This window comes from Candidatus Nanopelagicales bacterium (assembly GCA_028687755.1).
Classification (GTDB): Bacteria; Actinomycetota; Actinomycetes; order S36-B12; family S36-B12; genus UBA11398.
In genome coordinates, this window is the sequence record JAQTZL010000007.1 from 5,001 (window position 1) to 62,671 (window position 57,671).

General features: G+C 53.4%; 56 protein-coding genes and 1 pseudogene (2 of these 57 cut by a window edge). 4 read left to right on the top strand and 53 right to left on the bottom strand.

The features are described from left to right. The 16 genes and pseudogenes from tyrS to infC all read right to left on the bottom strand — a co-directional run. Window positions 1-755, bottom strand: partial view of a tyrosine--tRNA ligase gene (gene tyrS / locus PHN51_09090; GenBank protein ID MDD2818930.1) — the 5' portion only. It extends 538 nt beyond the left edge of the window; only the first 755 of its 1,293 coding nucleotides appear in the window; it begins with the start codon at window positions 753-755; the stop codon falls past the left edge of the window. A gap of 51 nt (window positions 756-806) precedes the next feature. Next, window positions 807-2,216, bottom strand: coding sequence for an argininosuccinate lyase (gene argH / locus PHN51_09095; protein MDD2818931.1), 1,410 nt, complete (start codon window positions 2,214-2,216; stop codon window positions 807-809). Further along, entirely contained in the window at window positions 2,213-2,734 is a 522-nt protein-coding gene (gene argR, locus PHN51_09100; GenBank protein ID MDD2818932.1) for an arginine repressor, read from the bottom strand. The genes argH and argR overlap by 4 nt, the downstream gene beginning before the upstream one ends. Further along, on the bottom strand, window positions 2,731-3,909 hold the full coding sequence (locus PHN51_09105) for an acetylornithine transaminase (protein MDD2818933.1): 1,179 nt from the start codon (window positions 3,907-3,909) through the stop codon (window positions 2,731-2,733). The genes argR and PHN51_09105 overlap by 4 nt, the downstream gene beginning before the upstream one ends. Continuing rightward, entirely contained in the window at window positions 3,906-4,790 is an 885-nt protein-coding gene (gene argB, locus PHN51_09110; GenBank protein MDD2818934.1) for an acetylglutamate kinase, read from the bottom strand. Before argB ends, PHN51_09105 begins: the two co-directional genes overlap by 4 nt. 10 nt (window positions 4,791-4,800) lie before the next feature. After that, a complete protein-coding gene (gene argJ, locus PHN51_09115) occupies window positions 4,801-5,967 on the bottom strand; it encodes a bifunctional glutamate N-acetyltransferase/amino-acid acetyltransferase ArgJ (GenBank protein ID MDD2818935.1) in 1,167 nt (388 codons plus the stop codon). Then, the gene (argC, locus tag PHN51_09120) at window positions 5,964-6,992 is read right to left on the bottom strand and encodes an N-acetyl-gamma-glutamyl-phosphate reductase (GenBank protein MDD2818936.1); all 1,029 of its coding nucleotides are present in this window, start codon (window positions 6,990-6,992) and stop codon (window positions 5,964-5,966) included. Before argC ends, argJ begins: the two co-directional genes overlap by 4 nt. Window positions 6,993-7,049: 57 nt before the next feature. Next, a complete protein-coding gene (gene pheT / locus PHN51_09125; GenBank protein ID MDD2818937.1) occupies window positions 7,050-9,533 on the bottom strand; it encodes a phenylalanine--tRNA ligase subunit beta in 2,484 nt (827 codons plus the stop codon). Next, on the bottom strand, window positions 9,533-10,642 hold the full coding sequence (gene pheS / locus PHN51_09130) for a phenylalanine--tRNA ligase subunit alpha (protein MDD2818938.1): 1,110 nt from the start codon (window positions 10,640-10,642) through the stop codon (window positions 9,533-9,535). Before pheS ends, pheT begins: the two co-directional genes overlap by 1 nt. 57 nt (window positions 10,643-10,699) lie before the next feature. Beyond that, on the bottom strand, window positions 10,700-12,538 hold the full coding sequence (gene cysC / locus PHN51_09135; protein ID MDD2818939.1) for an adenylyl-sulfate kinase: 1,839 nt from the start codon (window positions 12,536-12,538) through the stop codon (window positions 10,700-10,702). Continuing rightward, window positions 12,539-13,450 carry a sulfate adenylyltransferase subunit CysD gene (gene cysD / locus PHN51_09140; protein MDD2818940.1) on the bottom strand — a complete coding sequence of 304 codons (912 nt, stop codon included), beginning with the start codon at window positions 13,448-13,450 and terminating at the stop codon, window positions 12,539-12,541. Then, window positions 13,447-14,268 (bottom strand): hypothetical protein, encoded by an 822-nt coding sequence (locus PHN51_09145; GenBank protein MDD2818941.1) that lies wholly within the window; start codon window positions 14,266-14,268, stop codon window positions 13,447-13,449. Before PHN51_09145 ends, cysD begins: the two co-directional genes overlap by 4 nt. A 21-nt stretch (window positions 14,269-14,289) precedes the next feature. Then, window positions 14,290-15,045: an RNA methyltransferase gene (locus PHN51_09150; protein MDD2818942.1), complete on the bottom strand. Its 756-nt coding sequence runs from the start codon at window positions 15,043-15,045 to the stop codon at window positions 14,290-14,292. Between the two features lie 56 nt (window positions 15,046-15,101). Further along, window positions 15,102-15,467: a 50S ribosomal protein L20 gene (rplT, locus tag PHN51_09155; protein MDD2818943.1), complete on the bottom strand. Its 366-nt coding sequence runs from the start codon at window positions 15,465-15,467 to the stop codon at window positions 15,102-15,104. A 59-nt stretch (window positions 15,468-15,526) separates the two neighbouring features. Then, window positions 15,527-15,721: a 50S ribosomal protein L35 gene (gene rpmI, locus PHN51_09160; protein ID MDD2818944.1), complete on the bottom strand. Its 195-nt coding sequence runs from the start codon at window positions 15,719-15,721 to the stop codon at window positions 15,527-15,529. Window positions 15,722-15,844: 123 nt separating this feature from the next. Beyond that, window positions 15,845-16,339: pseudogene (gene infC, locus PHN51_09165) on the bottom strand (translation initiation factor IF-3). A 233-nt stretch (window positions 16,340-16,572) separates the two neighbouring features. Here infC and PHN51_09170 point away from each other — a divergent pair. Beyond that, on the top strand, window positions 16,573-16,926 hold the full coding sequence (locus PHN51_09170; GenBank protein ID MDD2818945.1) for a DUF1844 domain-containing protein: 354 nt from the start codon (window positions 16,573-16,575) through the stop codon (window positions 16,924-16,926). Between the two features lie 5 nt (window positions 16,927-16,931). Here the strand turns inward: PHN51_09170 and PHN51_09175 are convergent, their stop codons facing one another. The 25 genes from PHN51_09175 to rimP form a co-directional block, all read right to left on the bottom strand. After that, entirely contained in the window at window positions 16,932-17,396 is a 465-nt protein-coding gene (locus PHN51_09175) for an SseB family protein (protein ID MDD2818946.1), read from the bottom strand. A gap of 2 nt (window positions 17,397-17,398) precedes the next feature. Continuing rightward, a complete protein-coding gene (gene hisG, locus PHN51_09180; protein MDD2818947.1) occupies window positions 17,399-18,244 on the bottom strand; it encodes an ATP phosphoribosyltransferase in 846 nt (281 codons plus the stop codon). A 2-nt stretch (window positions 18,245-18,246) separates the two neighbouring features. Continuing rightward, a complete protein-coding gene (locus PHN51_09185; GenBank protein MDD2818948.1) occupies window positions 18,247-18,510 on the bottom strand; it encodes a phosphoribosyl-ATP diphosphatase in 264 nt (87 codons plus the stop codon). 31 nt (window positions 18,511-18,541) lie between these two features. Further along, on the bottom strand, window positions 18,542-19,015 hold the full coding sequence (ribH, locus tag PHN51_09190) for a 6,7-dimethyl-8-ribityllumazine synthase (protein MDD2818949.1): 474 nt from the start codon (window positions 19,013-19,015) through the stop codon (window positions 18,542-18,544). Next, window positions 19,012-20,340: a bifunctional 3,4-dihydroxy-2-butanone-4-phosphate synthase/GTP cyclohydrolase II gene (locus PHN51_09195; GenBank protein ID MDD2818950.1), complete on the bottom strand. Its 1,329-nt coding sequence runs from the start codon at window positions 20,338-20,340 to the stop codon at window positions 19,012-19,014. Before PHN51_09195 ends, ribH begins: the two co-directional genes overlap by 4 nt. Continuing rightward, the gene (locus tag PHN51_09200; GenBank protein ID MDD2818951.1) at window positions 20,337-20,930 is read right to left on the bottom strand and encodes a riboflavin synthase; all 594 of its coding nucleotides are present in this window, start codon (window positions 20,928-20,930) and stop codon (window positions 20,337-20,339) included. The genes PHN51_09195 and PHN51_09200 overlap by 4 nt, the downstream gene beginning before the upstream one ends. A gap of 23 nt (window positions 20,931-20,953) precedes the next feature. Then, window positions 20,954-21,943, bottom strand: a complete 990-nt coding sequence (ribD, locus tag PHN51_09205; protein MDD2818952.1) for a bifunctional diaminohydroxyphosphoribosylaminopyrimidine deaminase/5-amino-6-(5-phosphoribosylamino)uracil reductase RibD — start codon at window positions 21,941-21,943, stop codon at window positions 20,954-20,956. Continuing rightward, a complete protein-coding gene (gene rpe / locus PHN51_09210) occupies window positions 21,943-22,611 on the bottom strand; it encodes a ribulose-phosphate 3-epimerase (protein ID MDD2818953.1) in 669 nt (222 codons plus the stop codon). The genes ribD and rpe overlap by 1 nt, the downstream gene beginning before the upstream one ends. Window positions 22,612-22,637: 26 nt before the next feature. Beyond that, window positions 22,638-23,990, bottom strand: coding sequence for a transcription antitermination factor NusB (locus tag PHN51_09215; GenBank protein ID MDD2818954.1), 1,353 nt, complete (start codon window positions 23,988-23,990; stop codon window positions 22,638-22,640). After that, complete coding sequence (gene fmt / locus PHN51_09220) at window positions 23,987-24,907, bottom strand: methionyl-tRNA formyltransferase (protein MDD2818955.1); 921 nt, start codon at window positions 24,905-24,907, stop codon at window positions 23,987-23,989. The genes PHN51_09215 and fmt overlap by 4 nt, the downstream gene beginning before the upstream one ends. 13 nt (window positions 24,908-24,920) lie before the next feature. Continuing rightward, entirely contained in the window at window positions 24,921-25,463 is a 543-nt protein-coding gene (def, locus tag PHN51_09225; GenBank protein ID MDD2818956.1) for a peptide deformylase, read from the bottom strand. A 35-nt stretch (window positions 25,464-25,498) separates the two neighbouring features. After that, the gene (locus tag PHN51_09230) at window positions 25,499-27,178 is read right to left on the bottom strand and encodes a ribonuclease J (GenBank protein ID MDD2818957.1); all 1,680 of its coding nucleotides are present in this window, start codon (window positions 27,176-27,178) and stop codon (window positions 25,499-25,501) included. Continuing rightward, on the bottom strand, window positions 27,175-28,086 hold the full coding sequence (dapA, locus tag PHN51_09235; protein MDD2818958.1) for a 4-hydroxy-tetrahydrodipicolinate synthase: 912 nt from the start codon (window positions 28,084-28,086) through the stop codon (window positions 27,175-27,177). Before dapA ends, PHN51_09230 begins: the two co-directional genes overlap by 4 nt. A gap of 18 nt (window positions 28,087-28,104) precedes the next feature. Next, the gene (thyX, locus tag PHN51_09240) at window positions 28,105-28,818 is read right to left on the bottom strand and encodes an FAD-dependent thymidylate synthase (GenBank protein ID MDD2818959.1); all 714 of its coding nucleotides are present in this window, start codon (window positions 28,816-28,818) and stop codon (window positions 28,105-28,107) included. A gap of 176 nt (window positions 28,819-28,994) precedes the next feature. Beyond that, entirely contained in the window at window positions 28,995-29,432 is a 438-nt protein-coding gene (locus PHN51_09245; GenBank protein MDD2818960.1) for a hypothetical protein, read from the bottom strand. Window positions 29,433-29,434: 2 nt separating this feature from the next. After that, window positions 29,435-30,187, bottom strand: a complete 753-nt coding sequence (gene dapB / locus PHN51_09250; GenBank protein MDD2818961.1) for a 4-hydroxy-tetrahydrodipicolinate reductase — start codon at window positions 30,185-30,187, stop codon at window positions 29,435-29,437. Window positions 30,188-30,196: 9 nt separating this feature from the next. Next, window positions 30,197-31,507, bottom strand: a complete 1,311-nt coding sequence (locus PHN51_09255) for a pitrilysin family protein (GenBank protein ID MDD2818962.1) — start codon at window positions 31,505-31,507, stop codon at window positions 30,197-30,199. 6 nt (window positions 31,508-31,513) lie between these two features. Further along, window positions 31,514-33,703, bottom strand: a complete 2,190-nt coding sequence (locus tag PHN51_09260; protein MDD2818963.1) for a polyribonucleotide nucleotidyltransferase — start codon at window positions 33,701-33,703, stop codon at window positions 31,514-31,516. Window positions 33,704-33,927: 224 nt separating this feature from the next. Next, the gene (gene rpsO / locus PHN51_09265) at window positions 33,928-34,197 is read right to left on the bottom strand and encodes a 30S ribosomal protein S15 (GenBank protein MDD2818964.1); all 270 of its coding nucleotides are present in this window, start codon (window positions 34,195-34,197) and stop codon (window positions 33,928-33,930) included. A gap of 101 nt (window positions 34,198-34,298) precedes the next feature. Continuing rightward, complete coding sequence (locus tag PHN51_09270; GenBank protein ID MDD2818965.1) at window positions 34,299-35,207, bottom strand: bifunctional riboflavin kinase/FAD synthetase; 909 nt, start codon at window positions 35,205-35,207, stop codon at window positions 34,299-34,301. Window positions 35,208-35,224: 17 nt separating this feature from the next. After that, a complete protein-coding gene (truB, locus tag PHN51_09275) occupies window positions 35,225-36,115 on the bottom strand; it encodes a tRNA pseudouridine(55) synthase TruB (protein ID MDD2818966.1) in 891 nt (296 codons plus the stop codon). Further along, window positions 36,112-36,546 (bottom strand): 30S ribosome-binding factor RbfA, encoded by a 435-nt coding sequence (gene rbfA / locus PHN51_09280; GenBank protein MDD2818967.1) that lies wholly within the window; start codon window positions 36,544-36,546, stop codon window positions 36,112-36,114. Before rbfA ends, truB begins: the two co-directional genes overlap by 4 nt. Further along, window positions 36,543-39,371 (bottom strand): translation initiation factor IF-2, encoded by a 2,829-nt coding sequence (gene infB / locus PHN51_09285; GenBank protein MDD2818968.1) that lies wholly within the window; start codon window positions 39,369-39,371, stop codon window positions 36,543-36,545. Before infB ends, rbfA begins: the two co-directional genes overlap by 4 nt. Window positions 39,372-39,784: 413 nt before the next feature. After that, window positions 39,785-40,792, bottom strand: a complete 1,008-nt coding sequence (gene nusA, locus PHN51_09290) for a transcription termination factor NusA (GenBank protein ID MDD2818969.1) — start codon at window positions 40,790-40,792, stop codon at window positions 39,785-39,787. Then, the gene (gene rimP / locus PHN51_09295) at window positions 40,782-41,327 is read right to left on the bottom strand and encodes a ribosome maturation factor RimP (GenBank protein ID MDD2818970.1); all 546 of its coding nucleotides are present in this window, start codon (window positions 41,325-41,327) and stop codon (window positions 40,782-40,784) included. The genes nusA and rimP overlap by 11 nt, the downstream gene beginning before the upstream one ends. A 121-nt stretch (window positions 41,328-41,448) precedes the next feature. On the opposite strand from rimP, the gene PHN51_09300 reads away from it, so the two are divergent. Next, on the top strand, window positions 41,449-41,946 hold the full coding sequence (locus tag PHN51_09300; GenBank protein ID MDD2818971.1) for a DUF4439 domain-containing protein: 498 nt from the start codon (window positions 41,449-41,451) through the stop codon (window positions 41,944-41,946). Here the strand turns inward: PHN51_09300 and PHN51_09305 are convergent. From PHN51_09305 to PHN51_09360, 12 genes are all read right to left on the bottom strand, one after another. Next, entirely contained in the window at window positions 41,943-43,703 is a 1,761-nt protein-coding gene (locus tag PHN51_09305; GenBank protein ID MDD2818972.1) for a proline--tRNA ligase, read from the bottom strand. The two genes, PHN51_09300 and PHN51_09305, sit on opposite strands and share 4 nt — an antisense overlap. A gap of 25 nt (window positions 43,704-43,728) precedes the next feature. Next, the gene (locus PHN51_09310) at window positions 43,729-44,565 is read right to left on the bottom strand and encodes a DUF4081 domain-containing protein (GenBank protein MDD2818973.1); all 837 of its coding nucleotides are present in this window, start codon (window positions 44,563-44,565) and stop codon (window positions 43,729-43,731) included. Between the two features lie 19 nt (window positions 44,566-44,584). Then, window positions 44,585-45,736, bottom strand: coding sequence for a flavodoxin-dependent (E)-4-hydroxy-3-methylbut-2-enyl-diphosphate synthase (gene ispG / locus PHN51_09315; protein ID MDD2818974.1), 1,152 nt, complete (start codon window positions 45,734-45,736; stop codon window positions 44,585-44,587). A gap of 23 nt (window positions 45,737-45,759) precedes the next feature. Further along, on the bottom strand, window positions 45,760-47,082 hold the full coding sequence (locus PHN51_09320; protein ID MDD2818975.1) for a site-2 protease family protein: 1,323 nt from the start codon (window positions 47,080-47,082) through the stop codon (window positions 45,760-45,762). Continuing rightward, window positions 47,082-48,308 carry a 1-deoxy-D-xylulose-5-phosphate reductoisomerase gene (gene dxr / locus PHN51_09325; protein MDD2818976.1) on the bottom strand — a complete coding sequence of 409 codons (1,227 nt, stop codon included), beginning with the start codon at window positions 48,306-48,308 and terminating at the stop codon, window positions 47,082-47,084. The genes PHN51_09320 and dxr overlap by 1 nt, the downstream gene beginning before the upstream one ends. Before the next feature lie 21 nt (window positions 48,309-48,329). After that, window positions 48,330-49,787, bottom strand: coding sequence for an aldehyde dehydrogenase family protein (locus tag PHN51_09330; GenBank protein ID MDD2818977.1), 1,458 nt, complete (start codon window positions 49,785-49,787; stop codon window positions 48,330-48,332). Further along, window positions 49,784-50,980 (bottom strand): saccharopine dehydrogenase NADP-binding domain-containing protein, encoded by a 1,197-nt coding sequence (locus PHN51_09335; GenBank protein ID MDD2818978.1) that lies wholly within the window; start codon window positions 50,978-50,980, stop codon window positions 49,784-49,786. The genes PHN51_09330 and PHN51_09335 overlap by 4 nt, the downstream gene beginning before the upstream one ends. Before the next feature lie 18 nt (window positions 50,981-50,998). Further along, window positions 50,999-51,796 carry an ABC transporter permease gene (locus PHN51_09340; protein MDD2818979.1) on the bottom strand — a complete coding sequence of 266 codons (798 nt, stop codon included), beginning with the start codon at window positions 51,794-51,796 and terminating at the stop codon, window positions 50,999-51,001. Continuing rightward, a complete protein-coding gene (locus tag PHN51_09345; protein MDD2818980.1) occupies window positions 51,796-52,692 on the bottom strand; it encodes an ABC transporter permease in 897 nt (298 codons plus the stop codon). The genes PHN51_09340 and PHN51_09345 overlap by 1 nt, the downstream gene beginning before the upstream one ends. Before the next feature lie 3 nt (window positions 52,693-52,695). Beyond that, a complete protein-coding gene (locus tag PHN51_09350; GenBank protein ID MDD2818981.1) occupies window positions 52,696-53,859 on the bottom strand; it encodes an ABC transporter ATP-binding protein in 1,164 nt (387 codons plus the stop codon). A gap of 2 nt (window positions 53,860-53,861) precedes the next feature. Continuing rightward, entirely contained in the window at window positions 53,862-55,082 is a 1,221-nt protein-coding gene (locus tag PHN51_09355; GenBank protein MDD2818982.1) for a spermidine/putrescine ABC transporter substrate-binding protein, read from the bottom strand. 118 nt (window positions 55,083-55,200) lie between these two features. After that, a complete protein-coding gene (locus PHN51_09360; protein ID MDD2818983.1) occupies window positions 55,201-56,646 on the bottom strand; it encodes a gamma-aminobutyraldehyde dehydrogenase in 1,446 nt (481 codons plus the stop codon). Between the two features lie 143 nt (window positions 56,647-56,789). Here PHN51_09360 and PHN51_09365 point away from each other — a divergent pair, with 143 nt between their 5' ends. Continuing rightward, complete coding sequence (locus PHN51_09365; GenBank protein ID MDD2818984.1) at window positions 56,790-57,257, top strand: Lrp/AsnC family transcriptional regulator; 468 nt, start codon at window positions 56,790-56,792, stop codon at window positions 57,255-57,257. Then, on the top strand, window positions 57,254-57,671 hold the start of the coding sequence (locus PHN51_09370; GenBank protein MDD2818985.1) for an aspartate aminotransferase family protein. It continues 962 nt past the right edge of the window; only the first 418 of its 1,380 coding nucleotides appear in the window; it begins with the start codon at window positions 57,254-57,256; the stop codon falls past the right edge of the window. Before PHN51_09365 ends, PHN51_09370 begins: the two co-directional genes overlap by 4 nt.

Here is a 57,671-nt window from a genome sequence, read left to right on the forward strand (position 1 = left end):
GGACTCGTCAGTGCTGGGTCCAGCCAAATGGTTCCGGATTCAGTTTTACCAAATTTCGTACCATCAGCCTTGGTGATCAACGGAGTTGTCAATGCAAACACCGAGGTTTGTTCAGTACGTCGAATGAGATCTACGCCCGCAGTGATGTTGCCCCATTGATCAGAACCACCCGTTTGTAATACACATCCGTAACGACGAAAGAGTTCTAGGTAGTCGTACGACTGCAATAACTGGTAACTGAATTCGGTATAGGAGATTCCGTCTTTAGCTAAACGTGCTGCCACTGCTTCGCGATCAAGCATCCTGTTGACACTGAAGTGCTTGCCGATGTCACGCAAGAATTCCAGCACTGAAATGTCTTTTGTCCAGTCGTAGTTGTTCACCACGATCGCGGCGTTAGGTCCGTCAAAGTCATAAAAGCGTTCTAACTGGCCACGAATTCGACCGACCCATTCTTCAACAATGTCTTGGGAATTGAGATTGCGCTCCCCCGTCATCTTTGGGTCACCGATTAAGCCTGTCGCCCCACCAACGAGGGCGAGTGGGCGGTGGCCTGCCTGCTGAAAGCGACGAACAGTCAGGATCTGTGCCAGGTTTCCTAAATGAAGGCTCGCAGCCGTGGGATCAAAACCGCAATACAGGGTTATCGAGCCTGCCGACAGCGCCTCATGCAATGCACCTAGATCGGTGCTTTGTGCAATCTGTTCCCGCCACAACAATTCCTCGATGATGTCCACGGGAACATCTTGACGCACGGCTTTCCCCAATGTGCTCCGGGCACACCGAATGACTCATAAGGACTCTGGTTAGCCCCAGCGCAAGCGTTCCTTGTGCAACATTGAATCGAGAGCACTGAGCTGTTCGACCACACGTGCTGGTGCAGTGCCGCCAAAGGCGTTACGCGAATTGAGAGAACCGTCTACTGACAGCACTTCACGTACTTGTGGATTGAGGTGTTCGCTGATCTGCGCCAGATCTTCGTTAGTGAGATCCCATAACTCGATACCTGAGGACTCTGCTCGTTGTACACACGCACCTGCAACTTCATGCGCAACACGGAAAGCTACGCCCTCACGCACGAGCCATTCCGCAATATCCGTTGCTAAGGCAAAGCCTTGGGGCGCAGATTGCGCCATGAGCTCGGTGTTGAATTTCAGCGTTGCAATCATTCCTGTCATTGCGGGAAGTACTAACAACAGCTGTTCAACGGTATCAAAAACTGGTTCTTTGTCTTCTTGTAAATCTCGGTTGTATGCGAAAGGCAAGCCTTTAAGCGTTGCCATTAATCCAGTGAGATTTCCAATGAGGCGACCAGATTTTCCACGTGCAAGTTCAGCAACATCTGGGTTTTTCTTTTGCGGCATGATCGATGAACCCGTTGACCAGGCATCATCAAGTTGCGCCCACTGAAATTCTCGCGAAGTCATCAAAATTACTTCTTCACCAATGCGCGAAAGATGAACGCCAATCATGGCCGCGACGAACAAGAATTCAGCGACCCAGTCTCGATCACTTACTGCGTCAATTGAGTTCGCTAGTGCTTCGTCAAACCCAAGATCCTGCGCAACACTTTGCGGATTCAATCCCAAAGAAGAACCCGCTAACGCACCAGCTCCAAGTGGTGAGCGCGCAGTGCGCTTATCCCAATCAGATAAGCGCTCTAGATCGCGCCCGAGAGCATGCACGTGCTTGGCTAATTCGTGACCAAATGAAACAGGCTGTGCATGCTGAAGATGTGTAAATCCAGGCGATGTCGTATTGACATGAGCCTTGGCTTGCTCAAGGAAAGCCTGTTGCAAGGCAATGACTTCTTGCGCGATATAGCGCACCTGATCTCGCAAATACAAACGAAAATCCGTTGACACCTGATCGTTACGGCTACGACCCGCGCGTAGCTTTCCACCGAGGTCACCGAGCTTGAGCATCAAATTACGCTCGATAGCAGTGTGTACGTCTTCGTCGTCTGCATCGGGAATAACTTCGCCCGACTGCACCTGAATTAAGAGTTCACTCAGCGCATTGGTTACCAGAGCAAGTTCATCTGCAGTAAGCAAGTTCGCATCGTGAAGGACCTTCGCATGTGCTTGTGTCTGGGCAATGTCATAAGGAGCCAAGCGCCAATCAAAGTGCACCGAACGACTTAATGCCGCCATGGCGTCGGACGGGCCATCGGTGAAGCGTCCACCCCAGAGTCTGGTTGGCTGAGCTTGCGTCACGATGTTCTCCTTTGTTTTGCATTGAAATCAACACTGTCAGACTTACGATCTGCAAGCGAAAGTAGATTGGCACAGAATTCCTCTGCCGCTTCATTAGTGTGCATGACCACCATAATCGTGTCGTCGCCAGCAACAGTTCCAACGATTGAATTGAAATGCGCGCGATCGAGATAGCCAGCCAGATAATGCGCTGCACCCGGTGGAGTGTGAAGCACCGCAATGTTCTGTGCAGCAACGGCACCCACAAGGACTTCTGTGACAACTCGACTAATCGTTGTTGGAACCGCAAGATGAGTAACCACCGGACTCCGCGAAATCACATACCGTGAACCAGAGGAAGCATCATGGGTCTTCACAGCCCCGAGCGCCTCTAAGTCGCGACTGAGCGTGGCTTGCGTAACTTCCATACCTTCTGTTGCGAGAACACTACGGAGCTGTTCTTGCGAACTGATGGTGCCCGATTCAATCAGCGATTCAATACGTGAGCGCCGTGCTGCCATTGTTGTGAGTGCGCTCATGATTGCTCGCTTAGTTCAGCAATTGCCCCAGCCCAACGCACCAACACTTCGTCAATATCGGAATTGGTGATGTTGAGCGCTGGAGCCATGCGTATTGCATCACCAGCAACTGCGTTCGTAAGCAATCCATGCTTACGCAGCAATGGTTCTAGGTCACCACTTGCGATGTCCGTCAGCACCGCAGCCCTGAGCAATCCTTCACCACGGACATGCGACACATGCCCTTGGGATACTGCAGGAAGTTCATTTGCCAGACGTTCACCCATGGCCTGTGCATGTGACAGCAACTGCTCTTCTTCAATCGCATCAAGTACCGCAAGAGCCGCTCGCGCCGAAATCGGATTTCCACCAAATGTTGATCCGTGTGATCCTGGAGTGAAAAGATTTGCAGCGTCACCGAAAGCAATTAATGCACCGATGGGAAGGCCGCCACCCAATCCCTTTGCTAGCGTCACGACATCGGGCATTACTCCCGTACTTTGATAAGCAAACCAATGGCCGGTGCGACCAACACCTGTTTGCACTTCATCAAGAATCAAGAGCGCACCAGTGTCATCGCAGACAGATCGTGCGTCGGCTAAATATCCTGCCGGTGGCACAACAACGCCACCCTCACCTTGAATTGGTTCCAGGAATACAGCAGCAGTTTCCTTTGTGACGGCGGCTCGAAGTGCTGCACTGTCGCCATAAGGAACAACCGTGACTTCGCCAGGAAGCGGCCTAAACGGATCTTGTTTGGCTGGTTGAGCTGTCAAAGCTAGGGAACCCATAGTGCGGCCGTGAAAGCCGCCCGAAGCAACCACCACGTGGGTGCGCTGTGTGAGACGACTGAGTTTGAACGCAGCTTCGTTGGCTTCCGCGCCCGAGTTGCAAAAGAACACTCGTGAACCTGCAGGAGCATGACTTAACTGCAATAGGCGCTCAGACAATGCAAGTCCGGGTTCAGTTGCGTAGAGATTGCTGGTGTGCCCAATCGTGTTCAGCTGTTCTGTGATTGCTTTCACGAGGGCCGGATGACCATGACCTAGCGCATTAACTGCAATCCCTGCAATGAGATCCACGTACTCATTCCCAGAGTCATCCCACACACGCGAACCTGCACCTCGAGTCAACATCAAGGGAGGTTGCCCATAGTTCTTCATCATGCTGGCGTCCCAGCGTTGTTGCCAACTCATGCTTGCACCGGATACACCATCGTGCCAATGCCATCGTTAGTAAACACTTCGAGAAGCACTGAGTGGGCTACTCGTCCATCAATGACGTGAGCTTGTGGCACACCACCATCAATTGCGCGAACACATGCTTCCATCTTTGGAACCATGCCCGATTCCAGCGTGGGAAGCATTTTCCGCAAAGCATCAACATCAATTTGCCGAATGATTGACGACTTATCTGGCCACTTCGCGTACAGGCCTTCGACATCAGTCAGAACGACGAATTTCTGCGCACCCAATGCCTGCGCTAATGCCGCTGCAGCAGTATCCGCGTTGACGTTGTAGACCATGCCATCTATGTCTCTAGCCACTGTTGATACAACAGGGATGAATCCATCATCAAGAAGTTTTACAACGAAATCAGGGCGCACCTCGGTAACGTCACCAACCTGACCAATATTCACCAACTGACCATCGACTGTGGCATCACGGCGTTCTGCAATGAACGTGTGTGCATCTTCGCCTGACATACCTACAGCAAATGGGCCGTGATCATTGATGAGCCCAACGAGTTCCCGCTGCACTTGACCGACCAACACCATTCCAACAATGTCCATCACTTCTGGGGTGGTGACCCGTAGCCCACCTTTGAATTCAGAGGTGACACCTAGTTTTTCGAGCATCGAATTAATTTGGGGACCACCACCGTGCACAACAACTGGCCGCAATCCTGCCAACCTCATAAACACAATATCTTCGGCAAAACTTGCCTTTAATGCATCGTCGGTCATCGCATTGCCGCCATATTTAACGACAACTGTTGCACCGTGGAAACGTTCTAACCACGGCAAAGCTTCGGCAAGTACCGCCGCTTTTGACGATGCTTGATTCACGTCAGTCATGTCGTGCCTCTCAGGTTGAGTACGCAGAGTTTTCGTGTACGTAATCTGCGGTTAGGTCATTGGTCCACACAGTGGCTTCACTCGCGCCAGATCGCAACACGACAGTGATGTCCACCTGGCGATTGGCCAAGCTCACGAGTGAACGATCTTCGCCGAGCCCACCATTGCGACAAATCCAAACGCCGTTCATTGATACATCAACGCGCTCTGGATCAAAGGCCGCTTTTGTCGTTCCGGCAGCAGCTAACACCCGACCCCAGTTTGGATCTTCACCGTGAATTGCGCATTTCAAGAGGTTGCTCCGCGAAATAGCACGCGCGACTTCGAGCGCATCACTGGTGCTCGCGGCTTGCTCAACAGTGATCTTGATGTCTTTGGATGCGCCTTCGGCATCATGAATGAGCTGCTGTGCAAGATCGGCGCACACCTGTGTGAGCACAGATGTGAACTCCTGAGCATCAGGCTGCACACCGCTAGCTCCGCTGGCCAGCAATAGGACCGTGTCATTCGTCGACATGCATCCATCGGAATCAATTCGATCAAAACTCAATGCTGTTGCGGCGCGAAGTGCTTCATCAGCAACGTCAGCATCGATAACTGCGTCAGTCGTGATGACTACCAACATGGTTGCCAGCGCAGGAGCAAGCATTCCTGCACCCTTTGCCATACCACCAATGACATAACCAACGCCCGCGCTTTCGCTCTTTTTCGGGACGCTGTCAGTAGTCATAATGGCGAGCGCAGCATTCGCACCACCGTCGTTCGTCAGTTCATTCACACACGCATCAATACCCGTGCGAATCTTGTCCATGGGTAACCGTTCGCCGATGAGCCCCGTGGAACACACAGCGATCTCGCCGGCACCCACCTCCACTCCTAGTGCGCTGAGCGCGGCAGCAACGTGCTCTGCCGTGTGATGTGTGTCCGCAAAGCCCTCAGGCCCTGTGCACGCATTTGCGCCACCAGAGTTAAGGATCACAGCCCGTAACTCTTGATCAAGCAATACTTGCTGAGACCACAGCACTGGAGCGGCCTTGAAACGATTACTGGTGAACACACCCGCGGCTGTGAACATCGGCCCTTGATTGACCACTAACGCAACGTCATGATTCCCGGAAGCCTTAAGCCCAGCCTTCACTCCCGCTGCGACAAATCCTTGAGCAGCCGTAACACTCATGGTGCAACTCCGTTCGTGGTGAGACCCAGAGTCTCTGAAAAACCAAGCATGAGGTTGGCATTTTGCACCGCTTGACCGGCCGCACCCTTACCTAAATTGTCAATCGCACTCACAACAATCACCCGCTGCACATGTTCATCAAATGTCAGCTGAATCTGCGCGGCATTCGTACCGAAGACCGATGAAGTGTGCGGGAGGACACCTTCGGGAAGTATTGAGACAAATGATTGAGCCTCGTACGCTGAAGTCAGCGCGGCGCGAAGCTGGTCATAACTCACTCCAGCCTTCACCTTCGCGCTACAGGTCGCCAAGATGCCGCGTGGCATCGGCGCCAATAGCGGAGTAAACGACAATGAAACATCGATGCCAGCCGCACGGCTTAATGACTGCTCCATTTCAGGTGTGTGTTGATGTAGCCCGCCAACCTTGTACGCACTCATCGAACCCATCACCTGAGTTGCCAGGAGCGAATCAGATGGTTTACGCCCAGCACCTGATGTTCCTGAAGCTGCCACAACGAATACATCGTCGTTATCCACCAGACCAGCAGAAAACAGCGGCGCAAGCGCGAGAGCAACCGAAGTTGGGTAGCAGCCCGGGTTTGCAACTCTCGTAGACGTTTTGACCTTTTCGCGATTGCCTTCAAGTTCTGGCAACCCATAGGTCCACGTGCCCGCGTGTGGCAACTGATAAAACTGCTCCCACTTATCGGCCTTGGCTAAACGAAAATCAGCACCAAGATCAACGATTGCAACCGAAGCGGGCAACTGTTGGGCAATTGCAGCACTTTCTCCGTGTGGCAGTGCAAGGAAAGTCAGATCCGCGTCGGCAAGAGCCTTTACTTCAGTGTGGTCAAAAGTGCGATCTGCGAGCCCAGCGAGATTTGGATGCACATCAATGATGCGCTCCCCTGCTTTTCCACCCGCTGCGATGCACCCCAATTCAACTTCAGGGTGCGCCAGCAAAAGCCTGAGCAATTCTCCTCCGGCATAGCCCGAGGCTCCAGCAACACTGATCTTGACCATGGCATAAGTATACGCATATGCGCATATTTATACATTCTTTGGGTGGGTAACCCTCAGCTAGGCACCGCGCAGGGACACCCCATGGCGCGCGACAGCCAGATCGATGGCGCCCTGACGGGCTGCTGCGATCTCTGTGGCTTCCAAAGTGCGATCCGATGCTCTGAATCTGAGCGCAAAGGCCAACGAGCGGGCACCTTGTGGAACTTGCTGGCCACGATAGATATCAAACAGGCGCACTGACTCCAGCAACTCCCCAGCGCCTTCAATGATCGCCGCAGTCACCGCTGCGGTATCCACATCGTCGGAAACGATCAGTGCGATGTCTTCCTTGGCTACTGGTTGCCCCGATACGGCAGGTGCTCGCCTTGTGCTCACAGACTGGAATACCAACGCATCAAAATTCATTTCAATGGCACATGTCCGAGCCGGCAACCCGCAAGCCTCGATTACCCGAGGATGCAACTCTCCGGCAACCCCAACCACTGTTGCGTTGATCGTCAGTTGTGCACATCGACCAGGGTGAAACGAATCATCAGACCCGCGAGTCACTACGAGTTCGGCACCGGTGGTGTTCGCAATTACCTTTGCGATTTCGATGGCATCAGCCCAGTCGAAACTACGGGAAGCATTCGACCATGTTTGCAAGGACTCTTCGCCCACCAATACCGCAGCAACCGAAGTCGACTGCAGAGGAAGCATCGCATTGAGCCCACTCCATTCATCGACAGTCGGCTTTTGAGTGACGCTAGGGCGGGCAACTGATTTGCCTAGACCGCTACGCACCACAGAGCCGAGTTCGAAAATGAAGAGATCCTCGTTGCCACGGCTGATGTTTCGCTTGGCAGCCGAAATAAGACCTGGCAACAAAGATGCGCGAAAATACGGCTGCTCCTCGTTCATTGGATTCGCAAGTCGAATCGATGAACGTCGATCATCACTTAGGGCAATGCGCAACGCATCAAACTCTGCATCCCCGACAAACGGATAGTTGAGCACCTCAACGCCTCCGCGAGCCGCCAGCGCCATGCCCACTCGACGTCGAAGACGCTGACTCAAGGTCAGCCCGTGTCCAACTGCAGCTGTGGGCAAACGTGAAGGAACAGAGTCGAAGCCGATAAGGCGGATAACTTCCTCGACAAGATTGGCGGGATCGGTGATATCTGATCGCCAACTTGGAACGCCAACATCGAGCACGCCATCGTTCGCGGTCACGTCACAACCAACTGCCTCAAGAAGACTTACAACGCTCGCTTGATCAATGACCATTCCAGCGATAGCACCCGGTTCACCTGCACTGAGTTCAATACGGGTTTGAACATACGGTGCTTCGACGGCAGTCATGCCGACATAATCACCGCCGCCAAACTCCAACAACAATGCAGCAGCGCGAGCAGACGCATACGGGGCAAGCACTCGATCCACGCCGCGCTCAAAACGACGCGAGGCCTCAGAAGACAACTTATGACGCCGCGCCATACGAGCTACAGACCCATCGTCGAAGTGTGCAGCTTCTAAGGCGATGGCCGTTGTCTGATCATCAATCTCAGTAGCAAAACCACCCATGGTGCCCGCAAGGCCGATAGGACCGCGGTCATCAAGGATGACGAGATCATCGCTATTAAGTTTTCGCTCAACATGGTCAAGGGTTTCCAGCACCGTGCCATCAGCAACATGACCTGCGCGTACGGAACCTTGCAATTTATTGACATCAAACGCATGCAGCGGTTGACCAATTTCAAGCATGACGTAATTCGTCACGTCAACCGCAAGCGAAACAGGACGCATGCCACAAGCCACAAGTCTTTGTTGCATCCACGCAGGTGATTGCGCACCTGGGTTGAAACCTGTGATGGTGCGAAGAGTGAAGAGGCCACAGGCTTGTTCATCATCAGATCCACAAGACACCGGGGCACCATTGCCTGACGGCGCCGGTAGGTCAGCCAATTCCAGGCCTGGGTCAACGAAGTTCAATTTATAAGCAATCGCCAGTTCGCGTGCTAAACCTCGAATAGATAATGCATATCCGCGATCCGGGGTGACAGCAATGTCGAGAATTTCCTCACCAACGCCAACTATCGGCTTCGCATCTGTACCGATGCTATTTCCAGGCGCAAGAATCATGATGCCGTCGTGATCATCTCCAAGCCCCAACTCACGGGCCGAGCAAATCATTCCATCCGAAAGCTTTCCATATGTTTCACGCTGGGCAATCTTGAATCCACCTGGCAATTCAGTACCCGGCAACGCAACGACAACATGGTCACCTTCAGTGAAATTTCGTGCGCCGCAGATGACACCGCGAACTCCACCATTTTCGGTACCGACATCAACCTGACACCAACGAATTGGCTTCTTAAATTCCGTGAGTTCCTCAATGCTGACAACATGTCCGACAACCAAAGGCCCGATAACACCTGCGCCAAGAGTCTCGACGGTCTCAACTTCCAAACCAGCATTAATGAGCTTCTCAGCAATTGCACGGCCGTCTTGATCAGCGGGAATAGCTACGAATTCTCGTAACCATGACACAGGGGCACGCATTACGACTCCAAACCAAAAGCTCGAGTGAAGCGCACGTCGCCTTCAACCATGTCACGCATGTCGGTCACTCCATTACGGAACATCAACGTGCGCTCAATTCCCATACCGAAAGCAAAACCTCGATACCTCGTTGCATCGATTCCCACAGCCGTGAGAACGCGAGGATTCACCATGCCGCAGCCGCCCCACTCAATCCAACCTTCACTGCCACAGGTTCTGCATGGATTATCTGGATTGCTGATCGATTCACCTCGGCAAACAAAACACTGCAAATCAATTTCCGCACTGGGTTCCGTGAACGGGAAATATGAGGGACGCAGACGGGTGCGAATACCCGCGCCAAACATCTCTTGCGCAAAGTGATCAAGCGTTCCCTTGAGATCAGCCATTGTCAGGCCTTGGTCAACAGCTAAACCTTCAACTTGATGAAACACCGGTGTGTGGGTCGCATCAAGTTCATCTGTTCGGAATACGCGACCCGGTGCAACAACATAGATAGGTACTTCACGGTCGAGCATTGCACGAATTTGAATGGGCGAAGTTTGAGTTCGCAGCACAACGCCGCTCTCTGGCGATTCAACATAAAACGTGTCTTGCATTGTGCGCGCTGGATGATCAGGTGGAACATTCAGTGCATCGAAGTTCACCCAATCGGCTTCGACTTCTGGCCCTTCAGCAACGTCATATCCCATAGCAATGAACACATCGCAGATGCGTTCCATCAAAGTAGTTAACGGATGACGACCACCCAGAGGTGAGCGATCAACGGGCAAGGTGACGTCAACTGTTTCTTCATTCAAGACTTGCGCATCGCGTAAGGCTTGCAGATCAGCCTCGCGCGCATCGAGAGCATCCTTGATTTGCCCACGAGCAATACCCATGCGTTTACCCGCATCTGCCTTAGCGGCTGGAGGGAGCGCGCCAATCTCACGATTCGCCAGAGCCAACGGCGAGCGATCCCCTGCGTGAGCCAAACGCACTTCTTTCAAATCAGCCAAACTTGCTGCCCCGGCGATTGCGGTGAGCGCTTCGGCAACGACAGCATCAACAGATTCAGCGCTCAGCGCCGAGACCTGCTTGGGGTCAAAGGAGGTGTTCGGTCCAGACATAAGGCCCTGAGTATGTCATGCGCAAGCCCTCATAGATCGAAGGCCGCCACGAGGGAATTACTCACCAAGGATGTGACGAACCAACTCGCTCGCCGCAGCGTCAAGATCCCCAACTCCGCGGAGAATGAGATCCGGATGCTCAGGAGCTTCATACCCTTGGCCTGCTCCTGTCATATTCGGCAGATTGCCGGCAGCAGCTTTGGCATATAGGCCCTTGGGATCACGTTCTGAACACACTTCAACAGGAGTGTCGACGTAAACCTCGAGGAAGTCGCCTGCATCGAAGAGTTCCTTAGCGGCACGACGGTCAGACCGGAATGGCGAAACCAAAGCCACGAACACCACGACACCAGCATCCATCATGAGTTTTGCCACTTCAGCAACGCGGCGCACATTCTCGGCTCGATCCTCTGGAGTAAAGCCAAGATCCTTATTGAGGCCCATGCGCACGTTGTCACCATCGAGGACGTACGTGTGAACACCGAGTGCATGCAGTTTGCGTACAGCCGCATCTGAGATCGTCGATTTACCTGAACCAGGTAGACCTGTGAGCCATAAGACCTTGCCCTTATGCCCCATGAGTAGCTCTCGAGCTTCACGATCAACGTCGTAACTATGCGCAACAACGTTAAACGCACGACGCATGGCGTGACGGGTCAACCCTGCCGCAACCGTGTCGGCGGTGACGCGGTCAACGAGCAAGAAACCACCGGTGTCTCGCGAAATTGAATATGGATCCATCGGAATCGGGCGATCGGTTGCGATTTCCACGCGACCAATGCCGTTCATTTCCAACACACGTGCGGCGTGCTCCTGACCCGTAACTACATCAAGGCGATGACGCACATTTGTGACGGTTGCAGGCACCGAACGAGATCCAGAAACCAGCAAATAGGAACGGCCATGTGCAAGTGGTTCTTCACTGAGCCACACCATATCTGCGGCAAAACGATCAGCCGGTTGCAATTGATCGTCGCCGGCAATGACATCACCCCGAGTGACGTCTACTTCATGATCCAGCGTGAGCGTTACGGCTTGACCTGCAGCAGCAACCGCTAAATCTCCACCGTAGGCAACGATGCGATCAACGATTGCGGTACGACCTGAATCTGCCACCACAATTGAGTCGCCAGGCTTGACGGAACCGGACACCACAGTGCCCGCATAACCACGGAAGTTTCCTTCAGCGCGCACGACGTATTGCACTGGAAAACGGAAGGCACCTTCTACGGGATCAGCTCCTGGCTCCCATTGCGCAAGTGCTTCAAGCAGAGTTGGCCCGTGATACCAATTCATCGCTTCACTTTGGATCGTGACGTTGTCACCCGTGAAGGCGCTCATAGGAATAGCGAGCACTTCCTCAACATCAAGACGTGCAGCAGAAGTTCGAATTGTGCCCACGATTTCTTCGAAAGTAGCGTGATCGAAATTCACGAGGTCCATCTTGTTGACCGCAATGATGACTGTCTTCACACCCATGAGTGCACAAACAGTGAGATGCCTAAAGGTTTGCGGACGCACACCTCGTGCCGCGTCAACCAACAACACTGCGACATCGCCATTTGAGGCAGCAACTGCCATATTGCGGGTGTACTGCTCGTGACCAGGTGCGTCTGCGATCAGCACTCGGCGACCATTGGGCAAATTCATGTGACGGTAAGCAACGTCAATCGTGATGCCCTGTTCGCGTTCAGCTTCAAGGCCGTCAGTGAGGAGTGAATAGTCAACTTCGCCGACGGGGATGGTTGATCCACCGCGGCGCGTTGTCTTGGCATATTCAAGTTGGTCAACAGGGACACTCTCTGTTTCAACCAACAATCGACCGATCAGCGTTGACTTGCCATCGTCTACTGAACCACAGGTGACCAAGTGAAGTACTGGTGTGATGGTGGACATTTAGAAGTAACCCTCCGCCTTCTTGGCTTCCATCGAACCGCCACCTTCACCGTCAATTAATCGACCAGCGCGTTCTGAAATTCGAGATGTTTCCATTTCGGTAATGAGATCGTCGATGTTGTCTGCTTCAGACTCAACAGCACCGGTGAGCGGATAGCAGCCCAAGGTACGGAAACGAACGGAACGCATTTCCACTTTTTCGCCATCGCGCAGAGGGAAACGCTCGTCATCAACCATGATTAAGGAACCATCGCGCTCAACGACAGGGCGTTCCTTGGAGTAGTACAAGCCAGGAATGGGAATGTTCTCGCGACGGATATACCGCCACACATCAAGTTCAGTCCAGTTCGAAAGCGGGAATACTCGCATCGATTGGCCTTCGGCAAGAGAAGTATTTGCCGTGCGCCAGAACTCGGGACGCTGCTTACGCGGCTCCCAACGATGTCCGGGCTCGCGCAATGAGAAGACTCGCTCCTTTGCACGACTTCGCTCCTCATCTCGACGAGCTCCACCGATTGCAGCATCGAAGCCATACTTATCAATGCCTTCACGCAACGCGACAGTCTTCATCAATCGTGTGTATTCATGCGTTCCATGAGTAAAGGGACTGACCTTGTCAGCAACGCCTTGCTCGTTGATTGCAATCTTGAGATCGAGGCCTAGCTCTTCAACTCGTTGATCACGGAATGAAATCATTTCCTGAAATTTCCAGGTGGTGTCAACGTGCATTACTGGAAAAGGGATTGGGCCGGGCGCAAATGCCTTCAACGCCAGATGCAGCAGTACTGAAGAGTCTTTACCGATGCTGTACAGCAACACAGGGTTGCGAAATGCAGCAGCGGTCTCACGGTAAATGTGGATCGCTTCTGCTTCGAGTGCATCGAGTACTGCCTCATAAGGAACATTGGTCATGCTTCAGACATCACTTCCTGGCCGTATTCATCATTTTCTGCCAACGCCATGGTGCCGTCGCCGAATCTTGGATCTTTGCCTTGCGCAGCGATAGCCGCCGCACGCGCCGCACGCTTGGCCTCGGCTTGCGCTTGCCCATCTGCAATAAATGCTGCATCTAGTTCTGGGGCATGTGCGTTGGTATGTGGGTGCCGTGCCTGAATCCACTGATCCAACTGCGGACCGGACTCAACGGATGTGATCAGGCAATAACGAGGCTTATCCCCTGGATGCCACACGGAGTGATACAGCCGCTGTGTATCGATGACAACCTGCGCACCAGCAGGAAGTGGGACACGAGTTTCGGTGGCAGGATCGTCTTTGTCTTCCCGCAGAAGCATGACTGATTCACCATCGTCGGTCAGATTGAAGAATGCCCGAACGATCCAACCTGTGCCTTCAGGATTCAATCGATTGTTGTCATCACGATGCAGGTTATACACAGCATCGGCGTAGGTATTGGGTTGCAACTCAATGACTCGGCAACGGCCAATATTTGCATTAAAGGCCAACGCACGCTCAGTCAAAATTGGAGCGATCGCAACATTTTCCTTAACCCAGACACCGTCTTTGTCGGTCTTGGCCGGAGTGTGATTCCAGAACCCATCACATTCAATATCCCCGTAGGCACTAGCGAGCGGCGCAAACCGAGTGTCTCCAGAGGACTTCCAATCAACGTAAATGAGGTCATCCCATTCACGTGGGTCAGCGCCTTGATCGTACGAATCTACGATCGCAAAACCGGTTTCATTCAGGACAGGAAGCTTTAGGTACGACATGGCACACCCTTTCGCATCGACTTATCCCAGTTTCCCATGCAACCGCGCTGCATCGGCGTACAGACATACAGCTGCAGCAGCAGCTACGTTGAGAGATTCCGCACGCCCATAGAGCGGAATACGCACCTGCACATCAGCCATATTGCGAGCTTCAGCGCTTACGCCAGGCGCCTCTGCTCCAAAGATCCAGCAAATTGACTGGTTCCTTGGCACTGAACCTAGCCAATCGAAGATGTCTTCCGCCCCATCCCCAGTTGCAACTGCGAAGACCATGCGAGAAGGATCTATTCCTGCCCTGACATCCCCGAGTTGCACTTCAGTGGCAATGGGTAGATGGAAGAGAGATCCGGCACTTGAGCGCACGCACTTGCCATTAGTGGGATCCACGGACCCGCCTGTAAGAATCACGCCACTAGCACCCGCTGCATCAGCAGTACGAATAATTGTTCCCGCGTTGCCTGGATCACTGACCCCATCGAGCAGCACTGTGGCCGGCCCGCCACCCACAAGAACATCCCGAGTATCGGCGCTGTTCCATCGGCAGGTCGCGACAATGCCTTGGGGACTGTTGGTCTCCCCTAAAGCATCCATCACTGAGTCACTTACAAGGGTGATGGGCAAGTGCGCAACGCACTCAAGTAGTTCGGCATCTAATCCCTCAGTTACGAATACCTCTTCAACGAGCGAGGTAGCTGCAGCCTCACGGACGGCTTGTGGCCCCTCAACAAGGAAAAGGCCGGCATCACGCCGGCCTTTCCTTGAATGCAGACGCCGCACAGAAACAACTCGGTCCGAACTCCGAGAGGTGAGGTGCGGTCGATTGCTCAACAACGTTATGCAGAAGCAGGAACGTTTGACTTTGCGATACCCACGAGGGTTGCAAAGGTCGCTGGGTCGTTCACTGCGAGCTCTGCGAGCATGCGGCGATCAACCTCAATGTTGGCAATCTTCAAACCTTGAATAAAGCGGTTGTAGGTCATGCCGTTGGCGCGTGCACCAGCGTTGATGCGCTGGATCCACAGGCGACGGAAGTCACCCTTACGCGTACGACGGTCTGCGTACGCATAAACCATCGAGTGGGTGACCTGCTCGCGTGCCTTGCGGTACAAGCGTGAACGCTGACCGCGGTAACCACTTGCGCGCTCGAGAATTTCGCGGCGCTTCTTATGGGCGTTGACCGCCCGCTTTACACGTGCCATTTCATAACTCCTGAGTTCTTAAAGCCGCACTTCACGGCATAAATCATTGGGGACGGTGATTAGTGACCGAGTAGCTTCTTGACACGTGCGGCGTCACCAGGTGCAAGCACCTTGTCGCCTTCGAGGCGACGAGTGCGACGTGATGACTTGCTTTCCATCAAGTGGCGACGGCCAGCCTGCTCGTGCGTGATCTTTCCGGTACCAGTGACCTTGAAGCGCTTCTTTGAACCGCTATGAGTCTTCTGCTTTGGCATGTCGATCCTTTACTCGTTGTTCGGACTTACGGGTGTACAGGGAAACGCTTAAGCGTCGGCGTGAATCTCATCCGTTGGCATCTCTTCGGCTTCGCCTTCAACACGAGGCTTTGGTCCGTCAGCCTTACGGCGATGTGGAGCCAGCACCATGATCATGTTGCGACCATCTTGCTTTGGAGTTGCTTCAACGAATCCGAGCTCTGTCACATCTTCAGCAAGGCGACCAAGTAGGCGCAGGCCTAGTTCTGGTCGGCTTTGCTCGCGCCCGCGGAACATGATCGTGATTTTGACCTTGTCTCCTGCTTTCAAGAACCGCTCGACGTGACCCTTTTTGGTCTCGTAGTCGTGCTGATCGATCTTGGGACGGAGCTTCATTTCCTTGATGATGGTGTGCGTCTGGTTACGACGTGATTCGCGTTCTTTTTGCGCGGCTTCGTATTTGAACTTGCCGAAATCCATGAGCTTGCATACGGGTGGCTTCGCCATTGGTGCAACCTCAACAAGATCGAGGTCTGCTTCAACAGCAAGTCGCAGCGCATCTTCAATGCGCACGATGCCCACCTGTTCGCCAGCTGGTCCGACTAAACGGACCTCAGGAACGCGAATTCGGTCGTTGATTCGTGGTTCGACGCTGATGGCGCCTCCTTGCTCGTGCGGTTACATGGCAATCCAGGTTGAGGGGTTACCCTCAATCAGACGCAAGGATTCACAGCACGAACGAACGCACCCCAAGGGGTGCATCTGTGCGACTGACCCATGGCATCTCAATGCGATGCATAGGTGGGAACCAAGGCTCCACTTGCGCGACCCAGGCCTACGGCCCAAATCAATCGAGTGAAAGAGTAGCAGCCATGACCGAGCAACCTGAAATCCAGACCACTGACGCAGCCGCTGCCCTTCTTGATCTTGCGGATGTCCCGGCGGTTGAAGTTGTGCTGACGGTTGCCATGCACCTGATGAGCGCGGCCGCAATTGCCTGCGGCCTTGGTGAGGATGACCGTCCGGCTGACCTTGCGGAGGCTCGCATCCTGATTACTGCTCTGGCCGGGTTGGTGACAGCCTCGGCCCCGATGCTGGGAAGCATGCACGCTGCCCCTATCCGTGATGGCTTGAAGGCTCTTCAGCTGGCATTTCGTGAGGCATCGGTCGTGGCTGACCCCGTGGGCATGGGGCCAGGTGAGAATCTCACCGGGCCGGTTTACTAAGCCTGCTAGCCCTTGGCCAAAAACGCCAAGCGCTCCCCTGTCACCACGTGCCGAGCCGGCCCGCTGACATCAATCACGATGGCGGTGCTCTGACTGTCAAGCGCGGCGCGAGCCGCATCAGGGCCACTCACGGGCACTGGTCTTGCGTTCGGATCCCACATGGCTAGGGAATCGAGCCCAGTAAAGGCGAGGAGCCCTTTTTCACCATTTGGATTCACCATGGACACCACGGACATATGGCTGTCTTTGTCGCCACCGTGTTCATCAACGCCATCGAGCACCGCGACCACGGCTACAAGTAGACGCGAACCCATGAGTAACTCCAGCGCCAAATCGCGCGACATCTGCGCCGTTACGGGTTGGGCACCAACCACAAACGCTTGCCGAAGAATCGAGTCAGCAGAGCCGTCGTCACCTGGAAATTGCGGCGAAGCTAACGAGCGACCTTTGCCAAAACTCTGATCTTCCACGACTACAACCGGCAGGCGCGAATATCCGTGACCAGAATGCCTCGAGCGCCGAGTTCATAGAGTTCGTCCATTACGCGGTGCACGTCAGATGACTTCACCATTGCGCGGACTGCAGACCAATCTGACTCATGCAATGGTGAAACTGTTGGGGACTCAATGCCTGGCGTGATTGCACATGCCGCAGCTAGGGATTGAGTCTTGATGTCGTAATCCACGAGCACAAAAGTGCGCGCAACCATGACGCTTTGTAAACGCCGAATCATCGTGTCGACCGGAGTGGTCATCGGTGCACCAGTGCGACGCACAACTGTTGCCTCTGACACAAGAATCGGATCGCCAACAACTTCTAAACCAGCTTTACGCAACGTAGTTCCGGTTGCCACCACGTCTGCAACTGCATCTGCAACCCCAAGCGCTACCGCATTTTCCACGGCACCATCAAGGCGCACAACGGTTGCATTGATTCCCGTTTGTGCAAGCCACGCACGAAGTAATCCGTCATAGGAAGTTGCAATGCGCTTGCCTTCAAAGTCGGCAAAAATGCGTGCGGTTCCAATCGGTGCAGCCAACCTAAATGTTGACGGCGCAAATCCCAGCGGTAATAGCTCTGTAGCTTCTGCACCAGAATCAAGCAGCATGTCACGACCAGTGATGCCGATATCTAAAGTTCCAGCACCCACGTAGAGCGCAACATCTTTAGGACGCAAGAAAAAGAATTCAACATCATTCACTGGATCCTGAACAACAAGATCGCGAACGCCAGCGTTACGTAGATAGCCGGCCTCTTGCAGCATTTCGCGTGCGGGATCAGCGAGTTGGCCTTTATTGGGGATAGCAACTTTCAGCATGATTACAACCGCCGATACACATCGTCGAGGGTCACATCTGTAGCGATCATCATCACCTGTAGGTGATACAACAGTTGCGCAATTTCATCAGCAGTGTTGTCGTGGCCTTCATGCTCAGCAGCCATCCAGACTTCAGCGGCCTCTTCCACGACCTTTTTGCCAATGGCATGAACCCCTAGGCCAAGAAGGCGGACAGTGCCAGACTCTTCATCACCGTATGAGGTTTTACGAACGAGTTCAGCGTAGAGCTCATCAAAGGTCTTCACAGCGCAAGCCTAGCGACGAGCCCCTTGGGAATTAACCAGAGATGGTTCCAAGGGTCTGCCAGGTCAGCAGGGCAGCCTGAACAGCTTCTTGACCCTTGTCTTCCTTCGAGCCTGGCAATCCTGCGCGATCAAGTGCCTGAGCATCCGTGTCGCACGTGAGCAACCCAAATCCTACGGGCACCAAATAATCAAGTGCTACTTGTGTAAGCCCTTGAGTCGCACTTGAGCAAACATATTCAAAATGAGGTGTGCCTCCGCGGATGACTACGCCTAAGGCCACAACCACATCAAAGTCCGATGACGCAGCACAAGCCTTTGCCACGATTGGCAGTTCAAAGGCACCTGGGACTCTGATGATGGTCGCGACTGCCCCTGCCTGATCGCTGGCGCGTTGAGCTCCTGCGATCAGTCCATCCATGACCTCTGTGTGCCAGGAAGACGCCACGATCGCAACCCGAACACCTAGAGCCTTGACCTCTACTTGTGGAGCACCTTGACCGCTCATGCCGATTCCTTAGGTGTTAGCCCTGATTCACCAAGTTCATGACCCATCCGGCCAGCCTTCGTGCGTAGGTATTCCTCATTGTGACTGTTGGCTTGAATCTCCAAAGGAACGCGTTCAACTATAGAAAGACCATAGCCTTCAAGGCCCGCGCGCTTTGCCGGATTGTTGGTGAGTAGGCGCATGCTGCGAATACCAAGATCAGCCAAAATCTGTGCGCCTGTTCCGTAGTCGCGGGCATCGGCTGGCAGCCCAAGATCGAGGTTGGCATCGACAGTGTCACGCCCACCGTCTTGCAACTTGTACGCCATCAATTTGTGCAATAACCCAATGCCGCGACCTTCATGACCTCTGATGTACAACACAACTCCGCGGCCTTCTTCAGAAATCCGCAGCATCGCGGCATGAAGTTGTGGCCCACAGTCACAACGCATCGACCCAAACACGTCGCCGGTCAGGCATTCAGAATGCACGCGAACCATGACGTCTTCACCGTCGCCAATGTCGCCGACCACCATTGCGATGTGCTCAATGTTGTCGATGTCGCTTCGGTAACCAACCGCGGTGAAGTCTCCAAATTCGGTTGGAAGTTTCGCCTCAGTAACTCGCGTGACTTGCTTTTCATGTTTACGTCGGAAACGAATGAGATCTGCAATAGAAATCATTTTCAGACCATGTTGATCAGCAAAAGCCCGGCACTCCGGCGCGCGCATCATCGACCCATCGTCATTCACTAATTCACACAATGCTCCCGCAGGCGTGTAACCAGCAAGCCGTGCAAGATCAACGGAAGCTTCTGTATGACCAGGGCGACGAAGAACACCACCTTCAACAGCGCGAAGGGGCATGACGTGCCCTGGTCGCGTTAAGTCAAAAGGCTCAGTTGCACTATCACCCAAAACTCGAATGGTGTGCGCACGATCTTTCGCAGAAATACCTGTGGTCTCTACGTCGCGTGCATCAACAGAAACTGCATAAGCCGTCTGCTTGCGATCCTCATTCACTGATGTCATAGGTGGCAAACCCAAACGATCAAGAATTTGCCCAGTCATACCGACACACACATACCCAGATGTATGGCGAATCATGAAACCTGTGAGCTCAGGTGTCGCTGCATTCGCGGCGAAAATGAGATCGCCTTCGTTTTCACGATCTTCATCATCGACAACCACGACTGAATGTCCGGCGCGCATTGCCTCAATAGCATCTTCGATCGAATCAAGTACGACTCCACCACTTGTTGACACTGTCTGCGTGTGACTTGCGGTTGGCACCTGCACAGCCGCACTCTTTGCGCGCTTTTCGAACATCTCATCTGCAGGAATCACTTTTGGGCCTCCAGCAGTCGCTCAACATATTTTGCAATCACGTCAATTTCGAGATTAACAACATCTCCGATGTGTCGATCACCAAGCGTGGTCTCACGCAAGGTTGTGGGAATGAGTGAGACTGAAAATGAAGAGTCGTTTACCTTCACAACAGTAAGTGAGACGCCATCAATGGTGATGGATCCCTTTTCGGCAATGTATCGAGAAAGTTCGTGAGGAACACCTATGTCGATAACCGTCCAGTGCTCTGTTGGTTCGATACTGAGAATCGAACCGGTTCCATCGACATGACCCTGGACCAAATGTCCACCAAGGCGCCCGTGTGCGGGCATCGCACGCTCAATGTTGACGTCACTACCAGGTAGCGCAGAACCAAGGGAAGTTCGCAGCAAGGTTTCAGCCATCACATCTGCACTGAAGGATTCTTGATCAAACTCTGTGACGGTCAAACACACTCCGTTGACTGCGATGGAATCACCCAACTTGGCGTCACTCACGGCAAGGGCAGCACGAATGACCAAGCGTGCCGAATCTCCCATAGGGGTGACCGCTAACACTTGACCGCGCTCTTCAACGATGCCGGTAAACAATGCTCTTAGTTCCTATCGTCTTGCTAGCGACCGTGGATCACTTGCCCACGCACCATGACATCATTCCCGATCCGCTTCACCTCGGTGACATCGACTCGAACTTGCTGCCCAAGAGCAGGTAGAGCCACTGGACCTGCTCCAAACAACGTTGGAGCTAAGAACCACACCACTTCGTCGACCATGCCGGCACTCAGAAAGGCCCCAGCCAACGTCGGCCCGCCCTCAAGGAAGACCTTTTGCACACCGGATTCGCCGAGGAGCGCCAAGACAGACTCTGGTCGCCGGTCTCGAATAACCAATGTGGGAGCGCTCTGGTCAAAAATATTGAGCGAGCCAGGCAGTTCCCGCTCGCCAACGATTACTCGCGTTGGCTGAGTTTCCACGCTCTGGAGGCGAACAGTGAGGTGCGGGTTATCAATGAGCGCCGTTGCTGTCCCCACCATCACCACGTCACATTGCCCCCGCAGGCCATGGGTTATCTCTTTGGCTTGTGCCCCAGTGATTGCAGTTGGGCCTCCACTGGCGTCTGCGATTCGACCGTCCAAGGTCTGGGCAATTTTTAGGATCACGTACGGGCGCCCGCTGCGTTGTACGTGCGTCCACGCTTGATTCATTGCAGATGCTTGATTTTCAAGGACACCACCAACTACGTCTAATCCCGCATCACGCAACAAAGCCGCTCCACCGGAGGCCTGTTCGGTTGGGTCACTCTGCGCATACACAACTCGCGCAATCCCAGCATTAATGAGTGCTTGAGTGCAGGGACCCGTCCGGCCCGTATGCCTACATGGCTCAAGAGTTACAACTGCAGTTGCACCTTGTGCAAAATCGCCCGCAACGCGCAATGCCTCAATTTCCGCGTGCGGTGTACCAGCACCATGATGAAACCCAGTTCCCACAACATCACCAGCACTAGAAACGATGACACAACCCACTTGTGGATTGCTCGAGCGTGGGCCAAGTTGAGCCAGGGCAATCGCCTGACTCATATAACTTGACCAATCAAGCAACATCAATGTCCACAAGCAGTTACGGCAAGGTCACGCAATGCGTTCACCATTACTGCAGGATCTTCAGCGCGATACACAGCTGACCCAGCAACAAAAATATTCGCCCCAGCTTCAGCACACATACCTATGGTTTTCACATCAACGCCGCCATCAACTTGCACCCAAATATCAGTGCCCGAATTCTGTGCAAACTCACGAGCCCGACGGACTTTTGCCAACATGTCTTCCATGAACGATTGACCACCAAAGCCCGGCTCAACTGTCATGATCAAGATCATGTCGAGATCTGGCAGTAGATCTTCAATTTCTTCAATGCGCGTACCAGGCTTTAATGCAGCTGCGGCTCTTGCACCATGATTGCGAAGATCACGACAAATCTGACGAGGGTTCTTCGCTGCTTCTATGTGGAAGGTCACGCTTCCCGCCCCTGCTTCTGCGTATGCAGGTGCCCAGCGATCGGGGTCATTGATCATCAGATGACAATCAGCCGGCAACGTTGTCGTCTTTATGAGCGACTCGATGACAGGTAAGCCAAAGGTGAGGTTAGGCACGAAATGGTTGTCCATCACATCGAGATGAATCCAGTCGGCAGCTGATTCGACGCGTTGAACTTCTTCGGCCAAACGGGCTAAATCTGCGTTCAAGACGCTCGGCGAAATCAGGAAACCCACGGCGTCACCTTAGCCGTCTTTGAGCGTTATACGGGACGTTGCAACAAGGCCAAGAACATTGCATCGGTGCCATGGCGATGCGGCCACAACTGTAAGTACTGACCCCTGCGCGCGTCAGTTACCTCAGGCAGGAGATTGGGAGCGTCCAGGATGAGAAGTTCTGGGTGAGCCTTACAGATGTCCTGCACGACCAATTCTGTCTCAGCAAAGTGCGGTGAGCAGGTGACATAAGCAATTACCCCGCCGGGCGCAACTGCTTCAACGGCAGCATTGAGAAGTGCTCGCTGAGTCGGCGCTAGTCCTGATACGTCAGAAAGCTTACGCCGCCAACGCGATTCGGGTCGTCTACGAAGTGCACCCAAACCGGTGCACGGCACGTCAACGAGTACACGATCAAATTCGCCTGACCATTGATGATGGGACGCATCCCCGGTCATGATTTCGGCAGTGCTTTGCTCCCCCAGGGTGTTGCGAACAAGTTGAGCACGGTGCGGATGTTGTTCAACGGCAACGAGCGTTGCTCCTTGTTGCATTGCTAAACCGTCAAGCACTGCTGCTTTCCCGCCTGGGCCAGCACACATATCTAGCCATCTCTGCGTGTGACTCGTAATGGGTGCGCGACTCAATGCCAAGGTAACTAATTGGCTACCTTCATCTTGCACGCCCACAAGCCCCGTACGAATTTCTTCCAGTGATTCTGGAATACCTTCAACTAGCGTTCCAGCCAGCGGTGACCATCGACCTGGTTCGACGCCGGGTAAGTCCAATAGCTCATCTTGAGTCATTCGACCTGGACGAGCAACCAAAGAAGGACGCGCAGGAATATTGTCTGCTTCTAACAACGCACCAAGTTCACCACGCTTTTCACCTAGCGCCTGCGCTAGGGCGCGAACAATCCAACCTGGGTGAGACCAGCGAATTGCCAACTGCTGTTCGCTATCGCCGCCGACATTGAGAATCTCAATCCATTCTTCAACCGTGTGCGCCGTAACTTTTCGAAGCACCGCATTGACAAAACCAGCGCGGGCTTTGGCTCCACCCGGAGTCCCCGCGCCTCGAACGAGATTGCATGTTGAATCAACCGCTGCATGTGTAGGCACGCGCATCGCCATGATCTGATGTACACCTAGGCGCAACGCATCTTTGGTCGTAGGGTCAACATCGGACCAGTCACGAGACACACATTGAGCCAAAATTGCGTCGTAGAGTCCTTGCCAGCGCAAGGCGCCGTATGCAACTTCGGTAACAAATCCTGCATCTCGGCCCGACAGTTTGCGCTCGCGTAAAATATTAGGCAGAGCTAAATTCGCATATGCGTCATCGACGCGAACAACTCGCAACAGTTCGAGTGCTGCTTCGCGTGCTGGATCTGCGCTCATGCAAATGACTTCCCATCAAGTTCTACTCCGCGTGCCCAGTCGGCCGCATTCATGAGTTTTTTCCCAGCCGGTTGGACTGTGGTTAAACACGCTGCAGTGGTAGCGGTTCCTACCCAAACTGAAGTTTTCGTTACCAATATCTGGCCAGGCGCCAGGCTTGGAATTTCACCAGAAGCCCCCAAATTCAATGGGCTCACCTTGACTCGCTCATCATTGAGCATCGTCCATGCACCGGGTGCTGGAGTTGTTGCTCTGATACGGCGATCAACACCAACCCACGGATCAGTCCAACGAATACGGGCGTCTTCCATTGTCAGTTTTGGCGCCATCGTTGCGTCTGTCGAAGACTGTGCAATCGGCAGCAGCTCCCCCGCTGCAATGCCATCCAAAGTGCCGATAAGCAATTGACTGCCATAAATAGCTAATCGCTCAAGAAGATCCCCAGATGTATCAGTAGCCAAGATCCGCTCGGTAACTGAACCAAAAACTGGTCCGTCATCAAGACCAGCCCCAATTAGAAAAGTGCTCGCACCCGTGATTTCTTCACCGTGCATAACGGCCCACTGGACGGGTGCGGCACCACGATAGGCAGGGAGGATTGAGAAGTGCAGATTCACCCAACCAAACGGTGCAGCATCTAGGAGATCCGCAGGGATCAAATTTCCGTAGGCAACAACAGGTATGCAGTCAGGAGCCAACTGCGCTAACGCTGTGCGAAATTCCGGATCCCTTAACGTGCTTGGCGTTAAGACCGGAATTCCAAGTTCGTCAGCAACAATGCCGACAGGGCTGCGTTGCAACCCTCGGCCGCGCCCAGCGGGTGCATCTGGCCGAGTTATGACACCTACGACTTCGTGATCTGTTTCAAGAAGCGCACGCAATGACGTGGCCGCTACTTCCGGTGTACCGGCAAACACACAACGCAAGTGACTACAGCCACTTCGAATTTATTGGATGCGGACTAACCCGAAGTCCAGGCATTTCGCCAAACCAGTCAGACTCGCGGATTTCTTTCATCGCTGCCTTGCGCGTGGCTTCATCAAGACGGTCGATGAACAAGATTCCATCGAGATGATCGGTTTCATGCTGAACAGCGCGCGCCTTCAATTCTGAACCTTCAATCACCACTGGTTCGCCGTACATATTGAAACCCTTGGCGACAACGCGCATAGAGCGCTTTGTATCGAAAGCCAAACCAGGTAGCGAAAGGCATCCTTCATCGCCATCTTGCAATTCCTCTGAAAGATCAAGATTGGGATTAATGAGGTGACCAAGTTCGTCATCGACCCAATAGGTGAATACTCGCAACGAGACCCCGATTTGTGGAGCGGCAAGGCCAGCACCCGGAGCGTCCATCATGGTGTCGGTGAGATCTTTTACAAGTTTGCGTAGCTCACGATCAAACGTGGTGACTTCAGCTGCAGGTGTGCGAAGGACGGGGTCACCGAAAAGTCGAATATCTTGAACAGCCATGGCATCAGTCTAGGCAACGCACGCATGGGAGCGTCTTAGCCCTCAAGTATCACGGGGACGATCATCGGCCGGCGGCGATGCTGAGTCCCAACCCACTTGCCCACAATTTTGCGAGCGCGCTGCTGCAATTCATGGACTTCGGTGATGCCTTCTGCCAGTGACTCTTCCAAGGCGATGCGCACCTGCTCCACCACGGAGTCAAACGCCGAATCTTCAAGACCTAGTCCACGTGCATGTAATTCCGGACCTGCAACCACTTTCGATTCGATCATGTCAACAGCGGCGAAGATGCTGATGAATCCTTCTTCACCGAGCACACGTCGGTCCTTCAACAACGTTTCGGTGACATTGCCAACGCTTGAACCATCAACATAAACAAAACCAACTGGCACATACCCAACAATCGAAGCCTTGCCACCCTGGAGATCTATAACCACGCCATCATCGGCAAGCAATACACGTTCTTCGGCGATGCCCACGCCAACTGCAATTGCCTTATTAGCCCGTAAATGGCGCCACTCTCCGTGCACAGGCAACACATTGCGAGGCTTCACGATGTTGTACAAATAGCGAAGTTCACCTGCTGCTGCGTGACCAGAAACGTGCACAAGCGCATTGCCCTTATGAACTACCTGAGCACCATGCTTCGTGAGACCGTTGATGACGCGATTCACAGAATTCTCATTGCCCGGAATGAGTGATGAGGCCAGTACGACGGTGTCTTTGTCTCCAACCATGATCGGATGATCGCGATTGGCAATGCGCGCAAGCACAGCCATAGGTTCGCCTTGTGAGCCCGTGCAAATCAAGACTGTTTGGTCATCTGGCAACCCGGTGAGTTCATCAACCGTGGCCATAAGCCCACCCGGAATTTTGAGAATTCCTAGATCACGAGCCACACCCATATTGCGCACCATTGAACGACCAACGAGCGCTACTCGCCTGCCATGCAGTGCTGCCATGTCGATGATCTGTTGAATGCGGTGCACATGACTTGCGAATGACGCCACGATGATGCGACCTTCTGCACGCAAAAATACTGAATCAAGCACAGGCTCAATATCGCGCTCGCTCGTGACGAAGCCAGGAACCTCAGCGTTCGTGCTGTCAACCATCAAAAGATCGACACCCTCGTCACCAATCCGAGCGAATCCATTCAGATCAGTGATGCGGCCGTCAAGTGGAATCTGATCCATCTTGAAGTCACCAGTATGCAAAATGGTGCCACCGGGCGTACGAATCGCTAGAGCGAGTGCATCGGGAATTGAATGATTAACCGCGAGAAATTCAAGATTGAAATCACCAAGTTGTAAACGCTCACCCTCAGCGATCAAATGTGTTTGCGTTTTGATGCGGTGCTCTCGTAACTTGCCTTCCAGCAACGCCAAGGTGAATCGAGAGCCATAGATAGGAATATCTTCACGCAGACGTAAGAGATAAGGCAATGCGCCAATATGGTCTTCGTGGCCATGGGTGAGTACAACGGCTTCAATATCTTCCATGCGATCCTTGATGGGACCAAAATCCGGAAGAATTAAGTCAACGCCTGGCTGGGAATCCTCTGGGAAAAGGACTCCGCAGTCCAAGACCAATAGACGGGTGCCAAATTCGAAGATGGTCATATTACGACCAATTTCACCGATACCGCCGAGTGCATAAATGCGCATGGCGCCTGGCTCGAGCGGTGGAGGGGCGGGAAGTTCGTTATGGATCATGCAGTGAATCCGGCAACGCCACCAGCAGCAAGATCACGGCGCAACTGCGCACGCTGTTCTTGCGTGGCATTCATTAATGGAAGTCGTACGGGACCGCTCGGCAATCCCAGATCTGAAAGCGCTGCCTTTGTCATGACAACGCCTTGCGCCCGGAACATTCCGGTATACACAGGCAATAGAGATGCGTTGATTTCACGCGCCAGGGTGACGTCGCCTGCTGCATACGCATTGGCCATCGCCACAAGGCGATCACCAACCACATGCCCGACCACAGAAATCATTCCTGATGCGCCAAGGGCCAATAGCGGAAGGTTCAGTGCATCATCACCGGAATACCACGCAAGATTTGTGCGAGCCATCGCCCACTGCGATGCTTCAAGATCACCCTTGGCGTCTTTATTGGCCACGATGCGCGGATGTTCTGCAATACGAACAAGTGTTTCGGTCTCAATTGCAGTGCCGGTTCGCTTTGGAATGTCATAGGTAATCATTGGCAGATCCGTAGCATCTGCGATTGCATGGAAGTGCGCGATCAATCCCTCTTGAGGGGGTCTGTTGTAGTAGGGCGTTACCGCCATCACCGCATGCGCGCCAGCTTGTGCAGCTGCGCGTGCTGCATTGACCGAGTGTGCGGTGTCGTTTGTACCAACACCGGCGATGATCGTTGCACGATCGCCGACAGCTTCAACAACAGCGCGCAAAATAGCGATGTCTTCTTCATCGGTTTTTGTGGGTGACTCACCCGTAGTGCCATTGATAACAAGCCCATCATGAGCCAGGGAGTCCACGAGATGGACAGCGAGCTTTTGAGCGCCATCGAGATCCAGTGAACCATCAGCGTGAAATGGCGAAACCATGGCGGACAGCATCACGCCAAAGGGCGCGCGATCACTTTGAGGGCCAGGCATGGGTATGAGACTACTGCGTTATGGGGAAACGCGGCCGTTGGCCACGAAGGCAGCATGGGTTAAGGGCATGAGCTTTGCCCATTCCTCTTCGTAGCGCTCAGCGACCATTTCAATTTCACGCTGAGGATAAGAAGGGAAGTGCGAGCCTTCGACCTTGCGGCGCAAGGACAAGAAATTCATTAAGGAGCGAGCATTCACAGTGACGTAGGCACTCGAGAAAATTGAGACCGGCAACACCATGCGCGCGACTTCACGCGCAATGCCTGCGTCGAGCATTTCTTGGTAGGCCGTGTACGACTCTGTGCACGCTTCCTTCATTCGCTTGTCGATCAAGTCATATTGAGCTTCATCACCTGGAAGAAACTCGTACGCTCCGGTTTTGCCAACCTGGATCACATTGCGATCGCGGGCGGGAACGTAGAACACAGGCTTCAATTCCCGGTAACGCCCCGATTCTTCGTTGTAGCTAGCCATGCGGTGACGCATGTGTTCGCGCCATACAAAAATAGGAGCTTGGACAAAGAAGGTCATGGAGTTATGTTCAAACGGACTTCCATGACGCTCACGCATGAGGTAATTAATGAGGCCTTTGGATCCCGTGGCATCTGCCTCAACGTCTTCCAATGATTGCTCGCCAGCAGTAGAAACTCGAGCCGCAAAGACCACATCTGCGTCACTGGCTGATCCACGAACTAATTCAACGGTTACGTCACTGCGAAAGGTCACATCCACCAGACGATCTTATCCGCGGCCACGTAGCGGTTGCGTGTCAGCCCAAGGCCAACGAGAAAAGAAAAATCCGGCGAGTCCCCCGCACCCGCCGGCTACGCGTAGTTCAGCGTGAACGCCGTTCACTGTCCACCCCAAACCCTTGATTTGAGGGTCAAAGGCGGTCATACCCGGTTGGTTCAGGCGGAAAACAGGGCCAAGGCTTGCCGCATAGCTCCACGGGCACGCTTTCTATCCCGAGCATCGTCGTATGCCAAGGCCAGTCGGTACCACGCTTGCCAGTCCTGTGGCGATTGCTCAACCTCACTCTGGCATTCCGCGAACCGGGTATCGGCGGCATCACGATCTGCGCGTCCAGATGCGGTCTTAGGGAGATCATCTACGGGAAGATCACCTGTCAGAGCCAAACTTCGGCCCATGGCTTGCATACCGAAACCAAATTTCACTTCTCGATAGATCATCCATAAACCCAAAATAGGAATCACGATGATGACCGCGCCAAGAGCGATCGCGATCGGATCACCAGACTCAAAAAGCGACCAGGCCCTCCACAACACAAACACCGCATAAATTGCAGCCGCAATCGCAAGCACAAAGGCCATCACTCGGGTGCGCACGATTAAGCCATGTAAGCGTCTAGACCCACGGTCAAACCAGGGTGTTCACCAACACGACGAACCCCCAACAGGACCCCCGGCATAAATGAAGTGCGATCCATTGAGTCATGACGAATGGTCAAGGTTTCACCCACGCCGCCGAAGATCACTTCTTGGTGTGCAACGAGTCCGCGAGCACGAATTGCGTGCACGCGTACATCGCCAACGCTTGCACCGCGCGCACCAGCAATTTCCTGCGTTGTTGCATCGGGGCTCACCGCAACACCTTGCTCTTGACGGACCCTGCTAATCAATTCCGCAGTATGTCGAGCGGTGCCCGAAGGCGCATCGACCTTGTCTGGATGGTGCAACTCAATGATTTCGACAGATTCAAAATATGGAGCTGCAAGTTGCGCAAACTGCATCATCAGCACCGCACCGATGCCAAAGTTGGGGGCAATGAGCACGCCTACATTTGGAGCCTGAGAAAGCCACCCACGAATTTGTGCGACACGTTCATCATCAAAACCAGTTGTGCCTACAACACAATTGACACCGTTTGCGATGCAATGCTGCAAGGTCGACATAACCACATCAGGTGTCGTGAAATCGACAACCACATCACAGTCATTGATCAAATCGAGATCATCACCTTGATCAATGCAGGCATGGAGTGCACAGTCAGGTGCATCGGTTACCGCTTTGACAACAGCTTGACCCATTCGCCCGTTAGCGCCAACAACGCCGACCTTGATCAGCTGACCCGAATTACTCATGGCGCGACCTTACTCGTTGAAGCCGAAAACCGAGGCGTCCTCGAAAGGTCCAATGACAGCCAAACTGGCCTTCTGTGAAAGAACCTCTGCTGCCACTGCGTGTACAGCCTCAGGGGTGACTTCATCAACACGCGAAAGAAGTTGATCGATACTCATCAACTCCTCCCCTTGTAACTCCGCTTTGGCAATGCGATTCATTCGGGCACTTGTGTCTTCTTGGCCAAGCACAGTTGCCCCACGCACCTGACCTTTGCCTCGAGTCACTTCATCGTGCGTTAAGCCATGCTGAACAACCGCATCAATTTGCTCTTGGAAGACTTCAAGCACCGTTGGGACTTTAACTGGCAAACATCCGGCATAGAGACCAACCATGCCGCTATCGGAAAACCCCTGGCTAAAGGCATACACCGAATAGGCAAGACCGCGCTTTTCACGTACCTCTTGGAATAAGCGACTACTCATACCCCCGCCAAAGGCTGTGGTGAGCACTGCCATTGCATAGCGGCGTTCGTCGCCACGCGCCAGGCCTGGAACGCCGAGCAGCAAGTTTGCCTGCTCTGTCGGACGAGTATTGAGGGAAATTCCAGTCTTCATCACTGGAGTAGTTTTTGATGTTCGCACTGGCTTTTGAAGTGCATCAGCATCCAGATAAGGATCAAAAGCTGCACGAACACGTTTCACAACATCAGCATGGTCGACATTGCCAGCAGCGGAGACCACCATCCCTGATGGCTGGTAGTGCTTCTTATAAAAACTGCGAATTGTCGAACGAGTGAGCCCGCGGATTGAATCCGTGGTTCCTAAAATCGTGCGACCAAGCGGTGTTTGGCCGTAAACAAGCGATGCAAAATCATCATGTATGAGATCACTGGGATCGTCTTCGTACATGGCAATCTCTTCAAGAATCACGCCGCGTTCATCATCAATATCTGATGAACGAAGGAGCGCATCAGTCACCACATCGCACACCACATCAATTGCCATGGGTAAATCGCGATCCAAGACTTTGGCGTGGTAACACGTCAGCTCTTTGCCAGTAAATGCATTGAGGTCACCACCAACGGCCTCAACCATTGATGAAATCTCCAAGGCACTGCGCTTACTTGTGCCTTTAAAAAGTAAATGTTCTAAGAAATGTGCCGAGCCGTGCTGGGCTGGTGTTTCATCACGCGAACCGGCAGTGACCCAGACACCAAATGCCGCTGAGCGGACGCCAGGAACAGCTTGTGTAACGATGCGCAATCCGCCAGGGAGGACGGTGCGGCAGACAATGCTGCCGTCGTCCTCCCTGAGCAGAGTGGTGGTGTGCGCGCGAGCCATGAGCGATTAAGCCGTTGCCTCTTCGATCACTGGTGCGAGTGACAACTTGCCGCGTGGATCAATTTCCTTGATCTCGACCTGCACTTTGTCGCCAACCTTGAGTACATCTTCAACTGCCTCGATGCGCTTGCCGCCGGCCAACTTCTTAACCTCGGAAATGTGCAGCAAGCCATCCTTGCCTGGAACGAGGGAAATGAAGGCACCGAAGGTGGTTGTCTTCACAACTGTTCCGAGGTAGCGCTCGCCAACCTCTGGCATCGTTGGATTTGCAATCTGATTGATTGCGGTTCGTGCAGCGTCAGCCGAAGCGCCATCGGTTGCGCCGATGTAGATCGTGCCGTCATCTTGAATCGTGATGTCAGCGCCAGTTTCTTCTTGGATCTGGTTGATGATCTTGCCTTTAGGCCCAATCACTTCGCCGATCTTGTCCACTGGAATCTGAACACTGATGACGCGTGGCGCAGTTGGTGCCATTTCATCAGGCGTATCAATTGCTTCTGCCATGACTTCAAGAATCGTCAAACGAGCATCGCGGGCCTGATTCAGCGCACTTGCAAGTACTGAAGCAGGAATGCCTTCGAGCTTGGTATCAAGCTGCAACGCGGTAACGAATTCCTTCGTGCCTGCAACCTTGAAATCCATATCGCCGTAGGCATCTTCTGCACCAAGAATGTCGGTGATTGCAACGAATTCCTGCTTGCCATCAACAACACCCGAGATAAGACCCATAGCAATACCAGCAACTGGTGCCTTCAACGGCACACCAGCATTGAGTAGCGACATAGTCGATGCACAAACTGAACCCATTGAGGTTGAACCATTTGAGCCCAGAGCTTCAGAAACCTGGCGGATTGCGTATGGGAAGTCTTCGCGTGATGGAAGAACTGGAACCAACGCACGCTCTGCAAGCGCACCGTGACCGATTTCGCGGCGCTTTGGTGAACCAACACGACCGGTCTCACCTGTTGAGTAAGGAGGGAAGTTGTAGTTGTGCATGTAGCGCTTGCGGTTTTCTGGGTTCAAAGTGTCGAGCTGCTGCTCCATCTTGAGCATGTTCAACGTGGTGATACCCAAAATCTGAGTTTCGCCGCGCTCGAACAATGCTGAACCGTGAACGCGTGGAATGACCTGAACTTCTGCAGCCAAGGTGCGGATGTCAGTAAGGCCACGACCATCGATGCGGATCTTGTCGCGAAGAACGCGCTCACGAACGCTGTTCTTTGTAACCGAGCGAAGTGCTGCGGACAATTCCTTCTCACGTCCAGCGAACTTTTCGCCAAGTGCAGCAAGAACTTCACCCTTGATCGCATCGAGACGATCTTCGCGCTCTGCTTTGCGAACAATGGTCAGCGCCTGAGCAACTGATTCTGCTGCGATGTGCGCTACAGCTTCGTAAGCATCATCTTGGTAATCAAGGAAAATTGGGAAGTCTGCAGTTGGCTTTGCAGCCTTGGCTGCGAGTTCAATCTGCGCTTCACACAGAGCCTTAATGAATGGCTTGCCAGCTTCAAGACCCTGAGCTACAACCTCTTCAGTTGGAGCCGTTGCTCCACCAGCGATGAGTTCGATGGTGCGCTCAGTTGCTTCTGCCTCAACCATCGTGATTGCAACATCGTCACCGGCGATTGAACCTGCAATAACCATGTCGAATACAGCTTCTTCAAGCTGCTCATGTGTTGGGAATGCAACCCACTGGCCGCGAATCAATGCAACGCGTACCGCACCGATTGGACCAGAGAATGGCAAGCCAGCGATCTGCGTTGAAGCTGAAGCAGCGTTGATTGCGACGACGTCGTAGAGATCGCCAGGTGCAAGTGCCATCACCGTGACAACAACCTGCACTTCGTTGCGCAGGCCCTTCACGAAGGTTGGGCGCAATGGGCGGTCAATCAAACGGCAGGTGAGGATTGCATCTTCACTTGGACGACCTTCACGACGGAAGAACGAGCCTGGAATACGACCAACTGCGTACATGCGTTCTTCAACATCCACGGTGAGTGGGAAGAAATCGAATGAATCACGTGGGCTCTTGCCAGCTGTGGTTGCTGAAAGCAGGAATGTCTCTTCGTCGAGTGTGACAGTGACTGAACCTGCAGCCTGCAATGCAAAACGGCCAGTTTCAAATGTGATCGTGCGCTTACCAAATGCACCGTTGTCAATAACGGCGCTTGTTGTTGTTACTTCGGAACCCTCCACGGGTGCCTCCTGTTCTGTTACAGGAGCGCTCGCGAGTGCCGACTTGTGGCGATCATCGATCGAGGCCCACGGGTATTTCGAACCCGGAGGTCACTACCGAGGACCGACAGGCGACGAAGTCGCAGCGCCCCGAATGGTGATATCTGTATGAAATTTTCTCTCTGGAAGGTTTCCACAGAGATGAAGCAAGGCCCGGCACGACTCGCGTACCGGGCCTTTAAGACTTAGCGACGAATGCCGAGCTTCTCAATGATTGTGCGGTAGCGCGCGATGTCGGTCTTCACCAAGTACTGGAGAAGGCGGCGGCGCTGGCCAACGAGAATCAACAGGCCACGGCGGCTGTGGTGATCATGCTTGTGTTCCTTGAGGTGGCCAGTTAAGTCGTTAATACGACGGCTGAGCAATGCAATCTGCACTTCTGGGGAACCGGTATCGCCTGGCTTGGTGCCAAATTCAGCGATGATTTCTTCTTTGACTGCCTTGTCGAGTGACATGACTTTCCTCTCGGGCGCGCCTCTTTAGGGCACTTGCTTGTTGCGACACGAATCTCAGAGCGCCCGCTCTTTGACCGTCTGGAGACCAAAGACTACCAGCCTTACAGCAGCCCCAAGACCGCCCTCGTATTGGCCACATCCGTATTCATCTGATCGATGAGCCCCTCAAGGCCATCGAAGGTCATTTGTCCACGAAGTTGCTCGATGAAGATCACGGTGATTTCGTGGCCATAGAGGTCCAGGTCGGAGCGATCCAGCACATAACTTTCTACCCGACGCTCGACACCAGCAAATTGTGGATTGGTTCCCACCGAAATTGCTGCCGGGTAGCGCTGATTGCCATAGACAAGCCAACCGGCATAAACCCCATCACCTGGGACAACCGGAGTACCTTGCCATTGAAGATTCGCGGTCGGAAACCCCAACTCTCGCCCTCGGTGGTCGCCATGAACCACGATGCCTGACAGGTCATAGTCACGTCCCAGGACGTTTCGTGCTTCCTGCAAATCACCAAGAGCTAGGGCATGACGCACTCGGGTTGAAGACCAAGGCTGGACATCTGCCGCCAAGCCAACTTCGGTGACTGAGAAGTGGTACTGCTGGCCAGCCTCGCGCAGCGTGTTGACATCCCCCGCACCTTCATGACCAAATCGAAAATTGCCACCGACGACAACTGCTTGTGCATTCAAAGTGTCGTGCAGCACCCGGTGGATAAATGTTTCAGGATCCCAACTGGCAACTTCGTCATTGAATTGGAGAACGAACACGTCGTCAACGCCAGCGTCAAACAGCAAGAAACGACGTTCAGCCAATGACGCAAGGGATTGCGGCGCAAGATCTGGACGAACCACAGCCAACGGGTGCGGGTCAAAAGTGAGCGCAATGAGTTCAGTGTGTAAATCATCAGCAATAGCTCGAGCCTGTGCGATGAGTGCCTGATGACCTTTATGAACGCCATCGAACACACCAATGCAGACAACTGCACCCTGTTTTTCGTGTTCGTGACTCATGACTGTTCTACCTTAGGTCACACGAATACGGCCGGGTACTTGGCCGTTGGTCCATGACGTTCAGCTAGTGCCAAAAACTCACCTGCCTGATCGAAGATCGCAATGACACCCTCGTCGACACCCGAATATGACCAGTCAATCCGTCTGCCATGACGAACGAATGCAGCATCTGACTCATTGACGACCCACGATGGGAAGACACGAGCAGCAGCCTCAGCTATTGGAATGAGTGCATGCTGCGGATCAGACAACGCGCCAAAGGTTTCTAGATCAATCGCATCAGTTAATGGCCATTTACCCACGCGCGTTCGACGAAGAGCAGTCAAATGGCCGCCAACTCCCAGTTCGCGGCCAAGGTCACGAGCTAACGCACGGATATATGTGCCAGAACTGCAGGTAACTTCAACGTCAATATCGAGGAATCCCTCCCCCGAGCGATGCGTAAGCGCCTGAAATTCGCTGACGGTTACCCCGCGTGCCTGCAGTTTCACTTCGTCACCAGAACGCACTTTTGCGTACGCCCGCTGACCGTTAACTTTAATGGCACTGACCGAACTTGGGACTTGCTCGATTTCCCCAGTGAGCAATTCAATGCCCTGCAGCACCGCATCGAAACTCAAATATTCGATTGCCTCGCGCGAAGCTACTTCGATAACTTCACCTTCGGCATCATCAGTAACTGTGCTTTGGCCAAGCCGAATAGTTGCCGCATACGTCTTGTCGGCTCCAGCGATATAACCCAACAGTCTGGTTGCGCGACCAACGCCAAGCACTAAAACACCAGTCGCCATCGGGTCAAGAGTTCCCGCATGACCTACTTTGCGGGTATTCAAAATTCGCCGAGTTCGACCGACCACATCGTGTGAGGTCCACTCAGATGGCTTATCGAGAACGAGCAACCCGTTCACTCGTCAGATTCAACCTCACGCGGATGACGATACGGATCGACCTCACCTGCATAGGTACCTTGCGCCGCTTGCAGATGCACGCGTTCATCGTCCTCTTGAGCCTTGCGCAACAACTCTTCTACGTGACGAGCGTTCTCTGGCATCGCGTCAGCGAAGAAGGCAAGGGACGGAGTGAATTTGATTCCCGTCTGCTTGCCAACTTCGCTGCGCAACAATCCTTTTGCTGACTCAAGAGCCGCAGCTGTCTCATCTTGAGCTTGAGCATCGCCATACACGGTGTAGAAAACCGATGCTTCGCGTAGATCGGGTGTCATACGCACGTCAGTGATCGTGATGAAACCCAAACGAGGGTCCTTCACGCGCTTTTCGAGCGTCTCAGCCACAATCACGCGAACGCGATCTTCGAGCTTATGTTGGCGTGCCTTACTCATGGCTTACGAGGCTTCTCGCGCATCTCGAAGGTTTCGATGATGTCATCAACCTTGACGTCTTGGAAGTTACCAAGGTTGATACCGCACTCGAATCCTTCTCGCACTTCAGTGACATCGTCCTTGAAGCGACGCAATCCTGCGATTGCAACGCCATCCGCCACAACTGCTCCATCGCGGATAACACGCGCCTTTGAGTTGCGCTTGATATCGCCACTTTGCACAAGACAGCCTGCGATGGTGCCGAACTTTGAAGACTTGAAGACATCGCGAACCTGCGCGGTTCCGAGTTGTACTTCTTCGTATTCCGGCTTGAGCATGCCGCGAAGTGCCTGCTCAACATCATCGATTGCTTGGTAGATGACGCTGTAGAAGCGAACGTCAACGCCTTCATGAGTAGCAAGATCAGCGACTTTACCTTCAGGTCGCACGTTGAATCCAATGATGACTGCCTTTGACGCAGCCGCCAATGTGACGTCGTTCTTGGTAATGGCGCCAACACCACGGTGGATGACGCGCATCGAAACTTCATCGCCAACATCGATCTTGGTGAGAGCTTCTTCAAGTGCTTCAACCGAACCAGATACGTCGCCCTTGATGATGAGGTTCAGCTCTGCAACCTCACCCTTTTCAATGGACTCGAGGAAGTCTTCAAGTGAACGCTTCACGCGGTTCTTTGCCAACATCGCGTTGCGCTCACGCGCTTGACGTGTCTGAGCAATCTGACGCGCGATGCGGTCTTCTGAAACCACCAAGAAACTATCACCGGCACCTGGAACAGAAGTCAGGCCAAGGACCTGAACCGCTGTGGAAGGACCAGCTTCTTCAATGACATTGCCGAGGTCATCGTGCATTGCACGCACACGACCAAAGGCATCGCCAGCAACAATTGAATCGCCAGCACGCAAGGTTCCGCGTTGAACAAGCACCGTTGCAACTGGGCCACGACCACGGTCAAGGTGAGCTTCGATCGCAACACCCTGAGCATCCTGATTTGGATTAGCGCGAAGATCAAGTGCTGCATCAGCGGTCAACAACACAGCGTCGAGAAGCTCAGTGATGCCAGAGCCCTTGAGTGCTGACACGTCGATGAACATGGTGTCGCCGCCATATTCCTCAGCGACCAAACCGTATTCAGTGAGCTGACCACGAACCTTCGCAGGATCGGCGCCTTCCTTATCGACCTTGTTCACTGCGACCACGATTGGCACACCTGCAGCCTGCACGTGATTCAACGCTTCAATGGTCTGAGGCTTGACACCATCGTCTGCTGCTACCACCAAGATCGCGATGTCTGTGACCTGAGCACCACGGGCACGCATGGCAGTGAAGGCCTCATGGCCCGGTGTATCGATGAAGGTGAGCTTGCGATCGCCTTCTGGTGTGTGCGCAACAACTTGGTAAGCACCAATGTGCTGCGTAATGCCACCAGCTTCGCCACCAATGACGTTGGTCTTGCGAATCGAATCGAGCAAACGGGTTTTACCGTGGTCAACGTGACCCATGACCGTGACCACAGGTGGACGAGCGATGAGATCTTCGCTGTCACCTTCGTCTTCACCGAATTCAAGATCGTATGAACCAAGGAGTTCGCGATCCTCATCTTCTGGTGAAACCACTTCAACGACGTAGTTGAGTTCTTCACCAAGTAAGCGCAGGGTGTCGTCGTCAATTGACTGCGTTGCGGTCACCATCTCGCCGAGTTCGATCAACACCTTGACCAGATCGGCTGGCATGGCATTCACGCGATCGGCAAAGTCAGTCACACTCGAGCCGCGGGCAAGACGAACAGTTTCACCACTGCCACGGGTGATGCGTACACCGGTCAATGACGGTGCTTGCATGTTGTCGAACTCTTGACGCTTTGCGCGCTTTGACTTGCGGCCTCGGGATGGGCGACCACCTGGGCGACCAAAGGCACCAGCAGTAGTACCGCGACCGCCAGCACCTGGGCGACCTGGGAAACCACCAGGGCCACCGGGACCACCTGGGCCACCAGTACCTGGACCGCCACCTGGGCGACCAGCAAAACCGCCGCCGCCACCTGGACGACCAGCACCACCGGCGCCTGGACCACCCGGACGACCTTGGAAACCACCAGGTGCGCCACCTGGGCGACCAGCACCCGGCCCACCTGGGCGACCAGCGCCTGGACCACCCGGACGACCTGCGCCTGGACCACCTGGACGTTGACCTGGGCCTGCCGGACGTGGCGCACGCATTGCGGGCATCATGCCTGGGTTTGGCCGAGGAGCACCTGGAACTGCCGGAGCAGCAGGAGCTGCCGGCCGAGCCATGCCTGTGGACCCACCAAATGGGTTATTACCTGGACGCGGAGCCGCTGGGCGACCCATGCCTGTGGACCCACCAAATGGGTTATTACCTGGACGCGGGCCTGCCGGACGCGGAGCATCCGGACGCGGAGCTGCAGGAGCCGCTGGCGTTGCGGCCTCTGGTGATTGGGTAACCACCGCTGCTGGAGCAACCGGAACAACCGGTGTTTCCTCAACGATTGGCTTTGGCACTGGCACCGGCACCGGAGTCGGCGCTGGAACTGGCGTTGGCGTTGGCGTTGGAGTTGGCGTCTGAGCGACAACTTCACCTTCGACGTCAGCAGCAGGCTTAGCTGCGGCTTTCTTCGCAGCGGCCTTCTTGGCAGGCTTTGGCTCTGCGGCTGGCATCGCTTCTTTGAGCTTGCGTGCAACCGGCGCTTCGACCGTTGACGACGCAGACTTCACAAACTCACCAAGCTCAGCGAGCTTGGCAAGCACGTCTTTACTAGTGACCCCTAGCTCTTTTGCGAGCTCATGGACCCGGACCTTTGACACGTTTCTCCTGTCTTCGGCCCGGGTTGTCCAACCCGAACCGTCAGTGCGAACGACGCATGACTAACACAGCTCGTTCATCGGGTGGATGTCCTCATGAAGGCTCCCGAAGTTAGGCGGATGGAACTGGCGCTTGTACGCACAGCGGAATTAACTATACCGCGACCACAGCCACGGTTCACACCATCAGATCTGCTTGATGAGTTCTGAACTGTCGAATGTGCCCGATGAGCGCAGGGCCCTGCCCCAAGCACGGCGCTTATCTGCGAGCTCCAGACAGCTCCCACGTGGATGGAGCCAGGCCCCCCGACCATGGGCGTGCCGCGAAGGCCGTAAGACACCTTCCAGACTCACCACGCGAATGAGCTCAGTTACCGGGACCGCAGCTCGGCACCCCACACACGTGCGAATTGGGATCATTCGTCGTAATCGCCCAAATCATGGTCAGGTTCTTCGATAACGGCGTTATCGGCACGAATATCGATGCGCCAGCCAGTAAGTCGTGCTGCCAGGCGAGCGTTTTGTCCTTCTTTGCCAATCGCCAGTGACAACTGATAATCGGGAACGGTGACTCGAGCAGCTCGTGCCACCGGGTCAACGATGACCACCGACGTGACTTGAGCTGGTGAAAGTGCATGCGCAATCAATTCAGCCGGATCATCACTGAAGTCGACGATGTCAATCTTTTCACCTTGGAGTTCGGCCATCACTGCACGAACCCGTTGACCCATTGGGCCAATGCAAGCACCTTTGGCATTTACGCCAGGAATGGTTGAACGAACCGCGAGCTTTGTGCGGTGCCCCGCCTCGCGCGACAGGCCCCCGATTTCAACGGTGCCATCAGCGATTTCGGGCACTTCCAACGCGAATAGTGCACGCACAAGATTGGGATGTGACCGCGAGACGGTGACCACGGGCCCCTTGAAGCCCCTGCGCACACCAACCACAAGGCATTTCACACGCTGACCATGCGAGTAATCCTCACCTGGCACTTGCTCTTCTGGCGGAAGGTTCGCTTCGAGTTTTCCGATATCCACTCGAATCATGCGTGGATTCGTGTTTTGCTGGATCAGTCCTGAGACAAGATCGCCTTCGCGACCACTGAATTCAATAAGCGTTACATCACCTTCGGCTTCACGGAGGCGCCCGAGCAAAACCTGCTTGGCTGTTGTTGCAGCAATTCGACCGAAATCATCGGGTGTGTCTTCGTACTCACGGACAACCAGGCCGTCTTCGCCCACTTCTGATGCAAAAACAATTACGTGCCCTGTTCTGCGATCAAGTTCAACGCGTGCCTTTTCCACTGAACCCGGCGTGCGGTGGTAGGCAACCAACAACGCTTGTTCAATTGAGTCGACGACTAGATCGAGGGAGAGTTCTTTTTCGCGTACAAGCGCCTTCAGTGCGCTGACATCAATGTCCATCAGTTACTACTTCCTCATCTTCAATTGTGTCTTCAATTGTATTTTCATTTAAGTCTTCAGCGGCCACGCGATTGAACTCAATTTGCACCTTGCCCCGTTTGAGATCGGCCAAAGCAATTACTCGTTCTTCTTGAGTCTTTCCTTGTGTTACTTCGAAAACAACGACGTCATCATTTGCGGACGTCACGCGTCCAATAAACGTCGCGCCATCAGCGAGGTCAACTTCAACCAAACGATCCACAGCACGGCGCCAATGCTTTAACAACGTAAGTGGCCGATCGACTCCTGGGGATGTCACTTCTAGAACGAACGTGCCTGCGAATTCACTATTGAGCGGCTCACTATCTAAGGCTGCCGATATTTCACGACTAATGTCTGAAACCAGGTTCAAATCGATACCGCCATCGCGATCAACCACCACGCGCACAATTTCGCGTCGACCAGCTTGTTGAATCTGCAGTTCCTCAAGATCAGCACCCGCAGCGTTAACCACCGGCTCAATTGCCTTGCGGATAGTTTCTACCGACGCAGCCACGGTGCCTCCAAAAGCGATTCAGTTGTCGTAAAACCATAAGCCTACCCGGCTATGAGAGTGTTACGTCGTGCCCGTATTGAGTTCACATTCCCCAAGGGTCATTGCGGCCAGTCTCTTGCTCTTGGTCAGCACTCTCCTGGGGCTGGCAGGTTGCTCACAGGAATCCGCAACGCCTACCGCCACAAACAGTGCAACGCGATCCACCACCGATAGCGATCAATCGCTCACGAATGCCATTCACGGCATTGATGCAGCTATTTACGGCTACGGAATCGTAGGAGCACACCTCAAGGGATCTGAGCAAAACAAGGCCGTTCGTGCGGTCGCTGCACTGAATCGCCAACGACTGGCATTCATGCTTGCAGTCGGATCTCAGGTAGATGCCACAGCCGTAGCCTACGAAATCCCATTTCCGGTAACCAACAACGCGACAGCGAAAAAACTTGCAGCCCTCCTTGAAGTCAGGCTCATTCCACTCTTCAATGCGGTTGTTACATCAACCAACGAGCCAACCAAAGGAACTGCACTGATTGCCAAGAACAAGGCAACTGCGCGGGCAGCAGTATGGGCGGGTACAACTCAATCGACTCCGACACCAAGTGCAAGCGCTACGCGTTAACTCACGTTCAGAGCCTTCATCTCAGTGACAACTTCACTCAAAGCCACATCTCTTCGTTCACCTGTACGGCGATCTTTCACTTCGACGAATCCGTCAGCTAGTCGCTTTCCAACAATGACGATAGTTGGAATACCGATCAATTCAGAGTCATTGAACTTCACACCGGGCGACACAGATGTGCGATCGTCATACAGCACGCGCACGCCAGCAGCTTCAAGTTCTTGACCTAGGAGTTCAGCCGCAGCAAAGAGCGCGTCATCTTTACCGGCAGCTATGAGATGCACATCAGCAGGCGCAACTTCACGCGGCCAAATCAAGCCCTTGTCGTCATGTGACTGCTCAGCAATGGCTGCCACTGCGCGTGAAACTCCAATGCCATATGAGCCCATGGTCACGGTGATGAGTTCACCGTGTTCATCAAGCACCTTGAGTCCGACTGCTTCTGCATACTTACGGCCGAGTTGGAAAATATGACCAATTTCGATGCCTCGTTCGATTTCGAAACCTTCGCCACAATTCGGACAAGCATCACCTGCACGAACTTCGGCAACATCGATTGTTCCATCGCTTGTGAAATCCCGACCTGCAACAAAGTCATAGAAGTGATGTGCGGCCTCATCGGCACCTGTGATCCAACGTGACCCATCAACAACGCGTGGGTCAACGAGATAACGAATTCCTGATGCTGAATTCGCCCCTAGTTCGTTTGGTCCGATGTAACCCTTAACGAGCGTTGGGTACTTCGCAAAGTCTGCTTCTTCAAATGGACGGGCTTCACTTGGAGTCAGGAGCGCTTCAAGGCGTTTCATGTCGATCTCGCGATCACCAGGCACACCCACTGCAAGAGCAGACTGCTCACCGTCGGGAGCAGCGACCATGAAGATTACATTCTTGAGCGTGTCTGCAGCCGACCACGGGCGATCTTCTCGCGCAAAGTCACGATTTGAATAGGAAACCAGTGCCTCGATTGTTCCCGATGCTGGAGTGCGCTCTTTATGAGTTGCCGGTACACCAGTTGCATCAATTGCGTTGGGAACCACTGTGGCAACAGCTTCAACATTGGCTGCGTATGCGCATTTCGGACAACGTACAAATGTATCTTCACCTACTGGTGTTGGCGCTAAAAACTCTTCGCTCGCTGAACCGCCCATCGCGCCTGACATTGCAGACACAATGACAAATTCCAGACCCAAACGTGCGAACGTTGCGATGTAGGCCTGGCGATGCTTGTCATAAGAAATCTGCAGACCAGCATCATCAATATCGAATGAATATGAATCCTTCATCACGAATTCTCGGCCGCGCAAAATGCCTGCTCGTGGTCGAGCTTCATCGCGGAACTTGCTTTGAATTTGATACAAGGAAACCGGTAGATCCTTGTAAGAGGAGTACTCGCCTTTTACTAATAGCGTGAACATTTCCTCATGCGTAGGACCAAGGAGGTAATCAGCCCCCTTACGGTCTTGCAGTCGAAACAGAGTGTCGCCGTACTCAGTCCAACGGTTAGTCAACTCATATGGCTCACGTGGTAGCAGTGCAGGGAAGTGCACCTCTTGGAATCCAGCAGCATTCATTTCAGAGCGAACTATGTGCTCCACATTGCGATATACCTCATACCCAAGTGGCAACCATGTGAATACGCCCGGCGCCACACGACGAATGTAACCGGCACGCACCAACAACTTGTGGCTTGGAACCTCGGCATCAGCAGGGTCTTCACGAAGGGTGCGCAGAAACAAGGTCGACATTCGCAGCATTGGGGCAGCCTACCGACCTCGCGCCTTAGAACAGGACTGTGGCAAAGGTGCCGACCTGCTCGAATCCCACCGAAATGTAGGACTTGCGCGCAGGAGTGTTGAAATCATTGACATACAACGACACCGTGGGAGTGAACGTTGCCCTGGCCAGTTCAACAACAGCGGCCATACCTGGAATCGATAATCCTTGGCCGCGCAAATGACGCGCGACCCACACTCCCTGAACCTGGCACACCATGGGGCTCACCGAGCCGACTTCAGCTTTGAACTCAACTTCCCCCTCGCGCATGCGCCCAAAGGCGCGACCTGCACGAATGAGGTCCGATACACGCGCTCGATAACCCGAAGAGTTGCCTCCACCCACTGGGGAGACACCAATTTCCTCAGTAAACATGTCAATCGATGCTGGCAAATACGCATCAAGCTCATCGATATGGATGCGACGCACCTCAGGATCAACTGGCACCCGACTATCGGTACTCATCGCCATGAGTGGTTGTGCATGTCGAACCGCCCGAGCTTGACCCCATGCGGGTTCCAGCATGCGCCACAGATCTAACACTTCGTCGGCTTTGCCTAGCATTGACGATGATCGACGCATGCGAGGACGTAAATAATCCACAAATGCTGAACGTGCTTCAGGCGTTGTCTCAATCGGAATCAAATTCGCACCTGAATACAGCGCAGATATGAGTCGATCATCACGAAAGTAGCCGAGCACTTCGCCCCCGAGTTTCCAAGGGTCAACTCCACCTAATTGCACACGCGATTCAACAAAGCAATGTGCAACTGGATCGCGTGACAACAATTCGAGTAATGCAGGCAAGTGCTCTGGGAACACTTGCCTAATATTTCCCGCCATGGTTAAAAGCTCCGAAGAACTAGTGAGCGGTGACTTCAGGTGAACCCGTCGCACTCATTTCAGCAGCAAGCTTCATCGCTTCCTCAATCAGCGTCTCAACAATTTGCGCTTCAGGAACCGTCTTGATGACTTCACCCTTGACGAAAATCTGACCCTTACCGTTACCAGAGGCAACTCCAAGGTCTGCTTCGCGAGCTTCACCTGGTCCATTAACTACGCAACCCATCACAGCAACTCGCAGTGGCACATCAAGGCCCTCAAGACCAGCAGTTACTTGCTCAGCAAGTGTGTACACGTCAACCTGTGCTCGACCACACGATGGGCAGGAAACAATTTCCAAGCCTCGTTGACGTAAATTCAAAGACTCAAGGATGGCATTACCAACCTTGATTTCTTCTATTGGCGGTGCAGAAAGAGACACGCGAATGGTGTCGCCAATTCCTCGGCTAAGTAGCGCACCAAAGGCCACTGCAGACTTCACTGTGCCTTGGAATGCCGGACCAGCCTCAGTTACGCCGAGGTGCAGTGGGTACTCACACTGAGCAGCAAGCTGGATGTATGCCTCAGCCATGACAACTGGGTCGTGATGTTTGACCGAAATCTTGATGTCACGGAAATCATGCTCTTCAAAGAGCGATGCCTCCCAGAGCGCCGACTCAACCAGTGCTTCCGGTGTTGCTTTGCCGTACTTCTGAAGTAGTCGGGGATCAAGGGAGCCTGCATTGACACCAATGCGAATTGGCGTGCCCGCATCCTTTGCAGCTCGGGCAATTGCGCCGACTTGGTCATCAAACTTTTTAATGTTTCCAGGATTCACGCGTACGCCCGCGCAACCTGCATCGATTGCGGCGAATACGTACTTTGGCTGGAAATGGATATCGGCGATGACCGGGATGCCAGCCTTGCGGGCAATCTGCGCAAGAGCGTCGGCATCATCTTGACTTGGACAGGCAACTCGAACCACCTGACAACCAGCTGCCGTGAGCTCAGCAATCTGCTGCAACGTCGCGTTGACATCAGAAGTGAGCGTCGTACACATTGATTGCACACTGATCGGCGCATCACCACCAACCGCAACAGGATGGGTTGGATGCTTCAACACGAGTTGACGCGATTTGCGGCGCGGGGCAATAACTCGCGGAACAGACGGCATACCCAATTCAATGCTCACGAGATCATTATTACGCCTGCTGACTACCCCAGTGAGATTGGCTTGACTAAGTCGGCCCAAATCACAATCACGCCCATACCCACCAACACGATGGCCATGACATACGCAACAGGCAAAAGCTTTGCCACATCTGCCGGACCGGGGTCAGGCTTTCCACGCAATTTGGCAAACCACCGCCGAACCGCCTCATAGAGAGCACCGGCCACATGCCCGCCATCGAGAGGCAGGATCGGAAGCAAGTTGAACAGCGCGAGGAATAAATTGAGTGAAGCAGCCAAACTCAAGAAGGTCGCGATCTTGCCCTTCATCGGCTGATCCATCGCGGCGATATCCCCACCTAAGCGGCTCACTCCGACCACGCTGACTGGACCATCAATGGCTCGTTCTCCCCCACCAATCAGCGTGTCTTTCACCAGCTCGACCAGTCGTACAGGAAGTGTCACCAATGCCTTTGCCGATGCAGTGGTGATTTCCCACATGTATGCCGGAACAGCCGACCAAGGCTGCGAGACGTACTCGACTCCTGGACTAATCCCGACGAAACCGCTGCTCTGTGTTTGGCCTGTCGGATTTCCTGTTTCATCAAAAACCGGTCGCTCAATTGTTGCGACGGCGAGGGGTAACGCAACGAATGATCCATTGCGCTGCACACCAAGGGTCAATGTCTTGCCGTCAGAACCTCGAAGCTGAGCACTCACAGAATCCCAGTTGGCAACAGCCACACCGTTCACATCGGTGAGTAGATCTCCCGGCTGCAATCCGGCAAGCACCGCCGGCGTCTTCGATGTCCCTGTCGGGCAATTCCCAGAAGGTAATGGCGAACCGCTTGGGTGCGCACTGGATGGTGTACATGCCACCACTGCGCCGACTTCAAGCGATGGCTTTGGCATACCAATGCCAACTAAAACAATTGAGAAAAGCACTGCCGCGAAAATTAAGTTCATCGTGATGCCACCAAGCATGATGACCACACGCTTGCGCACAGGAAGTTTATAGAAGACGCGATTTTCATCTCCTGGCTCAACTTCTTCTAACGACTGTTGACGCGCATCAGCGATCATGGATGCGAAGCGACCCGTAGAACTGCGGCGCACGTAACCGTCTGGATCATTCTTTCCTGGCGGCAGCATTCCGATCATCCGCACATAGCCACCGAGCGGAATTGCTTTCAACCCATACGTGGTCTCGCCCTTTGTTTTCTTCCACAGTGCAGGGCCGAAACCAATCATGAATTCGGTAACTTTGACGCCAAATTTCTTTGCGGGAATGAAATGCCCAAGCTCGTGAAGGGTGATTGATAGAGCGATGAGCAGGGCAAAAATAACGATACCGATGGCTTCGGCCACTACCTCACCTCTTTCGCAAACGTTGCTGCAACTTCAAGGGCCCGCACTCGTGCCCAAGCATCAGCAGATTCAACATCTTCAACGGTAACAACATCCCCTGACACCCACATCGATCCAGCTCGGTCATCGCCGCCCGCAATGTGTTCGTCGAGAACTTGCTCTACCGCTCGCACAATGGAAGTGAAGGCAATAGTGCGCTCCAAAAAGGCACCAACACATGCCTCGTCAGCTGCATTAAAGACCGCTGGTGCGGTTCCTCCTGACGTTCCTGCCTTGCGAGCGATGTCAACAGCTGGAAATGCCTGATTGTCGAGCGGGAAGAACTCCCAAGTCGTGGCCTTGCTCCAGTCACAGCTTGGAATCGCGTCTGCCACGCGATCGGGCCAAGCCATACCTAGAGCAATAGGTAGACGCATATCTGGCGGACTTGCTTGCGCCAAGGTCGAGCCATCATGGAACTCGACCATTGAATGAACAATTGACTGAGGATGTACTACGACATCAATTGCATTGAAGGGAATATCAAAGAGCAAATGTGCCTCGATGAGTTCTAAGCCCTTATTCATCAATGTAGCTGAGTTGATTGTGACCAATGGCCCCATAGTCCAAGTGGGGTGCTTCAGCGCTTGTTCTGGAGTAACGGCTGCTAATTGATCCTTTGACCATCCACGGAAGGGCCCACCTGACGCGGTCAGCACCAATCGCTTCACTTCGTGTTTTTTACCGCCACGCAGGCATTGCGCAAGCGCTGAATGTTCTGAATCAACAGCAACGATTTGGTCAGGTGCCGCGATGGCGCGAACAAGATCGCCACCGATAATGAGCGACTCTTTGTTTGCTAACGCCAACGTGCGACCAGCCTTCAATGCCGACAAGGTTGGCGCAAGGCCAGCCGCACCCGCTAGGCCATTGAGAACGACATCAGATGGCCAGGCCGCCAACTGCTCTTGCGCGGCTGGGCCGGTCAACACTGTCAGCGTTCGAAGTTTCTTACCTCGCTCTACGCAGGCTTGAGCAAATGCGGCCTGAAAATGTTCTTGGGAATTTGGATTGGTGAGAGCAACAACCTCAACATCAAACTGAGCTGCTTGCTTTGCGATCTGCTCAACCTCGCGCCCACTCGCGCCAAGGCCAACGATGCGGAATAGATCAGGATTACGGTCAGCGACGTCTAAGGCCTGGGTGCCGATGGACCCGGTGGAGCCCAGAATGACAATCGCGCGCATGTGACCAGCGTACGACGAGCCCTAAAGTGCAAGATCAGTCAGCACGAGAACACGCTCATAGGTCAGATCGTCCATCGCTGAACGGATGCCCTCTCGACCGACGCCTGAGTCTTTGACTCCCCCATAAGGCATTTGGTCTGCTCTATAACTTGGAACATCACCGATGATGACGCCACCAACTTCGAGTTCCCTGTGGGCGCGAAACGCATCCTGAATATTGTGAGTGAAGATGCCCGTTTGCAGTCCAAAGCGAGAGGTATTGATGCGATTCATAGCATCATCGAGGCCGTCAATGATTTGTAGGACAACAACAGGACCAAAAACTTCCTCACTCACAACTTTGGCCGAAGAAGGAACATCAGCAAGCAACGTTGGTGCAATAACCGTTCCAGAACGAGTGCCTCCAGCCAGCACTGTTGCTCCAGATTCGACAGCTTCTTGAATCCAACCTTCAACACGAATCGCCGCGGCTTCGTTGATCATCGGACCCACCACCGTGACTTCCTCCCATACCGAACCGACGGGAAGCGCATTGACTTTTTCAATAAGCATCGCAACGAAACGGTCAGCAATCGAACGATCAACCATGACCTGCTGAACCGATACACAGGACTGCCCGGCTTGGTAGTAACCAAAGGTTGCGACTCGGCTAGCAGCCCATTCCAGATCACCATCCGATGAATAATCACTGAGCACAACGGCCGCGGCATTACCGCCTAGCTCCAAGGTGACATGTTTACGTGGAACTGAATCTTGAATTGCGCGACCAACAACATCAGAGCCCGTAAATGAAATCACCGGAAGACGCGGATCTTGGACCAGCGCTGGCGCTTGTTCATTGTCAACAGGCACAACTGACCACATGCCTTCAGGCAACTGCGTTTGAGACAGGAGTTCGCCGAGGAACAGAGCCCCCAGCGGTGTTGCCGGTGCCGGCTTGATCACGATTGGCGCTCCCACAGCGATTGCTGGTGCAATTTTGTGCGCCACCAAATTGATTGGGAAGTTGAATGGCGAAATTCCCAAGACGGGCCCACGAGGAAACCTTCGAATAATTGCCGCCCGCCCTAGGGCTGCCGGATCGGTATCAAGTCGTTGTAACTCTCCCCCAAAACGCCGTGCTTCTTCTGCGGCCCAACGAAAGGTGGATGCTGCTCGGTTCACCTCAGCTCGAGCCCACATCAATGGCTTACCGTTTTCAGCGGTGATGAGGTGCGCGGCTTCTTCAAGACGTGCCAAAAGTTGATTGCTGACATGCATTAATGCGGCAGCTCTCTGCGCTGCCGAGGTAGCTTGGGCAATCGAACGCGCATCCCAAGCAGCAGCTACCGCAATCTCGAGATCATCTTTTGTTGGCACGAGATAGGTACCCACGACAGAACCGTCACCTGGGTGCCTTACTTCGGCAAGAGCACCCTGCGAGACTGCTGTGCCTGCAATCCATGCAGGCCAAACGTTCAACTCAATATCGCCAGTCATGAGGTGGCTACCGTCTCTTCTCGATGCCCAAATTTCTGCCCATGTGCCGATTCCAATAATTCTAAGAACGGCACAGCATCAAAGGCTTCAGGGCCAAGTACTCCAGCGCCGTCCCAGATACCTGACGCCAGCAGCTCCAACGCGACCAGAGGATTCATGGCTGTTTGCCACACCACAGCCTGCACACCAAATTCCTGCATCGTCCAATCGTTATCGGCAACGTGATACAGATACACCTGACGGGGTTGTCCATCTTTACCAAGGCCGGTTACCCACGTGCCTGCACAGGTTTTTCCATGCATCAAGTGCCCAATGGTTGCAGGATCGGGTAAGACGGCGGCAACTACATCGCGCGGACTCACACTTACCCCTCGCACATTAACTGCTTGAGTGCTATCTAGACCAAGTGTGTGCAGAGTCTTGAGCACACCAATGAATTCATTCCCAAGTCCGTATTTAAAGGTGACTTTCTTGCAATCGATCCATCGCGGAACCAGGACTACTTCCTCGTGCTCGACATTGACACATTCAACCGGTCCGATCCCCTCTGGAAAATCAAACATCTCACTTTCACTGAATGGCTCAGTGGTGTACCAACCGCGATCTCTCTCCCAGATGATCGGATCGTTTAAACACTCTTCGATCGTGGTCCAGATTGAAAAACTTGGTGCAAAGTCGTACCCATCTACCACCAGGTTTGCGCCGTCACGAACACCAATTTCATCGATCTCGCTGAAAAGGTGATCGGACGCATATCTGGCGAATACATCTGCCAGCCCAGGCTCTACGCCCATGCCGCACAACGCTAACTGGCCGCGGGATTGCCATTGCTCTGCTTGCGCAAATTGTTCATCGCCAAGTTTTATTCCAGGTCGAGAAAGACTCATCGCCGTATCGATGTAGTTCGCACCCGTTGCGGCACAGGCATTAAAGATCGACATCACAAATCTTGGGTCGATTACATTCAGAACATGAGTGATGGAGTTTTCCCGGATCGCTGACTCAATTGCGGCGCCATCACTGGCATCCAAGGTAACCCCCGCAAATCGATCATCACCTACTCGCTCAATGAGTTCTGAGACACGAGTTGGTTCACAGTCAGCAACGACCCATGTTTCAAAAAAACCACGACGTTTTGCTATGAGCGCGGATGCAGTACCCACGCCTCCGGCTCCAATTGCCAGAACGCGCATGGATCCCTTCCTTCCCTATTAGCGGATCGTGAGTGCTTTGCGCTTGCGCCAAGCAATCAACTGAGCGGTCAGCACTATCAGCAATGCCGCTATGAAGACAATCGATGCGAGCGCATTGACCTGTGGTGGGATTCCACGTTGCGCTGCACCCCAGATATAGATAGGGAACGTAACTAAGGTTCCCGCATTGAAGAAACTGATAATGAAATCATCGAATGAAAGCGAAAACCCGAGTAGCGCTGCTCCCAGAATTCCTGGCAAAACAAGTGGAAAAGTTACATATCTAAAAGTCGCTGAGGGCGAGGCATAGAGATCACGCGCAGCTTCCTCGAGTCGAGGATCCATCCCCTGTAAACGTGCTTTCACTGCAACCACAACGAATGAAATGATGAACATGATGTGAGCGATCATCACCGTTAGCGAACCAAGCGGAAAACTTAGATTCAAAAACAGCGCCAGCAAACTCGAACCCATAACAATTTCAGGTGTAGCCATCGGCATGAAAATCAACAGGTTCGTTGATGACCGACCTTTGAATCGGTATCGAACCAACGCGAAGGCAATCATCGTCCCTAAGACCGTGGCGAACAGCGTGGAGATCAAGCCGATTTCAATACTGGTCACAAACGAGGAACAGACGCCCGGTACGCCACAAATTTGGGTCCACGCATCGAGGGAAAATTCATTCCAAGACAGATTGAACTTGCTCGAAGGATTATTGAAACTAAATGCAATAACCACAGCGATCGGCAGAAATAAGTACAACAACACCATTATGGCGATTGCGCCAATGACATGTTCGCGAATCCAACGCATTAGACGAGGTCCTCCGTTCCAGACCTACGGATATATGTGAGGACGAGAATCAAAATCGCAGCCATGAGCGAGAATGAAAGAGCGCTGGCCGTTGGGTAATCGCGAAACTCGATGAAATTCGTTTGGATTACGTTGCCGATCATCTTGTCTTTGGTTGAACCTAAGAGTTCGGCATTAATGAAATCCCCGGCTGCTGGAATAAAGGTCAGCAACGTTCCTGCGACAACACCTGGCATAGAAAGAGGCCAAGTAACTTTCCGAAATACTTGCTGAGGGGAACCATAAAGATCATTACCAGCTTCAATGAGGCGGTAATCAATTTTGTCGAGCGACGCATACAGCGGCAACACCATGAATGGCAGGAAGTTGTAGGTCAGACCTGCAACAACCGCTATACCGGTGTTCAAAATACGACCATCGGGCAATAGATGCGCAGCGTTCAACGCTGACGTCACTGGGCCATCATCGGCGAGAATAGTTTTCCACGCGTAGGTACGAAGCAAAAAAGAGGCGAATGACGGCGCAACGACCAGAACCAACATCAGCGAACGCCAGTTGCCTGCCTTAAAAGCGATGAAATACGCCAGCGGGTAGGCAATGACAAGCGCCAATGCCGTAGCTAATCCCGCATACACGAATGAGCGAACAAACTGTGGCCAATACTCAGCTAACGCATCGGTGTAGTTACTGATCTGAAAGCCAGGTACATACGTGCCAGGACGTCGAGTGGATTCTGTTTGAAGACTAGTCATGAACAGCGTGACAAGTGGAATGACGAAGAAGATCGCAAGCCATGCCAAACCAGGGATCAATAAGAAATACGCGATCCTCGAACGTTTTTTTGAACCTTCAGTAGCAGTTGATGCCACCGATGCAGTGGGTGCGAAAGGAGCCATAACTTAGGCCTCCGTATCACTCTCGAGTTCCAACACTGCACGATCTAAACCAGCATGGATTCCCTCAGCTGGATCCAGCCCAAAGGTATGGTCAGGGGCCCATCCCAAGACAACAGGATCACCCAATTCACATCTGTCTCCGACTATCGAGTTCTGCTCGAAAGCAATGATCGATTGACCCCAAGGCGTTTCGACCAAGTACTGGGTTGATACACCCGTGTATGAAACATCTGTGACTGTGCCGTAAATCCGATTGTGGGTTGACGGGAGTTTGGTTTCATCATGAGCATCGAGCACGGTGATCTTTTCCGGACGAACTCCCACGACAACTGACTGCCCAGGCGCAACATTGCGTTGGCTTGGCATCTTAAAACTCAAACCGAACGCCCCGACTTCCACGACATCGCCTGAAGTTGCGAGAGTTCCTTGAATCAAATTGGACTGCCCAAGGAAATTCGCCACAAAGATTGTGCGAGGCATCTCATAAACATCAGCGGGGTGTCCCATTTGTTCAATGCGCCCGGCATTCATGACTGCAACAGTGTCAGCCATGGTCATGGCTTCTTCTTGATCATGTGTCACATGGACAAAGGTCGTTCCGACTTCAGATTGAATTCGCTTCAACTCAATTTGCATTTGGCGACGCAGTTTGAGATCAAGTGCCCCCAATGGCTCATCAAGGAGCAACACATCAGGTTGATTGATTAAGGCCCGAGCAACCGCGACTCGCTGCTGCTGACCTCCGGAGAGTTGACTTGGCTTACGCCGAGCTAATGCAGTGAGTTCAACGAGATCCAGCATGGAATTGACCTGCGAGTCGACATCTTTTATTCCTCGACGCCTTAATCCAAAAGCGACATTCTCAAAAATATCAAGGTGTGGAAAGAGCGCATACGACTGAAAGACCGTGTTCACTGGGCGCTGGAAAGCTCGAAGTTCAGTTACATCTTGATCGCCAATGAACACTTGACCTGATGTGGGATCTTCCAGACCAGCAACCATGCGCAATGTGGTGGTTTTGCCACATCCCGAGGCACCGAGAAGCGCAAAGAACGACCCTGCCCCAATGGTGATACTGAGGTCGTCTACGGCTGTGCTCGCACCAAATTGCTTCGTGAGATTGACTAGGCGCAGATCCTCAACTGCACGACCGACCCCTTCGGGCATTGCTAGTTACCAATCGCCTTCTGGAAGGCGCGTTGATACTTCACATCTTGCTCAGGTGTGAGAGTCATGAATACATATGACTTGTTAAGCGTTTCAGCACTCGGGAAGATCCACTGGTTGTCAACCAATGAAGGATCAACCTTTTGCATGGCTTCTTGCGCACCCTTAACAGGTGAGATGTACTGCACGAACGCTGAAATCTTGGCCGCTACTTCTGGGTCGTAGTAGTAGTTCATCAATTTTTCTGCGTTCTTTTTATGCGTGACCAATGGTGGGATCAGCATGTTGTCGGTCCAAAGGGTGCCGCCTGTCTCAGGCATGGCAATGCCAAAGTTCTTTCCAAGTTGAATGACGTCACCCGACCACCCAATAACAGCCACGACATTGCCACTTTCCATGTCACTCATGTAGCTATTGCCTTCGACACTTCGGATCTGCCCGTTATCGATTTGGGTTCGCAGAGCATCAATGGCTTGCATGAATTGATCTTCAGTGAAGTTTGAGGGGTCATTGCCCTGCCAAGCCATGATGATTCCCATGGTGTCGCGCATTTCCGACAACACCGTTACTCGACCCTTGAGCTTTGGATTGAAGAGTTGATCAACGGAAGTCAGTGTGTCTGTGCCAATAAGTTCTTTGAGCTTTGCCTTATTCCAACCAAACAGGCCAAAACCTGACTGCCAAGGAAGTGAGTACTCGCGACCCGGATCGAAGGCAACATTCTGCAATTTATCGATGACATTTGCTGACGCATTTGGCATAGATGCCTTGTCTAACTTTTGCGCATAGCCGCTCTCAATCCACAACGCAGCCATCCAGTCCGTCAACACCACGATGTCACGGTCAATGGCTTGACCCTGTTCGAGTTGAGTGCGCACCTTGGCGTAGAACTCATTGTTGTCGTTGATGTCTTCGTTATAGGTAGCAGTAATGCCTGTCTGTTTCACGAATGCATCCAGAGATGGACGTGCACCAGTCTTCTCGTCGGAATCCATGTATCCAGGCCAGTTTGACCAAACAACAGTTTTGTCTGAATCTGATAAATCCGCTGCAGACGGAGCCGCTGACGCGGTTGTCGATTCTGAATCCGCGCCTGCACCGCAAGCTGTCGCAACAGCTGCGACACCAGTGATACCTGCTGCCTGCAAAATACGGCGACGGGAAAGGGATGAACGCATCATTCCGGCGATCTCGCGAGCGACCGAATCACGATTCTCGGACAACTGACTCCTCCTGTGGGTGAAGTGTTCCAACAGTGGGCGGACGGTGAAGCCCATAACCTACTGCCACGAGGTTACACATGTGTTCCGACCTGCCCCGAAATCCTGAGAGGGTCACGCCCTATCCCTCCAGGCTTGCCATCACATGCTTGATCCGGGTGTAGTCCTCAAACCCGTACATCGATAGGTCCTTGCCATAACCGGAGTGCTTAAAGCCGCCATGAGGCATTTCGGCCACGATTGGGATATGGGTATTGATCCAGACCGCGCCGGCATCGATGTACTTACTCATGCGCAGAGCGCGGGCCACATTGGAGGTCCAGACGCTTGCTGCCAGGCCGTACTCCACGTCGTTGGCCTTGTGAAGTGCATCTGCTTCGTCTGAGAAGCGCTGGATGGTGACTACGGGGCCAAAAATCTCCTGTTGAATCATTTCATCTGTTTGTTCGAGGTTCGCTACGACGGTTGGCTCTATAAAGAAGCCTTGCTTCCCTTGCCGTACTCCACCCGCCACAATTTCCGCATGTTTGGGCGCACGCTCTAAGAAGCCAAGTACGCGATCCATTTGCGCAGAGTTATTCACAGGAGGAACAAACCCCTCCCCCTGGGGTCCGCCAATAAATGTTGTCTGAGTGCTTCGCGCCTGCAGCGCCATGGCAGCAACAAATTCGTCGTAGACTTTGTCACTGACCAACATGCGCGTAGCCGCCGTGCAATCTTGACCGGCATTGAAATACCCAGCTACAGCAAGCCACTCAACAGCTGCAGAGATATCGGCATCTTCGAACACCACCACCGGAGCCTTGCCGCCAAGCTCTAAATGACTGCGCTTAACGTTGCGGGCTGCTGACTCAGCAACGTTCATTCCTGCACGCACGGAACCAGTGATCGAGACCATGCTTGGTGTTGGGTGTTCCACGAGAGCACGCCCAGTCTCCCGATTGCCACAGACAACGTTGAACACACCAGGAGGCAAGGCTCCTGACTCAGCGATGAGTTCGGCCATACGAATGGTGGTGACGGGTGTGGTATCGCTTGGCTTGAGCACCACGGTATTTCCCGCTGCAATTGCGGGAGCAAATTTCCATACCGCCATCATCATCGGGTAATTCCAAGGCGTGACTTGACCAATCACACCTACGGGTTCGCGACGGATAAACGACGTGAATCCCTGCATGTATTCACCGGCAGATTTGCCCTCGAGCATTCGCGCTGCGCCTGCAAAAAAGCGGATCTGATCAAGCATCGGCGGAATTTCTTCTGTTGCTGTAACCGCGATTGGCTTACCAGTGTTTTCACTTTCTAGAGCGTTGAGTTCCTCGGCATGTGCTTCCAGCACATCGGCAATCTTGAGTAACGCTGCTTGTCGAGCACTGGGAGTGACATCACGCCATCCCACAAATGCTTCACTAGCGGCCTGATACGCCCGATCAATATCAGCCGCACTTGATACCGGAGCAAGCGCAAACACTTCACCGGTGGTGGGATTGACGAGTTCAGTGACCTCAGATGATGAGGCCTCGACTGTTTCGCCATTGATCACATTGCGCAATACCCGCTGAGTCATGATTGCTCCAATCCAAGCCTGATCATAGATTGAATTGCCATATCAACGACTAAAGGTACAGATTCCTTCGAATTTCGTAGTGAAAAATGATTTAACCTGCGAATTCACTTGCAAATGGCTCAAGAGACCCACACCATTAAGTCATGGCTCGCAGGGAAGCGGCAGTAGTGGTGGACGAGGTCTCTCGCTCCATCATCGAGCAACTTCAAGAAGATGGCCGTCGGCCCTACGCCACCATCGGTAAAGCTGTCGGTCTTTCAGAGGCAGCGGTCCGTCAACGGGTCCAAAAACTCACAGAAGCCGGTGTCATGCAGATCGTTGCCGTGACAGACCCTGCATCTTTGGGCTTTTCTCGATCCGCCATGGTCGGCATCACCGTTGACGGTGACATTGAAGAGGTCGCCGATCAACTAGAAGAGATTCCAGAGATTGACTACCTGATCATCTCGGCTGGTTCATTTGATCTTCTCGCCGAGCTTGTGGTGACCGACGACGCAGAACTTCTGGACATTATCAATGGGCGCATTCGTGCGGTCCCTGGCGTGCGCGCTACCGAAACCTTTGTTTATCTCAAGTTACGCAAACAGATCTACACCTGGGGAACCCGATGAATACAGCTGGCGAACGAAGTTACGCTGACCGCGCTCGCGATCACCTATGGATGCACTTCACTCGGCATTCACCGTATTTCGAAGGAGAAGAACTTCCGATCATCGTCAAAGGTGACGGCTGCTATTTCTGGGATGAGAACGGTAAGCGGTATCTCGATGGCATTTCCAGCCTGTTCAATGTGCAGGTTGGTCACGGTCGCGAAGAACTAGCCCAAGCCGCTGCGACCCAAGCTCGTGAGCTTGCTTTCTTCCCCGTCTGGGGCATTGCTCACCCAAGAGCAATTGAATTGGCCGAACGAGTCGCATCCATTGCACCAGGTGACCTCAACCGAATTTTCTTCACGGGAAGCGGTGGCGAAGCAGTTGAATCTGCTTGGAAGTTAGCCAAGCAGTACTACAAGCTCACGGGTAAGC

What these genes read in the sequence shown, in the direction of transcription:
- PHN51_09215 (MDD2818954.1), bottom strand. Translation starts at nt 23,990, where the DNA reads ATGAGCGCAGATCCAGCACGCGAAGCAGCACTCGAACTGTTGCGAGTT.
- pheS (MDD2818938.1), bottom strand. Translation starts at nt 10,642, where the DNA reads ATGTCTGGACCGAACACCTCCTTTGACCCCAAGCAGGTCTCGGCGCTG.
- PHN51_09365 (MDD2818984.1), top strand. Translation starts at nt 56,790, where the DNA reads ATGGCTCGCAGGGAAGCGGCAGTAGTGGTGGACGAGGTCTCTCGCTCC.
- rplT (MDD2818943.1), bottom strand. Translation starts at nt 15,467, where the DNA reads ATGGCACGTGTAAAGCGGGCGGTCAACGCCCATAAGAAGCGCCGCGAA.
- ribD (MDD2818952.1), bottom strand. Translation starts at nt 21,943, where the DNA reads ATGTTGCTTGATTGGTCAAGTTATATGAGTCAGGCGATTGCCCTGGCT.
- PHN51_09105 (MDD2818933.1), bottom strand. Translation starts at nt 3,909, where the DNA reads ATGAGTTGGCAACAACGCTGGGACGCCAGCATGATGAAGAACTATGGG.
- pheT (MDD2818937.1), bottom strand. Translation starts at nt 9,533, where the DNA reads ATGCGTGCCCCTGTGTCATGGTTACGAGAATTCGTAGCTATTCCCGCT.
- PHN51_09330 (MDD2818977.1), bottom strand. Translation starts at nt 49,787, where the DNA reads ATGACTGGCGATATTGAGTTGAACGTTTGGCCTGCATGGATTGCAGGC.
- PHN51_09230 (MDD2818957.1), bottom strand. Translation starts at nt 27,178, where the DNA reads ATGATCCATAACGAACTTCCCGCCCCTCCACCGCTCGAGCCAGGCGCC.
- PHN51_09145 (MDD2818941.1), bottom strand. Translation starts at nt 14,268, where the DNA reads ATGTCGTACCTAAAGCTTCCTGTCCTGAATGAAACCGGTTTTGCGATC.
- PHN51_09350 (MDD2818981.1), bottom strand. Translation starts at nt 53,859, where the DNA reads ATGCCCGAAGGGGTCGGTCGTGCAGTTGAGGATCTGCGCCTAGTCAAT.
- PHN51_09310 (MDD2818973.1), bottom strand. Translation starts at nt 44,565, where the DNA reads ATGGCGGGAAATATTAGGCAAGTGTTCCCAGAGCACTTGCCTGCATTA.
- argJ (MDD2818935.1), bottom strand. Translation starts at nt 5,967, where the DNA reads ATGAGTGTTACGGCTGCTCAAGGATTTGTCGCAGCGGGAGTGAAGGCT.
- cysC (MDD2818939.1), bottom strand. Translation starts at nt 12,538, where the DNA reads ATGTCCACCATCACACCAGTACTTCACTTGGTCACCTGTGGTTCAGTA.
- PHN51_09335 (MDD2818978.1), bottom strand. Translation starts at nt 50,980, where the DNA reads ATGCGCGTTCTGGCAATTGGAGCCGGAGGCGTGGGTACTGCATCCGCG.
- ribH (MDD2818949.1), bottom strand. Translation starts at nt 19,015, where the DNA reads ATGAGCGGTCAAGGTGCTCCACAAGTAGAGGTCAAGGCTCTAGGTGTT.
- PHN51_09305 (MDD2818972.1), bottom strand. Translation starts at nt 43,703, where the DNA reads ATGCTGCGAATGTCGACCTTGTTTCTGCGCACCCTTCGTGAAGACCCT.
- dapB (MDD2818961.1), bottom strand. Translation starts at nt 30,187, where the DNA reads ATGAGTAATTCGGGTCAGCTGATCAAGGTCGGCGTTGTTGGCGCTAAC.
- rpsO (MDD2818964.1), bottom strand. Translation starts at nt 34,197, where the DNA reads ATGTCACTCGACAAGGCAGTCAAAGAAGAAATCATCGCTGAATTTGGC.
- argC (MDD2818936.1), bottom strand. Translation starts at nt 6,992, where the DNA reads ATGGTCAAGATCAGTGTTGCTGGAGCCTCGGGCTATGCCGGAGGAGAA.
- cysD (MDD2818940.1), bottom strand. Translation starts at nt 13,450, where the DNA reads ATGACCAATGTTCCTTATGAGGCAGTACTCGATGCACTCGAAGCAGAA.
- PHN51_09360 (MDD2818983.1), bottom strand. Translation starts at nt 56,646, where the DNA reads ATGACTCAGCGGGTATTGCGCAATGTGATCAATGGCGAAACAGTCGAG.
- rpmI (MDD2818944.1), bottom strand. Translation starts at nt 15,721, where the DNA reads ATGCCAAAGCAGAAGACTCATAGCGGTTCAAAGAAGCGCTTCAAGGTC.
- hisG (MDD2818947.1), bottom strand. Translation starts at nt 18,244, where the DNA reads ATGCTGAAAGTTGCTATCCCCAATAAAGGCCAACTCGCTGATCCCGCA.
- dapA (MDD2818958.1), bottom strand. Translation starts at nt 28,086, where the DNA reads ATGCCTGGCCCTCAAAGTGATCGCGCGCCCTTTGGCGTGATGCTGTCC.
- dxr (MDD2818976.1), bottom strand. Translation starts at nt 48,308, where the DNA reads ATGCGCGCGATTGTCATTCTGGGCTCCACCGGGTCCATCGGCACCCAG.
- PHN51_09270 (MDD2818965.1), bottom strand. Translation starts at nt 35,207, where the DNA reads ATGAGTCACGAACACGAAAAACAGGGTGCAGTTGTCTGCATTGGTGTG.
- PHN51_09345 (MDD2818980.1), bottom strand. Translation starts at nt 52,692, where the DNA reads ATGGCTCCTTTCGCACCCACTGCATCGGTGGCATCAACTGCTACTGAA.
- rbfA (MDD2818967.1), bottom strand. Translation starts at nt 36,546, where the DNA reads ATGAGTAAGGCACGCCAACATAAGCTCGAAGATCGCGTTCGCGTGATT.
- def (MDD2818956.1), bottom strand. Translation starts at nt 25,463, where the DNA reads ATGGCTGTTCAAGATATTCGACTTTTCGGTGACCCCGTCCTTCGCACA.
- PHN51_09255 (MDD2818962.1), bottom strand. Translation starts at nt 31,507, where the DNA reads ATGGCTCGCGCGCACACCACCACTCTGCTCAGGGAGGACGACGGCAGC.
- argR (MDD2818932.1), bottom strand. Translation starts at nt 2,734, where the DNA reads ATGAGCGCACTCACAACAATGGCAGCACGGCGCTCACGTATTGAATCG.
- nusA (MDD2818969.1), bottom strand. Translation starts at nt 40,792, where the DNA reads ATGGACATTGATGTCAGCGCACTGAAGGCGCTTGTACGCGAAAAAGAA.
- PHN51_09340 (MDD2818979.1), bottom strand. Translation starts at nt 51,796, where the DNA reads ATGCGTTGGATTCGCGAACATGTCATTGGCGCAATCGCCATAATGGTG.
- PHN51_09170 (MDD2818945.1), top strand. Translation starts at nt 16,573, where the DNA reads ATGACCGAGCAACCTGAAATCCAGACCACTGACGCAGCCGCTGCCCTT.
- argB (MDD2818934.1), bottom strand. Translation starts at nt 4,790, where the DNA reads ATGACTGACGTGAATCAAGCATCGTCAAAAGCGGCGGTACTTGCCGAA.